Origin of the sequence: Pseudonocardia sp. (genome assembly GCF_035305885.1) — a bacterium.
Taxonomy (GTDB): domain Bacteria; phylum Actinomycetota; class Actinomycetes; order Mycobacteriales; family Pseudonocardiaceae; genus Pseudonocardia.
Window position 1 is genome coordinate 1 of sequence record NZ_DATGOP010000128.1, and the last position, 55,692, is coordinate 55,692.

A 55,692-nucleotide genomic window follows, 5' to 3' on the forward strand; every position below is an offset into this window, starting at 1 on the left:
AGCACAAGCTGATCTTCGAGCGGTTCCTCAACCCCGAGCGCGTGTCGATGCCCGACATCGACATGGACTTCGACGAGCGCAGGCGCGGCGAGATGATCCGCTACACCACCGAGAAGTACGGTGAGGACCGGATCGCGCAGATCATCACTTACTCCACGATCAAGGCGAAGGCCGCGATCAAGGACTCGGCGCGCGTGCTCTACGGCCAGCCCGGCTACGCGGTGGCCGACCGCATCTCGAAGGCGATGCCACCCGCGGTGATGGGCAAGGACATCCCGCTGTCGGGCATCTTCGACCCGTCCCACAAGCGCTACGCCGAGGCCGCCGAGGTTCGCGCCCTCTACGAGGCCGACCCGCAGGTCAAGGAGATCATCGACACCGCGCGGGGCCTGGAGGGGCTGAAGCGCCAGTGGGGCGTGCACGCCGCCGGCGTGATCATGTCGAGCAAGCCGCTGATCGACGTCATCCCGATCCAGCGGCGCGAGGCCGACGGCGCCATCATCACGCAGTTCGACATGGGCGCCTGCGAGACGCTCGGGCTGCTGAAGATGGACTTCCTCGGCCTGCGCAACCTCACGATCATCGACGACGCGCTGGCCAACATCGAGCTCAACGGCAAGCCCAAGGTCGAGATCGAGAAGGTCCCGCTCGACGACAAGAAGACCTACGAGCTGCTCGCCCGCGGCGACACGCTCGGGGTGTTCCAGCTCGACGGCGGGCCGATGCGCGACCTGCTGCGCCGCATGGCCCCCACGGAGTTCGACGACATCTCCGCGGTCGGCGCGCTGTACCGGCCGGGCCCGATGGGCGCCAACGCCCACAACGACTACGCCGACCGCAAGAACGGGCGGCAAGAGGTCAAGCCCATCCACCCGGAGCTGGCCGAGCCGCTCAAGGACATCCTCGGCGAGACCTACGGCCTGATCGTCTACCAGGAACAGGTCATGGCGATCGCCCAGAAGCTCGCGGGCTACAGCCTCGGCAAGGCCGACCTGTTGCGCCGGGCGATGGGCAAGAAGAAGAAGGAGATCCTCGACAAGGAGTACGAGGGTTTCGCGAAGGGCATGAAGGAGCACGGCTACTCCGAGGACGCCGTGAAGACCCTCTGGGACATCCTGCTGCCCTTCTCCGACTACGCCTTCAACCGCGCCCACTCCGCCGCGTACGGCGTGGTCTCGTACTGGACGGCCTACCTCAAGGCCAACTATCCGGCCGAGTACATGGCAGCCGTCCTCACCTCCGTCCGCGACGACAAGGACAAGGCGGCGGTCTACCTCGCCGAGTGCCGTCGCATGGGGATCAAGGTGCTGCCCCCGGACGTCAACGACTCGGTGCGCAACTTCGCGCCGGTCGGCGACGACATCCGGTTCGGCCTGGGCGGCATCCGCAACGTCGGGGAGAACGTCGTCGACGCGATCGTGCAGGCGCGCAAGGAGAAGGGGCCGTTCACCGACTTCTCCGACTTCCTGCGCAAGGTCGACGCGGTGGTCTGCAACAAGAAGGTCATCGAATCGCTGATCAAGGCGGGCGCGTTCGACTCGCTCGGCCACCCGCGCAAGGGCCTGCTCCTGGTGCACGCCGACGCCATCGACGCGGTGATGACCACCAAGAAGGCCGCCTCGATGGGACAGTTCGACCTGTTCGGGTCGGTCGACGGCTCCGCCCCGTCGGAGCTCGACGCGGTCTTCGACGTCAAGGTCCCCGACGAGGAGTGGGACACCAAGCACCGGCTCGCGGTCGAGCGGGAGATGCTGGGCCTCTACGTGTCCGGCCACCCGCTGGAGGGCCTGGAGCAGGTGCTGTTGTCGAAGTCGGACATGTCGATCTCGGCGATCCTGGAGGGGGCCGCCGACGGGCGCATCGCCGATGGCCACCAGGTGACCATCGGCGGCATCCTCACCAACGTCAACCGGCGGGTGAACAAGAACGGCGAGCCGTGGGCGTCGGCGCAGCTGGAGGACCTCGCCGGTGGCATCGAGGTGCTGTTCTTCCCCCGCTGCTACCAGGTGGTCGGCGTCGACGTGGCCGAGGACGCGATCGTGCTGGTCAAGGCGAGGGTCAGCAAGCGCGACGACCGGGTGTCGCTGATCGCGAGCGACCTGGCGGTGCCCGACCTGTCGGCGGCCGCGAACGGCGCCGGAGCCCCGGTGAAGGTGAACATCCGTACCGAGCTCGTCACCCCGCAGCGGGTGTCGAAGCTCAAGGAGGTGCTGTCGCACCACCCCGGCACCTCCGAGGTGCACCTGAACCTCATCTACGGCAACAAGACCACCACGTGGAAGCTCGACGACGGGCTCAGGGTCACCAACTCCTCGGCGCTGATGGGCGACCTCAAGGCGCTGCTGGGACCGGGCTGCCTGGGCTGAGCGGCGCGGGCCGGGCCCGGGGGATCAGTCCAGGGCGCCGGTGATCTCCTGCCAGCGCCGCTGGGCGCCGGCGGCCCAGCGGGTGTGCAGGGTGTCGAACAGCGCCGCGGCGCGGGCGCCCGCCCACTCGTCGGGCAGCAGCTCGGGCGGCAGCTTGGGGTCCAGGAACGGGAAGCGGCGCCAGGCGTGCACGAGCAGGATCTGGTGCACGAGCACGTCGTTCGGCTCCACCGGGTTGGCGTCGGCGAACGTCTCGAGGAACTGCTCGTAGGCGGCCTCGACCTCGGCGAGGTCCCACGCCTGCTCCACGATCTGGCGCTCGCTGCCGATCGCGCCGAAGGGGCCGACGAACGAGCTGGTGACGGCGGTCAGCCCCAGCTCGGCGATCACCTCGGCCACCTCGTCCTGCTTGCCGGGGTCCGGGGTGAGCCACACTCCGGGAGCGGGTGAGCCCAGCCCGGCCCACGCCAGGCGCGTGCGCAGCCGGTGCCGCAGCTGGCGGCGGGCCTCCGGCACGCTCACGAGCAGCACGAGCCAGCGCCCGTCCCACGGGGGCACGGCGGCGCCGAAGCCGTAGATCCGAGCGGCGCCGTCGGAGAGCAGCCTGCGGCCCTGGTCGGTGAGCGACCAGCGGACGCGCCGGCCGGCGCGGTCGGACGCGAGGAGGCCCTCCGCGGCCGTGCGGGCGAGCGCCTGCCGGGCCGACTTCGGTTCCACCCCGAGGCCGCCGAGCACGTCGATCAGCACCTGGGTCCACACCGGTTGGTCGCGGGGGAGCACGAACTCGCCGAGCACGGTGAGCAGGAGCGAGCGGGCGCTCGTGGCGCCGAGCTCACGGCGCCGGGAGAGCGCCGGGTGTGCGGTGTCGGCGGCGGTGCTCATGGCGGCCGAGGGTAATGGGCCCGAACGGCCCCACCCGCGCACACCTCGACCAGGGGTCGCCGCACCGGGGGACGCGCACCGACCCACGAACGGGGCAAATCGGGCCACCGATGGTCCGAACGGGCGAGCCGGTGACCAGTATGGATCACACCCGCACAGATGAACATGAATACCGGGTTACGACTGCTCGGCCGAGCGCCGGGCGGGCGGAACCCGGCAGAACGGGCAGCGAAGGAGGGCGTCCCCGATCACCGTGCACCGCCCCTGGCCGTCCCCCGTCGACTGCTCGGAGCCTCGTGGATGACCGCCTCGCCGCCCCACCCCGCCCTCTGCACCGCCGCCCGTCGCCGCGACGTGGTCCGGGCCGACGTCCTCGCCTCGCTCGTCGTCTTCCTCGTCGCGGTCCCGCTCTCGCTGGGCATCGCGCTGGCCTCCGGCGCGCCGCTCATGGCGGGCCTGATCGCCGCGGTCGTCGGCGGCGTCGTCGCCGGCCTGCTCGGCGGGTCCCCGATGCTGGTCAGCGGGCCGGCCGCGGGCCTGACGGTCGTGGTGGCCGAGCTGGTGGCCCGCTTCGGCTGGCAGACCACCTGCCTGGTCACCGCGGGCGCCGGGCTGCTGCAGATCGCCTTCGGCTGCGCCCGCATCGCCCGGTTCAGCCAGGCGATCCCGCCCGCGGTCGTGCACGGGATGCTCGCCGGGATCGGCGTCACGATCGCGGTGGCGCAGCTGCACGTCGTGCTCGGCGGGAGCCCTCCCGCGGGCGCCGTCGACGCGCTGGTCGGGCTCCCGGCCGCGCTCGCGGGGGCCGAGCCGGACGCCGTGCTGGTCGGCGCCGTCACGATCGCGCTGCTGCTCGCGTGGCCGCGCCTGCCCCGAGCGGCCCGGGTGGTCCCGGGCGCGCTCGTCGCGGTCGGCGCCGCGACCGCGCTCGCGCTCGCGCTGCCCGCCGTCGGCCGGGTCGACCTGCCCGGCACCCTGCTGGAGGCGATCTCGCCGCCGACGCTGCTGCCCGACGCGCCCCTGCTGGGGGTCGCGGGCGGCGTGCTCACGATCGCGCTCGTCGCGAGCGTGGAGAGCCTGCTGTCGGCCGTCGCGGTGGACCGCATGCGGCCGGGCACGCGCACCGACGCCGACCGCGAGTTGATCGGCCAGGGGGCGGCGAACGCGCTCTCCGGGGCGCTCGGCGGGCTGCCCGTCACCGGCGTGATCGTGCGCAGCGCCGTCAACGTCGAGGCGGGGGCGCGCACCCGGGCGTCGACGGTGCTGCACGGCGTCTGGGTCGCGGTGTTCGGCGTCGCGCTGGTGGGCGTGGTCGAGCTGATCCCGCTCGCCGCGCTCGCCGGGCTGCTCGTGGTCGTCGGGCTGCAGCTGGTCCGGCCGGTCGACGTGCGGGCCGCCCGCTCCCACGGCGAGCTCGTGGTCTACGTCGGCACGGTCGCGGGCGTGCTCGCGCTGAACCTGCTCGAGGGGGTGGCGATCGGGCTGGTGCTCGCCGGGCTGGTGACGCTGCGCCGCGCGGTGCGGGCCCGGGTCCGGGTCGTGGAACCCGAGGGCGCCGGTCCGTGGCGGGTGGTCGTCGAGGGCACGCTCAGCTTCCTGTCGGTGCCTGCGCTCTCGCGCCGGCTCGCCGCGGTGCCGCCGGGCGCGCCGGTGCGCGTCGAGCTGGTCGTCGACTACCTCGACCACACCGCCTTCGACCACCTCGACGCGTGGACGGCCCTGCAGCGCGCGAGCGGGGCCGAGGTCGTCGTGACCGAGCCGGGTGCGCGCGAGCACGAAGACCGCAGGCGGCACGGGTACGCGACCTGGTCGCAGTGGCAGGAGGTCGACCACACCCCGCACGGGCCGCTGCTCGCGGGGGTCGCGGCGTTCCACTCCGACGCGGCCGAGCTGGTCCGCCCGACGCTCGCCGAGCTCGCCGACGGCCAGGCGCCGAAGGGCCTGCTGCTGTCCTGCGCCGACTCGCGCGTGCAGCCCAGCCTGATCACCCGCAGCGGGCCCGGTGACCTGTTCACCGTGCAGAACGTCGGCAACTTCGCGGCGGGCACGTCGATGCGCGCCGCGCTGCACTACGCCACCGAGGTGCTGCGCGTCCCGCTGGTCGCGGTGTGCGGCCACTCTGGCTGCGGCGCGATGCGCGGGCTGCTCGACGGGGAGCGCCCGCCCGGTGACCCGATCGGCGACTGGCTCGCCTCGGGCGCGCCCAGCCTGGAGGCGCTGCGGGCCGGGCACCCGGTCGGGCTGGCGGCGCGCGCCGCCGGCTACGGCGAGGTGGAGGCCCTCGCCATGGTGAACGTGGCGGTGCAGCTCGCCGTCCTGCGCGCCCAGGGCGTGCCTGCGGCGCTGGTCGGGCTGTTCTTCGACCTGGCGACGGCGCGGGTGCTCGTGCTCGACGAGGAGGCGCAGGAGTTCCGCTGGCCCGGGTGAGCATCACACCGGCGCGCCGGGCGCCCGGCGGCGGGTTACCGTCTGCGCTCGTGACGTCCCCCGAACCCGGCCACCCGCTCGGCTGGCTCGAACCGCATGCCGCCCGCCGGCGCGCCGCGGGCCTGCGCCGCGAGCTGCGGCCCCGCCAGGCGGACGAGCCGCTGCTCGACCTCGCCGGCAACGACTACCTCGGCCTCGCCACCGACCCGCGCGTCGTCGAGGGCGCGGTGCGGGCCGCGCGGACCTGGGGTGCCGGCTCCACCGGGTCGCGCCTCGTCACCGGCTCCACCGCGCTGCACGCCGAGCTGGAGGCGGAGCTCGCCGAGTTCTGCGGCGCGGAGTCCGCGCTCGTGTTCTCCTCCGGCTACACCGCCAACCTCGGCGTGCTCACCGCGCTCGCCGGCCCGGACGCGCTGGTGGTCTCGGACGCGGCCAACCACGCCTCGCTCATCGACGCCTGCCGGCTGTCGAGGTCGCGGGTGCAGGTCGTCGCGCACGACGACGTGGACGCCGTCGACGCCGCGCTGGCCGCGCGCACCGAGCCGCGCGCGCTCGTCGTCACCGAGAGCGTGAACAGCGTGGACGGCGGGCTCGCCCCGCTCGCCCGGCTGCACGCGGTCTGCCGCCGCCACCGGGCGCTGCTCGTCGTGGACGAGGCGCACGGGCTCGGCGTGGTGGGGCCGGGCGGGCGCGGCCTGCTCGCCGAGGCCGGGCTGGCCGGGGCGGACGACGTCGTGGCGACGGTGACGCTGTCGAAGTCGCTCGGCTCACAGGGCGGCGCGGTGCTCGGGCCCGCGGCGGTCACCGCGCACCTGGTGGACACCGCGCGCACGTTCATCTTCGACACCGGGCTCGCGCCCGCCGCGGTCGGTGCGGCGCAGGCCGCGTTGGGCGTGCTCCGCGCGGAACCCGACCGCCCGGGCGCGGTGCTGCGGGTGGCGGCGGCGCTCGCCGCCGCCGCCGGCGTGCCCGCGCCGCCGTCCGCGGTGGTGGCGGTCGTGCTCGGGGAGCCGGACGTCGCCGTCGCCGCTGCCCGCCGCTGCGCCGAGCGCGGGCTGCGCGTCGGGTGCTTCCGGCCGCCGTCGGTGCCCGAGGGCACGAGCAGGCTGCGGCTCACCGCACGCGCCACGGTGACCGACGCCGAGCTCGCGCACGTCCGCGCCGTGCTCGCCGACGTCCTGGCCATGGCGAGCGCATGATCCTCGTCGTCACCGGCACCGGCACCGGGGTCGGCAAGACGATCGTGACGGCGGCGCTCGCCGCGGCCGCCGCGGCCCGCGGGGAGCGGGTGGCCGTGCTCAAGCCCGCGCAGACCGGCGTCGCCGACGGCGAGCCGGGCGACGCCGCCACGGTCGCTCGCCTGGTGCCCGGCACCACCGCCCGCGAACTGGCCCGCTACCCCGACCCGCTGGCGCCCGCCACCGCGGCCCGCCGGGCCGGGGCGAAGCCGGTCGAGCCGGGGGAGGCGGCGGACGCGGCGGCCGCGCTCGCCGCCGACCACGACCTCGTGCTCGTCGAGGGCGCCGGCGGGCTGCTGGTGCGGCTGTCCGACGACGGCACGCTCGCCGACGTCGCGGCGCTCCTCGACGCCCCCGTGCTGGTGGTCGCCGCCGCCGGGCTGGGCACGCTCAACGCCACCGAGCTCACCGTCGAGGCGCTGCGCCGCCGCGGGCTCACCTGCCCGGGGGTCGTGGTCGGCTCCTGGCCCGCCGAGCCCGACCTCGCCGCCCGGTGCAACCTCGCCGACCTGCCCGCCACCAGCGGGGTCCCGCTGCTCGGCGCGCTCCCGGAGGGCGCGGGCGCGCTGGCCCCGGAGCGGTTCGCGGTCATCGCGCGTCACAGTGTCGCTCCCGAACTGGGTGGCGGATGGCAGACTCCCGGACCGTGACGACGACGCAGTTCGCCATCCTCGACACCGCCCGGTCCCAGGTCCTCGGCGAGGGGGTCGGCCTGTCGGAGGAGCAGGTGCTCGACGTCCTGCGGCTCCCCGACGAGGCCCTCGAGCCGCTGCTCGAGCTGGCGCACGAGGTGCGGATGCGCTGGTGCGGGCCGGAGGTCGAGGTCGAGGGGATCATCTCGCTGAAGACCGGCGGCTGCCCCGAGGACTGCCACTTCTGCTCGCAGTCGGGGCTGTTCGACTCGCCGGTGCGCTCGGCGTGGCTGGACATCCCCTCGCTGGTGGAGGCGGCCAAGCAGACGGCCAAGACCGGCGCCACGGAGTTCTGCATCGTCGCCGCGGTGCGCGGGCCGAACGAGCGGCTGATGGCGCAGGTCGCCGCGGGAATCGCCGCGATCAAGGACGCGGTCGACATCAACATCGCCTGCTCGCTCGGCATGCTCACCCCCGAGCAGGTCGAGCAGTTGGCCGCGATGGGCGTGCACCGCTACAACCACAACCTGGAGACCGCGCGCTCGCACTTCCCGAACGTCGTCACCACGCACACGTGGGAGGAGCGCTGGGAGACGCTGCAGCTGGTGCGCGAGGCGGGCATGGAGGTCTGCTGCGGCGGCATCCTCGGCATGGGGGAGTCGCTCGAGCAGCGCGCGGAGTTCGCCGCGCAGCTGGCCGAGCTCACCCCCGACGAGGTCCCGCTGAACTTCCTGAACCCGCGCCCGGGCACCCCGTTCGGCGACCTGGAGCCGCTCGACGCCCGCGACGCGCTGCGGGCCGTGGCCGCGTTCCGGCTCGCGATGCCGCGCACCGTGCTGCGGTTCGCGGGCGGGCGGGAGATCACGCTCGGCGACCTGGGCGCGCGCCAGGGCCTGCTCGGCGGCATCAACGCGGTGATCGTCGGCAACTACCTGACCACCCTCGGTCGCCCGGCGGAAGCCGACATCGACCTGCTCGGCGAGCTGAAGATGCCGATCAAGGCGCTGAACGACACGATCTGAGGCGAGGGTCGAGCGGTGTTCTGCGACCAGTGCGGGAAGCCGGCGGGGGCGCGGGGCGAGCACGCGCGCTGCGTGGAGCGGCGGTTGCTCGAACCGCCCCGGTTCTGCCCGGACTGCGCGCGGCGCATGGTGGTGCAGGTGACGCCGACGGGCTGGACGGCCCGCTGCAGCCGGCACGGCGAGCGGACGAGCGCCTGACGGCGCGGCGATCCTCGCCGGCCTCGCCCGCGTGCGGCGGGACCATCGGGATGCCCGCAGTGCTCGTCGACGCGGTTGGTGTGTGCCCGAGACCATTCCCCGGCGGCGGTTGCGCAACGCCAGCGGCGAGATCATGCGCCGGGTCGAGGCGGGGGAGAGCTTCCCCGACGGGCGCCGCGCCCGCCTGCGTCGGATCCTCGATCAGGACGAGGTGCTCCCGTACGGGGTGGAGGAGGCGAAGTTCCCCGGAGCCCTCGTTCTACGGAGCCCTCGCCTCGTTGGTCAGGGCCGCCGGCCGCAACCCCCGCCCTCGTCGGCTCGACCTGCAGATCGCCGCAACGGCTGCAGCGGCGGGGATGCCCTTGGTGACGTGCATCCCCGCCGACTTCGTCGGCGTCGATTCCCTCGTCGATTCCCTCGTCGACGTCGTGGCGGTGGGGCGAAGACGCGGCCGACTGCCCCGCTTCACCGCCCCCGGCGGCGCCTGCGGTGGTCGGCCACGTGGGTCTGGTTGGCGCACCGGGTGCTGCAGAAGCGGCGCCGCCCGTTGCGCGAGGTGTCGACGAAGACGGTGGCGCAGCCGGGCCGGTCGCACCGGCCGAGCCGGGTGGGGTCGTCGCAGAGGGCGTGGGCGAGCCCGCCCGCGGTGTAGGCCTTGACCCGGTGCACGAGCGGCGCGTCGGGCTCGGCGTAGTGGAAGTGCGGGGGCTTGCCGTCGTGCTGGGAGATGTGGGGCGGGGCGGCGACCTCGGCGAGCAGCTCGTTGACCAGCCGAACCCGCCCGGTCACGTCGGGTTCGGCGAACACGGCACCCAGCCGCTGCGCCCACCGCCCCAGCTCCGCGGCCTGCGCGGGCCCGACGGCGTCGGTCGGGCGGTAGTCGTGTGCGGCGAGGATCGCGTCGAGCCGCCGCGGGACGGGCTCGGGACCGGCGTTGACGAGCGCGGCCGCGAGCTGGGCCGCCGTGCCGCCGTAAGGGTTGAACTGCACTAGACCATTACAGCAGCCTGGCGCGCATGGGAACCAGCGTGCGGCGGTCCTCCGGACGGGTCGCGGGCGTGGCGTGGGCGCTCGGCGCGGCGCTGGCGATGGGGAGCGCGGCCGCGTCGATGAAGGCGCTCGGCGCCGCCGGGGTGGGCGCGGCGACCGCGGTGCAGGGGCGGCTGGTGGTCGCCGCCGCCGCGCTGATGGCCGTCGCGCTCGTGGTGCGCCGCGGCCGCCTGCGGGTGGCGCGCCGGGACTGGTGGGCCGTCGCGGCCTACGGCGTGATCGGGCTGGCCGCGAACCAGCTGGTGTTCATGCTGTCGCTGTCGCGGCTCTCGGTCGGGGTGGCGCTGCTGCTGGAGTACCTGGCACCGGTGCTCGTGGCGCTGTGGGTGCGGTGCGTGCGGCGCGAGCCGGTGTCGCGGCTGGTGTGGGCGGGGATCGCGGCCACGGTGGCCGGCCTCGGCATGGTCGCGCGGGTCTGGGCCGGGTTCGCGCTGGACGCCGTCGGGTTCGGGCTGGGGTTGCTCGCGGCCGCGACGATGGCGAGCCGGTTCGTGCTCGCCGACCGCGGCCTGCGCCGCCACGACCCGCTGGTGGTCGCGGCGTGGGGGACGACCGCGAGCGCCGCCGCGATGCTGGTGACGGCGCCGGTCGCGCCGTTCCGGCCGGACGCGCTCGCCCGTGCCGCGGACCTGGGCGGCGTCGGCGTCCCGCTGGTGGCCCTGGTGGGGTGGGCCGGGGTGGTCGGCACGGCCGGGGGCGTGGTGTTCTCCGTGGCCGCCCAGCGGCTGCTCGCGCCGACCGCGACGAGCCTCGTGGTCTCGCTGGAGGTCGTCGTCGGGGCCGCGCTCGCCTACGCGGTGCTCGGTGAGGCGCTGACGGGCGCCCAGGTCGTGGGCGGCGCGGTGATGCTCGCCGGGATCGCGCTGGCGCAGCTCGCGACCGCACGCGGCTCAGTTGGTGCTGTGGTCGACCGCGTACGTGGTGATCGGGGTGGGCACGGCGCGGAGCTGGGAGAGCAGGCTCGCCTCGCGCGCCAGCAGTGAGCGGACCAGACGCAGCCGCTCGACCGGGGAGGTGAGCTCGAGCAGGCGCTGGCGGTCGCCGAGCGGCAGCAGGCAGTCCGCGACGAGGATGTGCGGCAGCGTGCCGGGCTCGACGTCCGGGTCCGGTTCGGCCCACTCGCCCGCCTTCCAGGCGGCCGTGCAGTAACGGCGGTGGGCGTCCCTGGCCGCGGCGGACAGGACGCGGATGAGCTCGCCCACCGTCTCGTCGTCGGCCGGGTCGTCGGGAAGAGGCTCCACGGAGCCCACGAGGTACGGCTTGGACTCGGTGTCGAGGTCGATCAGCCGGAAGCGGCGCGCGCCCTGCGTGACGATGTCGAACCGCCCGTCCGGCAGCTGGCGGACGTCGCGCAGCACCGCGGTGCAGCCGACCGCGTGCAGGCCGGCGAGGCCGTCGTCGTCGGGGGCCCAGCCCTCCCGGACGGCGACGACGCCGAACTCGCGGTCGGGCACGGCGCCGGTGACGAGGTCGATGGTGAGCTGCCGGTACCGCGGTTCGAAGATGTGCAGTGGCAGCGTGGCTCCGGGGAGTAGCACCGTGCCCAGCGGGAACAGCGGGAGCGTCTCGGCCACGCCGTTACGGTACGTCGCTGCGGGCCGATTCGCCCGATCCGCCGGAGGGCCCGGGAGGGCGCAGAACGGCGAACGCGTCGGTGACGCGCAGGGTGCGCTCGGTGAAGCGGAAGACCGCGGCGGGACGGCCGCCCGCGGGGCCCGGCGGCGCCACCTCGCCGGTGGGTTCGAGGACCTTGCGCCGGGTCAGCACGCGCTGCAGGTTCGTCGCCGACACCGGGTGGCCCAGCGCCGCGGCGTACAGGTCGCGCAGGGCGGAGATCGTGAACTCGCGGGGGGCGAGCGCGAACCCGAGGTTGGTGTAGGACAGCTTCGCGCGCAGCCGGTCGCGGGCGGCGGCGATGATCGCGGCGTGGTCGAACGCGGTCGGCGGGAGCGCGGCGAGCGGGTGCCACGCCGTGTCCGGGGGCACGGCCGGGTCGGCGTCCGACGGCACGATCCCGAGGAACGCGGTGGCGATCCGGCGCACGTCGGGCACCCGGTCGGGCCGGCTGAACACCCCGAGCTGCTCGACGTGGGTGACCTCGCGCAGGTCGACCTTCTCCGCGAGCTGGCGGCGCACCGACTGCTCGACGTCCTCGTCGTCGCCCAGCAGACCGCCGGGCAGCGCCCAGCGCCCGGCGTCCGGCGGGAGGGCGCGTTGCCAGGCGAGCACCTGCAGCGACCCGCAGCGGATCTGCAGCACCGCGGCGAGCACCTCGTGCTCGGTCGGGCGCCCCATGACCCGAGATCGTAGGGTGTCGGCCCCGGCACCGGCCGTGAACGTCGCGTTGCGCCGGGGTGAGTTCCCGGTCACGAGAAGGGGTCGCGCGCCGAGCCCCGCTGCTAGTATCACCCCTGTTTGCGACTGGTAGTCGAAAACCCGGGAGGGGTCATGACCGCAAGCCCGACACCGGCCAGGGCCCGGTCGAGCGCGTCGCTCGAACCCGGCTGGGCCGAGGAGGTGCGTGCACTGGCCCGGCGCCGCGACGCCGTCCTGCTGGCGCACAACTACCAGTTGCCCGAGATCCAGGACGTCGCCGACCACACCGGGGACTCGCTCGCCCTGTCGCGGATCGCGGCCGAGTCCGACGCGTCGACGATCGTGTTCTGCGGCGTCCACTTCATGGCCGAGACCGCGAAGATCCTGAGCCCGGACAAGACGGTGCTCATCCCGGACGCGGCTGCCGGGTGCTCGCTCGCCGACTCGATCACCGTCGACCAGCTGCGGGCGTGGAAGGCCGAGCACCCCGGCGCGGTGGTCGTGAGCTACGTGAACACCACCGCCGCGGTGAAGGCCGAGACCGACGTCTGCTGCACCTCCTCCAACGCCGTCGAGGTGGTCGCCTCGATCCCGGAGGAGAAGGAGGTGCTGTTCCTGCCCGACCAGTTCCTCGGCGCGCACGTGCGGCGCGTGCTGCAGCGGGAGAACATGCACGTCTGGGCGGGGGAGTGCCACGTGCACGCCGGCATCAACGGCGCCACCCTCACCGCGCAGGCCGAGGCGAACCCCGACGCCGAGCTCTTCGTCCACCCGGAGTGCGGCTGCGCCACCTCGGCGCTCTACCTCGCCGGCACCGGCGCGGTGCCCGCCGACCGGGTCAAGATCCTCTCCACCGGCGGGATGCTCGACGCCGCGCGGACGTCGAACGCGAAGTCCGTGCTGGTGGCCACCGAGGTCGGCATGCTGCACCAGCTGCGCCGGGCCGCCCCCGACATCGACTTCCGCGCCGTCAACGACCGCGCGTCCTGCCGCTACATGAAGATGATCACGCCCGAGAAGCTGCTGCGCGCGCTGCGCGAGGGCCGCGACGAGGTGCGCGTCGACCCCGAGCTCGCGGCGCGGGGACGGGCCGCCGTCCAGCGGATGATCGAGATCGGGCAGCCCGGGGGTGGCGAGTGAGCGCGCAGTGGGAGGCCGAGGCCGACCTCGTGGTCGTCGGGTCCGGGGTCGCCGGCCTCACCGCCGCGCTGGACGCCGCCGAGCTCGGCCTGCGGGTCGTGGTCGTGACCAAGGACGCCCCGGACGCCGGGTCCACCGGGTTCGCGCAGGGCGGCATCGCCGTCGTGCTCGGCGACGTGCCGGGCGACAGCGTCGAGGCGCACATCGCCGACACGCTCGAAGCGGGCGCGGGCCTGTCCGACCCGGCCGCGGTGCGCGAGATCCTCACCGACGGGCCGGCCGCGCTCGCGCGGCTGCGCGCCCGCGGCGCCGTGTTCGACTCGGGCCCCGACGGGCGGCTCGCGCGCACCCGGGAGGGTGGGCACTCGGCGTTCCGCGTGGTCCCCGCAGGGGGCGACGCCACCGGGGCCGAGGTGGAGCGGGCGCTGGTGGCGGCCGCGGCCGACCGGCGACTGCCGCTGCTCGCGGGGCACGTCGCGGTCGACGCGCTGCGCGACGAGCGCGGTGCGGTCGCCGGGCTCGCGGTGCTCGACGACGCCGGCCGGGCCGGCGTGCTGCGCGCCCCCGCGGTGCTGCTCGCGAGCGGCGGCTACGGCCAGCTGTACGCGAGCACCACCAACCCGGCCACCGCGACCGGCGACGGGGTCGCGCTCGCGCTGCGGGCCGGCGCGACCGTGGCCGACCTGGAGTTCGTGCAGTTCCACCCCACCGTCCTCTACACCGGGCCCGCGCTGGGCAGGCGGCCGCTGGTCACCGAGGCCGTCCGCGGCGAGGGCGCGGTGCTCCTCGACCGCGCGGGGCGGCGGTTCATGACCGGGGTGCACCCGCTCGCCGACCTGGCCCCGCGCGACGTGGTGGCCGCGGCGATCACCCGCACGCTCGCCGCGACCGGCGCCGACTGCGTGCACCTGGACGCGACCGGCATCCCCGACTTCGCCCGCCGCTTCCCGACCGTCCACGCGGCGTGCCGGGCCGCCGGGATCGACCCGGCGCGCGAGCCCATCCCCGTCACCCCGGCCGCGCACTACGCGTGCGGCGGCGTGGTCACCGACCCGCACGGCCGCACCTCGGTGCCCGGCCTCTACGCCGCGGGGGAGGTGGCCCGCACCGGTCTGCACGGGGCGAACCGGCTCGCGTCCAACTCGCTGCTGGAGGGCCTCGTCGTCGGGGCCCGCGCCGCGCGGGCGGTGGCCGCCGACGCCAGGACGCAGCGGCCGCCCGCGGAGTGCCTCGCACCCTCGCCCGCGGCGCCGCTCGCGCCCCGCGAGGTCGTGCAGCAGGCGATGAGCCTCGCCGCGGGCATCGGGCGCGACGCCGCCGGCCTCGCCGCCGCGTCCGACCGGATCGAGGCCGCCACCGCGGTCGGCGTGCCCGCGGGCCGGGCGGGGGTGGAGGACGCCGCGCTCACCCTGCTCGCGCAGGCCGTGCTCGCCGCGGCGGGCACCCGCACCGAGAGCCGGGGCTGCCACGTGCGAACCGACTTCCCCGAGCGCGACGACCGCTGGCAGCGGGCCAGCCTCGAGATCAGGCTCGACGACCACGGCAGGCCGCTGGTGCAGGCCGGGACGGCGGTGGCGGCATGAGCGGCGGCATGACCGGGGTGCTCGCCGGGCCGGACCCGGCCGACCTGAAGCGCGTGGTCGCGACCGCCCTCGAGGAGGACCTGCGCTACGGCCCGGACGCCACCACGGCGGCCACCGTGCCCGCCGACGCCGTGGCCGTCGCCGCCTTCGCCGCGCGCGAGCCGGGCGTGCTCGCCGGCCTGCCCGCGGTGCGCGCCGTGCTGGACGAGGTCGTCGGCGGCTACGAGGTGATCGAGTCGCGCTCCGACGGCGACCGGCTCGCCGCGGGCGACGTCGCCCTCCTGGTCCGGGCGCCGGTGCGCGGGCTGCTCACCGCCGAGCGCACGGCGCTCAACCTGCTGTGCCACCTGTCGGGCGTCGCGACCGCCACCGCGGCGTGGGTGGACGCGGTCGCCGGCACCGGCGCGCGCATCCGCGACACCCGCAAGACGCTGCCCGGCCTGCGCCTGCTGGAGAAGTACGCCGTGCGCTGCGGCGGCGGGGTGAACCACCGCCTCGGGCTCGGCGACGCGATCCTGATCAAGGACAACCACGTGGCGGCCGCCGGGTCGGTGGGCGCGGCGCTCGCCGCCGCCCGGGCCGCGCGGCCCGACCTGCCCTACGAGGTGGAGGTCGACACCCTCGACCAGCTCGACGAGGTGCTCGCGCTGGGTGCGGAGCTGGTGCTGCTGGACAACTTCGACGTCGAGCGCACCCGCGAGGCCGTCCGCCGCCGGGGCGAGCGGCCCACGAAGCTCGAATCCTCCGGCGGCCTGACGCTCGACACCGCCCGCGCCTACGCCGAGACCGGGGTGGACTACCTGTCGGTCGGCGCGCTCACCCACTCGGTGCGCGCCCTCGACCTTGGCCTGGACCTGCGCCCGGCCTGAGCCCCTCCCGGGTCAGCGCAGGCGCAGCACGCTGCCGTTGAGCAGCCGGGCCTCCTCCGAGACGACCCAGGCGATCACCTCGGCCACCTCCTCGGGGGAGGCCACGTGGGTGTGCTCGCGGCTCGCCGCGACGCCCGCCCGCACCTCGTCGGTGACCCACCCGGTGTCGGTCACCGGCGGGTAGACGATGTTGGCCGTGATGCCGAGGTCGGCGAGCTCGACCGACGCCGACATCGTGTAGTTCTCCTGCGCGGCCTTCGCGGCGCCGTAGGACACCTCGTCGGGGAAGCCGTGCTGCCCGCCGGAGGTGAGCCCGACGATGCGGCCCCACGTCGCGCCGCGGGCCCGGTGGCGGCGCGCGAACTCCGCGATCAGGAGCGCAGGCGCCATCGCGTCGACCGCGAACTGCTGCCGGAACGTCTCCGCGGTGACCGGCTGCATCGGGCGGCCGAACCGGTCGGTCTCGGCGGGGGTGAAGGTGTCCTGCACCCACCCGCTCGCGTTGTTGACCAGGATGTCCACCGGCCCGAGCCGCTCCTCGGCCGCGTCGAACAGCAGCGCGGGGCTGGCCGGGTCGCGCAGGTCGGCCTCCACCGCGTGCGCCCGCCCGCCGCAGCGCTCGATCTGTGCGACGACGTCGGCGGCGTCGCCGCGACGCAGGCGGTTGTACTCGGTGGGCTGGCCCTCGTCGTCGCCCGGGCGGAAGTAGGCCACCAGCACCGACGCGCCGCGGCGCCCGAGCGCGACCGCGGTGGCGGCGCCGATGCCCTGGTTGGCGCCGGTCACGAGCGCCACGTGCGGGGAGGGCGTGTTCGGCATGGCCGCACCATCGCGCACCCGCGGGGTGGTGATCAAACCACTTTCCCGCGGACGAACCGCCCGTCCCGGTCGTTCCGGGCGCCGTCCTCGACGCCGTCGCCGTGAGAGGATCCGCCGGGTGGCCGAGCTGATCGACCGGCACCACGGGGTGCCCGCACCGTCGGCGCTGGACCGGGTCGACGTCACGCGGCTGCACCGGTGGCTCGCCGCGCACCGCGCCGAGCTCGTCGCCGACCTGGTCGCCGTCGCCGAGCGCGAGACCCCCAGCGACGACACGGCGCTGCTCGCCGAGGGGCTCGCGCACCTGGAGGAGTGGGCCACGAGGCGGCTCGGGCCGCCCGCCCGCCGCGCGCTGCACGAGGCGAGTGCGCACGGCTCGGCGCTCACCGTGGAGCACGAGGGGACCGGCCCCCCGCTGACCCTGCTCGCGCACTACGACACGGTCTGGAGCGCGGGCACCCTGCAGGACCGGCCGGTGCGCGTCGAGGGCGACCGCGTGAGCGGCCCCGGCGTGTTCGACATGAAGGCGGGCCTCGTCCAGGCCGTCTGGGCGGTCCGGGCGCTGCGGGCGGCCGGGGTGGCCCACCCGCCGCTGCGGCTGCTGCTCACCGGCGACGAGGAGATCGGCAGCCCCTTCTCCCGCCCGATCATCGAGGCCGCGTGCGCCGACGCCGCGGCGGTGCTGGTGTTCGAGGCGAGCGCCGCGGGCGGCGCGGTGAAGACCGCCCGCAAGGGCGTCGGGCTGTTCGACGTGCACGTGCGGGGCGTGGAGGCGCACGCGGGCCTCGACCCGACCGCGGGCGCGAGCGCGATCGACGAGATCGCCCGCGTCGTCACCACCCTGCACGCCGCCACCGACCACGCCGAGGGCACCACCGTCAACGTCGGGGTGCTGCGCGGCGGCACCCGCCCGAACGTCGTGGCGGGCACCGCGGAGGCCTCGATCGACGTGCGCGTGGCCTCCGTCGCCGCGCAGGAGCGGATCGAGGCGCTGCTCGCGGGCCTGCGCGCGCACGACCCGCGCGCCGAGCTCAGGGTGACCGGCGGGTGGAACCGGCCCGTGATGGAGCGCAGCGAGGGGATCGCCGCCGTGTACGCCCTCGCCCGCGCGGCGGCGGCGCGGCTGGGCGTCGACCTGCCCGAGGCCGCGGTGGGCGGGGCGAGCGACGGCAACTTCGCCGCCGCCCTCGGCCGCCCGGTGCTCGACGGGCTGGGCGCGGTCGGCGGTGGGGCGCACGCCCGCCACGAGCACGTCAGCGTGGACGGGATGGTGGAGCGCGCGGCCGTGGCCGCGGCCGTCGTCGCGGCGTTCGCCGGGTGACGGCGCCGCCCCGGGCCGCCGGGTCCGGCCCCCGCCGGGCGGGCGGGTTCGGTCACGCACCCGCCGGTCCGGTCGCCGCACCGGATTACGCTGGACCCCATGCTCCGGCGTCTCGACCTGCGTGGTGCCCCCCTGCCCCGTACCGCCCACCTGCGCGCGCTCCTGCCGCGCGCCGAGCAGGACGTGGACGCGGCGCTGCACCAGGTGCGGCCGATCGTCGACGCCGTGCGCGAGCGGGGCGTCGAGGCGGCGCTCGAGTTCGCCGAGCGGTTCGAGCGGGTGCGCCCGAGCACGGTGCGCGTGCCCGCCCAGACGCTGCAGGGCGCGCTGGCCGCGCTCGACCCCGCGGTGCGCACGGCGCTGGAGACCTCGATCGAGCGCGCCCGCCGCGTGCACGCCGACCAGCGCCGCAGCGACATCGTCACCCAGGTCGTGCCGGGCGGCACGGTCTCCGAGCGGTTCGTTCCGGTCGGGCGGGTCGGCCTGTACGCGCCCGGCGGGCTCGCGGTCTACCCCTCCAGCGTGGTCATGAACGTGGTGCCGGCCCAGGCCGCGGGCGTCGGCTCGATCGTGCTGGCCTCGCCGCCGCAGGCCGAGCACGGTGGCCTGCCCCACCCCACGGTGCTGGCGGCGGCCGCGCTGCTGGGCGTCGAGGAGGTCTGGGCGGTCGGCGGGGCGCAGGCGGTGGCGCTGCTCGCCTACGGCGGCACCGACACCGACGGCGCCGACCTGGAGCCGGTCGACATGGTCACCGGCCCGGGCAACCTCTACGTCACCGCGGCGAAGCGCCTGCTGCGCGGTTCCATCGGGATCGACGCCGAGGCAGGCACCACCGAGATCGCCGTGCTCGCCGACGACACCGCCGACCCGGTCCACGTCGCGGTCGACCTGATCAGCCAGGCCGAGCACGACCCGGCGGCGGCGTCGGTGCTGGTCACGGAGTCCGAGGCGCTCGTCGACGCCGTCGACCGCGAGCTGGAGCCGCGGGTGGGCGCCACCAAGCACGGCGAGCGCATCCGCACCGCGCTCACCGGACCGCAGTCCGGCGCCGTCCTCGTCGACGACCTCGACGCCGGGATCACCGTCGTCGACGCCTACGCCGCCGAGCACCTGGAGATCCAGACCCGCGACGCGAAACAGGTCGCGCTGCGGGTCCGCAACGCGGGCGCGATCTTCGTCGGCCCGTACGCGCCGGTGTCGCTCGGCGACTACTGCGCCGGCTCCAACCACGTGCTGCCCACCGGCGGCTGCGCCCGGCACTCGGCAGGCCTGTCGGTGCAGACGTTCCTCAAGGGCGTCCACGTGGTCGAGTACACCGAGGACGCGCTGCGCGACGTGGCCGAGCAGGTCGTCTCGCTCGCCGCGGCCGAGGACCTCCCCGCCCACGGGGAGGCGGTCACGGCGAGGTTCGTCCGATGACGGCGGTGCAGAACGCGCTCGGTGGCGACGTCATCGGCGGCGGGGTCACCCTCGACGACCTGCCCCTGCGCGAGGACCTGCGCGGCCGCAGCCCCTACGGGGCGCCGCAGCTGGACGTGCCGGTGCGGCTCAACACCAACGAGAACCCGTACCCGCCGCCGCCCGAGCTCGTCGCCGACATCACCCGCGCCGTGCAGTCCGCGGCCGCGGAGCTGCACCGCTACCCGGACCGCAACGCGGTGGGCCTGCGCACCGACCTCGCCGAGTACCTTTCGGCGTCCACCGGCGTGCCGCTGACGTGGGCGAACGTGTGGGCCGCCAACGGCTCCAACGAGGTGCTGCAGCAGATCATGCAGGCGTTCGGCGGGCCGGGGCGCCTCGCGGTCGGGTTCGAGCCGTCGTACTCGATGCACCCGATCATCGCGGCGGGCACGCGCACCGAGTGGCTGCCCGCCCCGCGCCGGCCGGACTTCTCGCTCGACGTGCGGGAGGCCGCGTCGGTGCTGCGCGAGAACGCCCCCGACCTCACGTTCCTCACCAGCCCCAACAACCCCACCGGGCAGAGCATCGACCCGGACGACCTCGCCGAGCTCGTCGACGCGGCACCCGGGATCGTGGTGGTCGACGAGGCGTACGCGGAGTTCTCCGACCGACCCAGCGCGATCGGCCTGCTCGCCACCCACGGCCACAAGCTCGTGGTGTGCCGCACGATGAGCAAGGCGTTCGCGTTCGCCGGGGGGCGGCTGGGCTACCTCGCCGCGGCGCCCGCGGTCGTCGACGCGCTGCAGCTGGTGCGCCTGCCCTACCACCTGTCCGCGCTCACCCAGGCCGCCGCGCGCGCGGCGCTGCGCCACGCCGAGGCCACCCTCGGCTCCGTCGCGCTGCTGCGGGCCGAGCGCGAGCGCGTGGTGCCGGCGCTCACCGCGGCCGGCTACGACGTCGTGCCGAGCGACGCCAACTACGTGCTGTTCGGCCGCTTCGCCGACGCGCCGCGGGCATGGCGGGCGTTCCTCGACCGCGGGGTGCTGATCCGCGACGTCGGCATCCCCGAGCACCTGCGTGTCACGATCGGCACGCCGGAGGAGAACGACGCGTTCTTGCAGGTCGCCACGGACGTCGCGGACCAGGAGCTGAGCAGGTGAACCGGATCGGCCGCGTGGAGCGGACCACCAAGGAGTCCAAGGTGCTCGTCGAGATCGACCTCGACGGCACCGGCAGCACCGAGATCGAGACGGGGGTGCCCTTCTACGACCACATGCTCGAGTCGTTCGGCAAGCACGGCGCCTTCGACCTCACGGTCCGCGCCTGCGGCGACGTGCACATCGACGTGCACCACACCGTCGAGGACGTCGCGATCGTGCTCGGGCAGGCGGTCCGGCAGGCCCTGGGCGACAAGAAGGGCATCCGCCGCTTCGGCGACGCCTGGATCCCGATGGACGAGGCGCTCGCGCAGGCCGTCGTCGACGTCTCCGGCCGCCCCTACACCGTGCACACCGGCGAGCCGGACGTGATGCAGGGGTTCGTCGTCGGCGGCCACTACCCGACCGTGCTCAACCGGCACGTGTTCGAGTCGCTGGCCTTCCACGGGCACCTGGCCCTGCACGTGCGCGTGCTGGACGGGCGCGACCCGCACCACGTCACCGAGGCCGAGTACAAGGCGATCGCCCGCGCGCTGCGGGCGGCCGTCGAGCCGGACCCGCGCATCACCGGTATCGCATCGACGAAGGGCACGCTCTGACCGCGACACCCGTCTCCGACCTGCCCGGCGACAACCACGTCCACACCGAGTGGTCGTGGGACGCCGTCGAGGGCGCGATGGACGCGACCTGCGCGCGGGCCGCGCAGCTGCGGCTGCCGTCGGTCGCGTTCACCGAGCACGCCGACCTCACCCCGTGGGTCGTGCGCGAGCAGGACCCCATGTCCGACGTGCTGCGCCGCTGGCTGCGCCCCGACGGGCGGATCGCCCCGCGCGGCTTCGACGTCGCGGGCTACCTCGACTGCGTGCGGCGCTGCCGGGAGCGCCACCCGGGCCTGCGGGTGCTGACCGGCGTCGAGCTGTCCGAGCCGCACTGGCACCCGGAGCAGACCGCCGCCTTGCTCGCCGAGGGTGGGTTCCAGCGCGTCCTCGGCTCGGTGCACTCGGTCGGCGGGCCGGACGAGCCGCGGCTCGTCGACCACGCCATGCGCACCCGCCCCGCCACCGAGGTCGTGCGCGAGTACCTGGCGGAGGCCCGCCGGATGGCCGCGTCGGACGCGCCGTTCCAGGTGCTCGCCCACATCGACTACCCGGTGCGGCACTGGCCGGCCGCCGAGGGCCCGTTCAAGCCCGCCGACTTCGAGGACGAGTTCCGCGACGTCCTCGACGTCCTCGCCGCGAGCGGCCGGGCACTCGAGATCAACACCAGGGTCCCGCTCGCCCCCGAGCTGGTGCGGTGGTGGGGCGACGCGGGCGGCGAGGCCGTGTCGTTCGGCAGCGACGCGCACCGGCCGGGGGATCTCGCGCGCGGGTTCGCCGAGGCGGCGGAGATGGCGCGCAGCTGCGGGTTCCGCCCCGGCGACGACCCGGTGGAGCTCTGGCTGCGGCGCCGCTGAGCCGAAGCCACCCCTCGGCCACCCCCTGGGTTTCCCAGCGGCCGGGGGCCGCTCCGCAGACCCTGGCCGCGGAGCGACCGCCGCAGCCGCGATCAGGGCACGTAGCGCAGGATCGCGGCGACGTCCCCACCACCGGGCACGTCGTCCCGCCGCACCGCGAGCACCCTCCCGCCGGTCAGCCACACCCGACGCGCGATCTCGTCGACGATGCCCGGCGCAGCGGGGTCGCCGCGGTCGTCGAAGGTCACCGCGCCCGCGTCGTCCACGTAGCCGGGCACGGACCGGTCGATGTCGACGAAGACGGCGCCGACCGCCCCGGCGGTCGCGAGCCGGGCGACGTCGGCGATGTCGGTCGCCGTCCGCCCCTGCCCGGCGCGCTGCTCGAACAGCTCGTGCAGCTCGCGCAGCTGGGCGGCGTGCAGCCGGTCGAGCTCGCTGCGCGCGCGGGCCACCAGTTCCTCGTCACCGAGCGCCTCCGGGCTGCCCGCGACCGTTCCGGGTGCGAGGTCGGGGTAGCGGCAGACCGACCGGAAGATGCTCGCGAGCGGCTCGGCGGCGGCCAGGACGAGCGCGACGCCGTGCCCCGGCAGGACGCCGCGCAGGGCGTGGTCGACCTGCCGGGCGAACTGGCGCAGCCACACCTTGTGGTGCTCGCGGCCGGGTTGCAGGCGCGCGGCGCGGTCCGGGGGTTCGCCGACGCCGCCGACGGCGCTCTCCAGGTCGGGCGGCATGTCGGGGACCTCCACGCGGTGGGCCGGCAGGTCGGGCACCACCTCGAGCAACCGCACCGAACCCGCGGCCAGCGCGAGGACGAACGCGGTCTGGGGGAAGGTGACCGCGCGCATCAGCGGTTTGACGAAGAAGCGGTCCGCCACCAGCGCCGTCGGCTGCAGCCGGTTCGGTAGCCGGAACGTCGTGAGCGCCGACGGCGTCACGAACAGCGCGAGGGTGCGGGCCTGGAAGCGCCAGAACACCGCGTCCTGCTCGAGGTCGACCAGTTGGTCCTCGACCGCGGTCACCTCGTCCTCGCCGGCACCGGCCGCCCGGAGGCGGTCGACCACCTCCCGCGCCCGGTTCTTCAGCTCGATCCGCTCGGCCTCACCGGGCGAGGCGGGGTCGGTGGGGAGGTAGATCGTCGCGCACCAGCGGGATCTGGTCTGCAGCAGCGCGTCGATCTCGGCTCGGCTCGGGATGTCCGTGTGCAGTCTCATGCGGTGCCTCCCGCCCGCAGGCGAACGTCGGTGGTCAGCGCGGACTACCCTCGCGAGGGTGTCGAGGATCGTCGTGCTGGACTACGGATCGGGCAACCTGCGCTCGGCGGAACGCGCGCTGCGGCGGGTGGGTGCCGACGTCACCGTCACGGCGGATCGACACGCGGCGCTGGAGGCCGACGGGCTCGTCGTCCCCGGCGTGGGCGCCTTCGCGGCGTGCATGGCCGGGCTGGAGAGCGTCGACGGCCCCCGCATCATCGACCAGCGGCTGGCGGGCGGACGCCCGGTGCTGGGCATCTGCGTGGGCATGCAGGTGCTGTTCGACCTGGGTGTCGAGTGGGGCGAGCGCACCCGCGGGTGCGGGCAGTGGCCCGGCACGGTGGAGCGGCTGAAGGCCGACGTGCTGCCGCACATGGGCTGGAACACCGTGCGCGCGCCCGCCGGGTCCACGCTCTTCGCCGGGCTCGACGCCGACACGCGCTTCTACTTCGTGCACTCCTTCGCCGTGCGGCAGTGGCAGATGGAGGAGTCCGACGTCCTGAAGCCGCCGCTGGTCACGTGGGCCCACCACGGCGAGGACTTCGTGGCGGCCGTCGAGAACGGCCCGCTCGCGGCCACCCAGTTCCACCCGGAGAAGTCCGGCGACGCGGGCGCCACCGTCCTGCGGAACTGGCTGCGCGACGTCGTCGGCTGACACCACCGCTCGGCGCGCCGCCGGCGCCGATCGCCGGATGAGCCCCGGCCCGTCCGGTGGCGGCCCGCGCCACGGGGCCGCGGTGGTCTCACCCGGGCACCCGCCCCGCGCAGCGGCTCGTGCTGGCGCGGGTCGGCGCGAGCACGCTGGGTAGGCTCGACGGCGTGAGCTTCACGCTGCTTCCCGCCGTCGACGTCGCCGACGGCCAGGCGGTGCGCCTGGTCCAGGGCGAGGCGGGCACCGAGACCGCGTACGGCGCCCCCCGCGAGGCGGCGCTGCAGTGGCAGCGCGACGGCGCGGAGTGGATCCACCTCGTCGACCTCGACGCCGCGTTCGGTCGCGGCTCCAACGCCGAGCTGCTGGCCGAGGTCGTGGGCGAGCTGGACGTCGACGTGGAGCTGTCCGGTGGCATCCGCGACGACGCCTCGCTGGAGCGCGCCCTGTCCACCGGCTGCGCCCGCGTCAACCTCGGCACGGCCGCGCTGGAGGACCCGGAGTGGTGCGCGCGGGCCATCGCCGAGCACGGCGACCGGATCGCCGTCGGGCTGGACGTGCGCATCGTCGACGGGCAGCACCGGCTCGCCGCGCGCGGCTGGACCCGCGACGGTGGCGACCTGTGGGAGGTCCTGGAGCGGCTCGACCGCGACGGCTGCGCCCGCTACGTCGTCACCGACGTCAGCAAGGACGGCACCCTGCGCGGCCCCAACCTCGACCTGCTGCGCTCCGTCGCCGAGGCCACGAGCGCGCCGGTGATCGCCTCCGGCGGCGTCGCGGAGGTCTCCGACCTGGTGGCGCTCGCCGAGCTGGCCGCCTCCGGGGTCGGGATCGAGGGTTCGATCGTCGGCAAGGCGCTCTACGCGGGGCGGTTCACCCTCCCCGAGGCGCTCGCGGCGGTGCGGGCGGTGCGGCCCGCGGGGCGGGCGGCGGGCTGATGGGCGTCGCCGTCCGCGTCATCCCGTGCCTGGACGTCGACGCCGGGCGCGTGGTCAAGGGCGTCAACTTCACCGACCTGCGCGACGCGGGCGACCCGGTGGAGATGGCCCGCGTCTACGACGCCGAGGGGGCCGACGAGCTGACCTTCCTGGACGTCACCGCCTCGTCCGGCGGCCGGGCCACGATGCTCGACGTCGTGCGCCGCACCGCGGAGCAGGTGTTCATCCCGCTCACCGTCGGCGGCGGCATCCGCACCACCGACGACGTCGACACGCTGCTGCGGGCCGGCGCGGACAAGGTCAGCATCAACACCGCGGCCATCCTGCGCCCCGAGCTGCTGCGCGAGGCGAGCCGCCGCTTCGGCGCCCAGTGCATCGTGCTGTCGGTCGACGCGCGCACGGTGCCCGAGGGCGGCAAGCCCACCCCCTCCGGCTGGGAGGTCACCACGCACGGCGGCCGCCGCGGCACCGGCATCGACGCCCTGGAGTGGGCGCAGCGCGGCCAGGAGCTCGGCGTCGGGGAGATCCTGCTCAACTCCATGGACGCCGACGGCACCCAGGCCGGCTTCGACCTCAAGATGATCAGCGCGGTGCGCGCGGTCGTGGACATCCCGGTGATCGCCAGCGGGGGAGCGGGCGCGGTCGAGCACTTCCCGCCCGCGGTCGCCGCGGGCGCGGACGCGGTGCTCGCCGCGAGCGTGTTCCACTTCGGGCAGCTGCGCATCAAGGACGTCAAGGACGGCCTGCGCGCGGCGGGCGTGGAGGTCCGGTGAGCCGCGTCGGCGACTCGGCGCTCGAGCCCGAGATCGCCGCCCGCCTGAAGCGCAACGCCGACGGCCTGGTCTGCGCGGTCGTGCAGGAGCGCGGCACCGGCGACGTGCTGATGGTGGCGTGGATGGACGACGAAGCGCTGCACCGCACGCTCACCACCGGCCGGGCCACCTACTGGTCGCGCTCCCGCGAGGAGTACTGGGTGAAGGGCGAGACCTCCGGCCACGTCCAGCGCGTGCACGAGGTGCGCCTCGACTGCGACGGCGACGCCCTGCTCGTGGTCGTCGACCAGACCGGCCCGGCCTGCCACACCGGCACCCACAGCTGCTTCGACGCCGACGTCCTGCTCGCCGCGAACGGCTGACGGCGCCGGTCAGGACGGCAGGGCGGCCTCCACGCCGTCGAGGATGATCCGCAGCCCCAGCGCGAACTGCGCGTCGAAGTCGTCGGTCTCGACCTGGGCGTGCGCCGCCAGCGCCGGCGCGTGCTCGCGCAGGTGCTCCTGCACCCGCGCGCGGATCGCGGCGTCCTGGTCCGGGTGGCGGACCGTGCCCCACCAGGTGTTCTCGGCCGCGACGAACCCGTAGGCGTAGAAGTACAGCGCGCCGACCGCGGCCGGCAGCGTCGGGCCGGACAGGCCCGCCTGCGCCAGCGCCGCGTAGAAGCGCTCCGACCCGGCGAGCGCGTTCGGGCCGACCAGGGGCCGGGTGGCCGCGAGGGCCGGCACCCACGGGTGGCGGCGCATGACGGCGCGGGCCCGGGTGAGCTGGCCGGAGAGCGCCTCCCGCCACGGTTCGTCCGGCCCGGCCGGCTCGATCTCGCCGAGCACGGCGTCCAGCGCGAGGTCCAGCACGTCCTCCTTGCCGGCGACGTACTCGTACAGCGACATCGTCCCCGCCCGCAGCCGGGCGGCGAGCGCGCGCATGGAGAACCCCTCGACACCCTCGGCGTCGAGCAGCGCGACGGCCGCCTCGACGATCCGCTCCCGCGAGAGCCGCGGCTTGCGCGGCCGCTCCCCGCGGAACCACACCGACTCCACGCGAACCCCCTTCCGTACGCCGTACGGAAAATCGTACGCATAGCGTCGAGGTCATGACGCACGATCCCGAGTGGCAACGGTCCTTCGCGGAGCTCGCGCTGCGGCTCAACCCCCACCTGGGCGGCGCCGCGCTGCTCTACCACGGCCCGCCGGAGTGGAGCGCGCGCATCGAGGGGGAGGAGCCGCGCCCGGTCGGCGCGCTGGCCGCGGACGCCGCGCGGCTGCTGGAGCGCGACCTCGCGCCCGACCAGCGGGCCACGGTGGGCGCGATGCGGGCGGTGGCCCGGTTCCTCGACGGGCGACTCGGCTTCCGCGACCTCGCGGCGCAGGTCACCGGCCTCGAGCCCCGGTGGGTGCCCGAGTCGGTGTTCGCGCGGGCGCACGACCGGCTCGCCGCCGCCCTCCCGGCGGGTTCCGGCCCGCTCGCCGACCGGTGGCACGCGTGGCAGCGGGCCCACGCGCTGGCCGACACCGGGCGCATCCCCGCGCTCGTGGAGAAGGCGGTCGCCGAGACGCGGGCCCGCACCGCCGCGATCGTCGCGCTCCCGCCCGACGAGGTCGTCGAGTGCACGCTCGTCCCCGAGGCCCACTTCCACTTCGCCGGGCTCTACCGGGGCGGCGTGCGCTCGACGATCTTCGTCAACACGAGCGTCCCGTTCGTCGTGGCCGACCTGCTCTACGCGGTCGCCCACGAGGGGCACCCGGGCCACATCGCCGAGGCGCTGGTGAAGGTGCGCGGTGCCACGCGGACCGACCAACGCGTCCGGTTCCTGTTCTCGCCGCCGTTCGCGCTGGGGGAGGGGCTCGGGCTGTGTGCGGAGGAGATCGTCTTCCCCGGCGACGAGGCACAGCGGTGGCTCGCCGACACCGTCCACCCGGACGTGGGCGTCGAGCGGGACGGCAGCGACCTCGCGGCGATCCACCTCGCCCGCAACGAGCTGTGGGGGGTCTGGGCCAACGCCGCGCTCATGGCCGCCGACGGCCGCCCGGAGCGGGAGCTCGCCGACTACCTCGCCCGCTGGGCCCTGCTCGACGACGCCGAGATCGCGAAGGCGGTGCCGATGGTGCGGCCGTCGCCGATGAGCGCCTACGTCATCGGCTACTTCCACGCGTGGGAGCTGCTGCGACCCTGGCTGCGCGACCGCGCCAACGTCCGCCTGTTGCTCACCGAGCACCTGCTGCCCGGCGACATCCGGTGACGCTGCGAGCGGCCGGGGTTCTAGGGTCGGCGCCGTGACCGAGGAGCTGTTCGCCACCGACGCCTACCTCCGCTCCTTCGAGGCCGCGATCACCGAGGTCGACCGGGAGGGCGGCCGGGTCGCGCTCGCGCGCACCGCGTTCTACCCGGGCGGCGGCGGCCAGCCGCACGACCTGGGGACGCTCGACTGGGGCGCCGGCCCGGTCCCCGTCACGCGGGTGAAGCGGGACGCGGGCCGCATCTGGCACTGGGTGGACGCGCCCGAGCTGCCCGACGCGGGCACCGAGCTGGCTGGGGAGATCGACTGGACCCGCCGGCACCTGCTGATGCGCACCCACACCGCGCTGCACGTGCTGTGCGGGGTGGTCTGGACGGAGTTCCGGATCCCCGTGACCGGCGGCAACATGGAGCCGGGCACCGGCAGGCTCGACTTCCCGCTCGAGTCGATCTCCGCGGAGCTGGGCAAGCGCCTGGAGACCCGGATCAACGAGGAGGTCGCCGCCGCCCGCGCGGTCGTCGTCGAGTTCCTCGGCCGCGACGCCGCCGACGCCGACCCCGCGCTGATCCGCACCGCGGCGAACCTCATCCCGCGCGAGATCGATCCGCTACGGGTGATCGACATCGTCGGGCTGGACAAGCAGGCCGACGGCGGCACGCACGTGTCGAGCACCGCCGAGGTGGGCGCGGTTCGCGTGACGGGGACGGAGTCGAAGGGCAAGGGCAACAAGCGGGTGCGGATCCAGGTGGTCGACCCGCCGGAATGACGGCGGCCCGCCGTCACCCCTCCCGGGCGAGGGCGAGCATTCCGGCCACCGCGAGCGCGAAACCGCCGAGCAGCCCGGTGACCTGGGCGGTGCCGGCCGCCGCGGCGCCGTGGGTGGAGAAGCCGTCGGCCGCCATGCGCACGACGACCGTGTAGAGGCCCCAGGAGAACATCGCGGCGCTGCCCGTCCACGCGGCCGCCACCGCGGCCCAGCGCGCCGCCGGCCGCCCGCGCACCAGCGCCACCACCCCGCACGCGCCGGCGAGCGCGAGCGCGGCGCTGGTGGCCTCGACGCCCAGCGCGACGGCCGACCCGGCGGACAGGCCCACCACCAGGTGCAGCGCCGCGCTCGCCGCGGCCATGGTGACGCCGCCCGCCGTGAGCACCCGCAGCAGCGGGAGCACCTCGGGCAGGGGGTGGGCCGCCGCGACCAGGTGCGACCAGCGCCGCCCCGCGTGCGCGGCGAGGGCGGCGGACAGGAAGACGCCCTGCCAGGCGAACCCGCCGTAGACCACCGGCTGCAGCCACGGCTCGAACCACGTGCCGCCGAGCCCGCCGGTGGCGAGCAGCGCCAGCGTGCCCGGCAGGACCGCGACGACCATCGGCACGAGGAACCCGGTGCCCACCCACGTCGGGAGCAGCACCAGCCAGGGCGGGAGCCGGTCGCCGACCCGGTGGGTCAGCGCGAGCGCGAGCGCGACGACGACGAGGTCGAGCGCGAACGTCACCCAGTTGGCCACGACGATCGTCGGGTCGGCCAGCACCCCCGGCTCGCGGACGCCGAGCGTGCCGCCGGTGAGCCAGTCGAGCTTGATCGCGAGGTACGGGAGGGTGCCCGCGGCGGCGAGCCAGCCCACGACCCGCACGCCCACGGGCGTCGGCCCCGCGGCGGGGGCGGTGGCGGTGGGGGTGGTGGATGCGGTCATGCCGCCAGCCTCGCCCGCGCCGCCCGCGCCCCGGGTCCCGCGCGCGGACGAGATCACCTCCCTCTCGCGGGGGAGCCGCCTGCCGCCGCCGTTCTGCGACGATCGTCCCGTGTTCCGGCGACTCCTGGCCCCGCTGGCCGACGGGCTGACCTATCGCCGGTACGTGCACCTGCTGCTCGGCGCGGTGATCCTGCTGCCGTACGTCGCCCTCGCGGCGCTGATCGTCTCGGCGGCGGGGGACGGCGGGCTCGACGTCGCCGGCACCGTCCTCGTGGCCGTGCCGGCCGCGGCCATCGCCGTCGGGGTCGTCCTCGTGCCCGGCGTCCGGTCGCTCGCGATCACCGCGGCGCGCACCCTGCTCGGGGCCGACGTCCCCGAGCCCGACCCGGCCACGGTCGACTCCTGGGCCGGGCGGCGCCGGGCCGCGTTGTGGGTGCTGGTCAACGCGGCGGCGGGCGGGTTCACCGCGCTCGTCACGCTGGTCGTGTTCCCCGCGACGATCGGGTTCCTGGTCGCGCCGTGGCTGCCGCTCGAGCCGTTCCCGACCGGCGGCGGGGCGTGGTGGCTGCCGCCGGTCGGGCTGGTGCTGCCGGTCCTGCTGCTGCGCGCGGCCGGGGTGCTGGGCGGGGCGCTCGCCCGGCTCGCCCCGCGGGTGCTGGGCCCGACGCCCACCGAGCGGATGACGGCCGAGCTCGCCGCGGCGCACGCCGCCGAGCGCGCGCTCGCCGAGCGCAACCGGCTCGCCCGGGAGCTGCACGACTCGGTGGGCCACGCGCTCACGGTCACGACGCTGCAGGCGGGGGCGGCGGCCCGGGTGCTCGACAGCGACCCGGCTTTCGTCGCGAAGGCGCTCGAGGCGATCGCCGAGGCGGGCCGCACCGCGCTCGCCGACCTCGACCACGTGCTGGGGCTGCTGCGCGAGGGAGGCGAGGGCGCATCCGACCGGCACCCGCAGCCCGACCTCAGCGACCTCGACGCGCTGGTCGACGGCGCCCGGTCGGCCGGGGTGGCGGTGCACCTGGAGCGCAGCGGCACCACCGGCGCCGTGCCGCGGGCGGCGTCGCGGGAGGCGTACCGCATCGTGCAGGAGGGCCTCACCAACGCGCTGCGGCACGCCGGCCCGGTGCCGGTGCGCGTCCGCGTCGCGGTGCGGGCCGACGCCGTGGAGCTGGAGCTGACCAACCCCCTCGGCGCGGGCACCGCGCGGCCCGGCGGCGGGCGCGGCATCGACGGCATGCGCGAGCGGGTCGGCGTGCTGCGCGGGGAGCTCGCCGCCGGCCCGGACGGGGACCGCTGGCGCGTCACCGCCCGTCTGCCGTTCGGACCCGAGAGGATGCCGTCGTGAGCGGTCGGGTGATCCGCGTGCTGCTGGTGGACGACGAGGAGCTGGTGCGGGCGGGCCTGCGGGCGATCCTCGACGCCGAGCCGGACGTGGAGGTGCTCGGCGAGGCCTCCGACGGTTCCGAGGTGCCCGGCCTGGTGCGCAGGCTCGAACCGGACGTCGTGCTGATGGACGTGCGGATGCCCGCGGTCGACGGCATCGTGGCCACCCGCCACCTCGTGTCGACGCGAGGGACGGACGCACCGCGGGTGCTGATCCTCACGACGTTCGGCAACGACGGCTACGTCTACGACGCGCTGCAGGCGGGCGCCACCGGCTTCCTGCTCAAGCGGGCCCGCCCGGCGGAGATCGTGCAGGCGGTGCGCACCGTCGCCGAGGGCGAGTCGCTGCTGTTCCCCGCCGCGGTGCGCGAGCTCGTCGCGACCCGCGGCCGCTGCGGCGGGGACGCGCTGCGCGGCGCCGGGCTCACCGAGCGGGAGGGCCAGGTGCTGCGCCTGATGGCCCGCGGCCTGTCCAACGGCGAGATCGCGCGCGAGCTCGTCGTCGGCGTCGAGACCGTGAAGACGCACGTGGGCGACGTGCTCGCCAAGGTCGGCGCCCGCGACCGCACCCAGGCCGTGGTGGCCGCCTACGAGTCCGGCTTCATCGACCCCCGCCGCCCGGCCTGACGCCGGCTCAGGGCAGGGGGCCGGTGAGGTAGCGCTGCAGGTTCGGCGCCACCAGCGCGACGATCGTCTCGTGGTCGGCCGACGCGAGCGGCTCCACCTTCAGCACGTAGCGGACGATCGCGAGCCCGAGCATCTGCGAGCCGGCGAGCGTGGCGCGCAGCTCGGGCCGGTCCGGCGCCACCTTCGACATGATCCTGCTCACGAGCAGGTGCGCGATGAACTCGCGCAGCATGCTGGCCGCGACCTCGTGGCTCGCGACGCTCTGCAACAGCGTGGCGAGCCGGGCCCCGCCGGTCTCGTCCCACATCCGCAGGATGCGGCCGATGATGCGTTCGGCCATGTGCTCGGGGTCGCCGGGGAGCGCCTCGGCGAGGACGGCGCCGGGGTCGGCCGGCAGGTCGAGCGCGGCGACGAACAGCCCCTCCTTGCCGCCGAACCAGTGGTTGACCATCGCCGCGTCCACGCCGGCGCGTTCGGCGATGGCGCGCACCGTGGCGCCGTCGTAGCCGCGCTCGGCGAACACCGCGCGGGCGGCGTCGAGCAGCGCGGCGCGGGTGTCGCCGCCGCCGCGCCGCCTGCCGCGGCGGCGTGGCGTGCCGTGCGCGAGGTCGGCGCTGTCGTCGGGAAGGGCCACGTGCCCCATCTTCCCGTTCCCGCACCGAGAGCGCCCGCAGGGATCCGGCGGCGGCACCGGCGGGGCGGCGCCGATGGCGGTCGAGATAATGGCGCGCATGACCGTTTCCGCACCGCCCGGTGCCCTCGGAGCGGTCACCCCCAGCCGCGAGGAGTTCCGCGCGCTGGCCGTCGGCCACCGGGTGATCCCGGTGACGCGGCGGCTGCTCGCCGACGACGAGACCCCGCTCGGGGTCTACCGCAAGCTGGCCGGTGACCGGCCCGGCACGTTCCTGTTCGAGTCGGCGGAGAACGGGCGGTCGTGGTCGCGATGGTCGTTCGTGGGGGCGCGCAGCCGGGCCACGCTCACCGCGGTCGACGGCGAGCTGGTGTGGACCGGGGAGGTGCCGGTCGGCCTGCCGACCTCCGGTGACCCGCTCGCCGCGCTGCGCGCCGCGGTGGAGGAGCTGCGCAGCGAACGGCTGCCCGGCCTCCCGCCGCTGACCGGGGGGATGGTCGGCTACCTCGGCTACGACGTGGTGCGGCGGCTGGAGCGGCTGCCCGAGCTGGCCGAGGACGACCTGCGCATCCCCGAGCTGGTGATGCTGCTGGCCACCGACCTCGCCGCGGTCGACCACCACGAGGGCACGGTCACCCTGATCGCGAATGCGATCAACTGGGACGCCACCGACGAGCGGGTGGACGAGGCCTACGACGACGCCGTCGCCCGGCTGGACCGGATGACGGCCGACCTGACCACGCCCGCGCCGAGCACGGTCGCGGTGTTCCGGCCCGCGGAGCCGCGGTTCACCCGCCGCCGCTCGGCGCCCGAGCACCACGCCGCGGTCGAGGAGGCCAAGGAGCAGATCCGCGCGGGCGAGGCGTTCCAGGTCGTGGTGTCGCAGCGGTTCGAGGCGGAGTGCCCGGCCGACCCGCTGGACGTCTACCGCGTGCTGCGGGCGACCAACCCCAGCCCCTACATGTACCTGCTGCGGCTGGAGTCGGCGGCGGGGGAGCGGTTCGACATCGTGGGGTCCAGCCCGGAGGCCCTCGTCACGGTCCGGGACGGCACCGCCACCACGCACCCGATCGCGGGCACCCGCTGGCGCGGCGCCACCGAGGAGGAGGACCTCCTGCTGGAGAAGGAGCTGCGCAGCGACGAGAAGGAGCGCGCCGAGCACGTGATGCTCGTCGACCTCGGCCGCAACGACCTCGGCCGGGTCTGCGAGCCCGGCACGGTGAAGGTGCACAGCTTCTTCTCCGTGGAGCGCTACAGCCACGTGATGCACCTGGTGTCGACGGTGACCGGGCGGCTGCGCGAGGACTGCAACGCCTTCGACGCGGTCACGGCCTGCTTCCCGGCCGGCACGCTGTCGGGGGCGCCGAAGCCGCGGGCGATGGAGATCATCGAGGAGTTGGAGCCGACCCGACGTGGGCTCTACGGCGGGATCGTGGGCTACCTCGACTTCGCGGGCGACGCCGACACCGCGATCGCCATCCGCACGGCGCTCGTCCGCGACGGCGTCGCGTACGTCCAGGCCGGCGGGGGCATCGTCGCCGACTCCGACCCCGCGGCCGAGGACGCCGAGTGCCTCAACAAGGCCAGGGCCGTGCTGTCGGCGGTGGCGACCGCGGCCACGCTGACCGACCCGGGGGCCGAACCGCTCGCCGCGGCGGACCCGGCCGCGACCCAGCCACCCCCCGCGGCGGGGACCTCCGCGTCCACCACCCCGCGGTGACCGACCGCCCGAGCCCGCGCGAGCTGGGGATCGCGTGCCTGGGCCTGGCGTTCTCGGCGCTCCTGCTGTGGGTCGGGTCGACCACGGTCTGGTTCCCGCCGGAGCTCACCGGGGCACAGGTGGCGCCGTGGCTCGGGGGTGTCGCGCTGCTCGCGCTCGCGGGGGTCGCGGGCGTGGTGGCGGCCGGGGGCGTCCTGCGCCGGGCCGTCGGGGCCCTGCTCGCGCTGGCCGGGGCAGGCGTGCTGGTGTTCGGCGTGCGGGTCATCGCCGGCCTGCGCGACCAGCCGCCCGAGGCGACGGTGGCGCCGCTGTGGGCGGTCGCGGGCGCGCTGGTGCTGCTCGCCGCCGGGCTCGCGGTGGTCGTGCGGGAGCGCCGCCTGCCGCGGCTGGGCGCCCGCTACGCCGCGCCGGGGGAGCGTCGGGTCGATCAGGACCCGGACCGCGCCGCGTGGGACGAGCTCGACGAGGGTCGCGACCCCACCCTCGATCCCCCTGCCGACCCCTCTTCCGGGCCGTCGGACGGCAGGGGGGACGATCCTGACGACGGGCCGCGAAGTGCGCCTGTCTAGCATGATTCGCGCCCGGCCCATCCGGAGAGGGGGACAGCTGCCATGACGAACGGCGGAGCGAGTGTCCTCGATTCCATCGTCGCCGGTGTCAGGGCCGATCTCGCCGCGCGTGAGGCGGAGGTCGACTTCGCGGAGATCAAGCGGCGGGCGGCGGCGGCCCCACCCCCGCGGGACGTGATGGCCGCGCTGCGCGCCCCGGGCATCGGCGTGATCGCCGAGGTGAAGCGGCGCAGCCCGTCCAAGGGCGAGCTGGCCGAGATCCCCGATCCGGCGGAGCTGGCCGCCACGTACGCCGAGAACGGCGCGCGCGTGATCAGCGTGCTCACCGAGGGCCGTCGCTTCGGCGGGTCGCTGGCCGACCTGGCCGCGGTCCGCGCGGTGGTGGACGTCCCGGTGCTGCGCAAGGACTTCATCGTCAGCCCCTACCAGGTGCACGAGGCCAGGGCCTACGGCGCGGACCTGGTGCTGCTGATCGTCGCCGCGCTGGAGCAGAACGCGCTGGACGCCCTGCTCGACCGCGTCGAGTCGCTCGGGATGACCGCGCTCGTCGAGGTGCACACCGAGGAGGAGGCCGACCGCGCCCTGGAGGCGGGCGCCAAGGTCATCGGGGTCAACGCCCGCAACCTGCACACGCTCGAGGTCGACCGCACGATCTTCGGGCGGATCGCCCCCGGCCTGCCCACCGACGTGATGCGGGTGGCCGAGTCGGGCGTGCGCGGACCGGGCGACCTGCTCACCTACGCCGGGTGGGGCGCCGACGCGGTGCTGGTCGGCGAGGGCCTCGTCACCAGCGGCGACCCGGGCGGGGCCGTCCGGAGCCTGGTGGCTGCGGGCTTCCACCCGTCGTGTTCCAGAATGGTTCGGTGAGCACGCACAGCAAGCCGAGCGACGGGGTCGCGCACCCGTCCGACCACGACCCGGACGAGCGCGGCCACTTCGGGCGCTACGGGGGCCGGTTCGTCCCCGAGGCGCTGATCGCCGCGCTCGACGAGCTCAGCACCGCTTACGAGAAGGCCCGCGGCGACCGCGACTTCCTCGACGAGCTCGACCGGCTGCACCGCGACTACACCGGCCGGCCGTCCCCGCTGACCGACGTGCCGAAGCTGTCCGAGCACGCGGGCGGGGCCCGGATCCTGCTCAAGCGCGAGGACCTCAACCACACCGGCTCCCACAAGATCAACAACGTGCTGGGCCAGGCGCTGCTCACCAAGCGCATGGGCAAGAAGCGCGTGATCGCCGAGACCGGCGCGGGCCAGCACGGCGTCGCCACCGCCACCGCGTGCGCCCTGCTCGGCCTGGAGTGCGTCGTGTACATGGGCGAGGTCGACACCGAGCGGCAGGCCCTCAACGTCGCCCGGATGCGGCTGCTCGGCGCGAAGGTGGTGCCGGTGAAGACCGGCTCGCGCACCCTCAAGGACGCGATCAACGAGGCGCTGCGCGACTGGGTCACCAACGTCGACGACACGCACTACCTGCTCGGCACGGCCGCGGGCCCGCACCCGTTCCCGACGATCGTGCGCGACCTGCACCGCATCATCGGCCTCGAGGCGCGCGAGCAGGTCCTGGATCGGGTCGGGCGGCTGCCGGACGCGGTGGCCGCCTGCGTCGGTGGCGGCTCCAACGCGATCGGGATCTTCCACGCCTTCATCGACGACCCCGGCGTGCGCCTGGTCGGGTTCGAGCCGGGCGGCGACGGCGTCGCGACCGGGCGGCACGGGGCCACCCTGACCGCCGGCTCGCCCGGCGCCCTGCACGGGGCGCTGTCCTACCTGCTGCAGGACGAGGACGGGCAGACCATCGAGTCGTACTCGATCTCGGCCGGGCTCGACTACCCCGGCGTCGGGCCGGAACACGCCCGGCTCAAGGACGCGGGCCGGGCCGAGTACCGCCCCATCACCGACGCCGAGGCGATGGAGGCGTTCGCGCTGCTGTCGCGGTCGGAGGGGATCATCCCGGCGATCGAGTCGGCGCACGCCGTCGCGGGCGCGCTGCAGCTCGGCCGCGAGCTCGGACCGGACGCGGTGATCCTCGTGAACCTGTCGGGGCGCGGGGACAAGGACGTGGACACGGCGGCCAAGTGGTTCGGCATGATCTCCGACGACGAGAGCGCCGAGGACGCCAGCGGCACCGCGATCGCCGAAGCCAGCCTGACGGAGGGGCCGCCCCGATGAGCGACGTCGAGAAGATCTTCACCGCGGCGCGGGCGGAGGGCAGGGGCGCCCTCGTCGGCTACCTCCCCGCCGGCTACCCCACGGTCGAGCGCTCGGTCGAGCTGCTCACCGCGATGGTCGAGGGCGGCTGCGACCTGCTCGAGGTCGGCATCCCCTACTCGGACCCGGTGATGGACGGGCCGACGATCCAGGCCGCCGCCGACACCGCGCTGCGGGACGGCTTCCGGCTCCGGGACGTGTTCTCGGTCGTCGAGCGGGTCACCGCGGCGGGCGGCCGGGCCGTGGTGATGACCTACTACAACCCGGTGCTGCGCTACGGCGTCGACGCGTTCGCCCGCGACCTCGCCGGCGCGGGCGGGCTCGGGGTGATCACCCCCGATCTGATCCCCGACGAGGCCGAGGAGTGGCTCGCCGCCTCCGACGCGCACGGCCTCGACCGGATCTTCCTGGTCGCACCGTCCTCCACCGAGGAGCGGATCGCCTCGACCGCCGCCGCCACCCGCGGGTTCCTCTACGCCACGTCCACGATGGGCGTCACCGGTGCCCGCGACGCGGTCGCGAGCGCGGCGCCCGCGCTGGTGGCGCGGTGCCGGACGCACACGTCGCTGCCGGTCGCGGTCGGCCTGGGCGTCAAGTCGGCCGCCCAGGCCGCCGAGGTCGCGGGCTTCGCCGACGGTGTGGTCGTCGGCTCGGCGTTCGTCACGGCCGCGGAGAACGGCGGCGCCCACGGCGTGCGCGCGCTGGCGCAGGAGCTGGCGGGCGGCGTCCGCAGCGCCCCGCAACCCGCCTGACCCGCGGGCGCAGCGGGACGCGGCCGGGTGATCGTGTCGCCCGCGCCCCGACCGGTCCTCTCGCGGACGGCCCGTGGCGCTACCGTGGCGGCGTGAGTCCTGCCGTCGTCACCCTGCTGGCGAACATCCCGAGTCCCGACCGCGGCGTCTGGATGCTCGGACCGATCCCGATCCGGGCCTACGCGCTGTGCATCATCGCCGGGATCGTCGTCGCGGTTCTCTGGGGCGAGCGGCGGTTCGTGGCGCGCGGCGGGGAGCAGGGCGTCGTCACCGACGTCGCCGTGTTCGCGGTGCCGTTCGGCCTGGTCGGCGGCCGGCTCTACCACGTGATCACCGACTGGCGCACCTACTTCGGCCCGGGCGGCGACCCGCTGGGCGCCCTGCGGATCTGGGAGGGCGGCCTCGGGATCTGGGGCGCCATCGCGCTCGGCGCGCTCGGGGCCTGGATCGGCTGCAGGCGCCGCGGTGTGCCGCTGGGCTTCTTCGCCGACGCGGTGGCGCCGGGCATCGTCGCCGCCCAGGCCATCGGGCGGCTGGGCAACTGGTTCAACCAGGAGCTCTACGGCGCGCCCACCACGCTGCCGTGGGGGCTGGAGATCTACGAGCGGATCGACCCCGCCACCGGCCTCCCCGACGCCCTCGGCGGCGTCGCGGTCGACCACACGCCCGTGCAGGTCGTGCACCCGACGTTCCTCTACGAGCTGCTGTGGAACCTCGCGGTGGCCGGGCTCGTGGTGTGGGCCGACCGCCGGTTCCGGCTGGGCCACGGGCGCGCGTTCGCCGTCTACGTCGCGGGCTACACCGCGGGGCGGTTCTTCATCGAGCAGATGCGCACCGACCACGCCACCCGGGTGTTCGGCGACATCCGGATCAACGTGGTGGTCGCCGCGGTCGTGTTCGCGGCGGCGGTGCTCTACATCGCGCTCGTCCGCAAGCCGCGGGAGGTCCTCGGCGCCCCGCCCGGCGCCGCCGAACCCGCGGGAGCCGCGAAGGCGGACGCCGACCCCGACGGGAGCAGCGCCGACCGGGGCAGCGCCGACGGGGGCACAGCGGACGGCGCCACCGACCCGGGCGACGGGGCGGCATCCGACAAGGACGCAGCCGAGGTGGGGGATTGCGCACCATGAGCTTCACGGGTTTCGGGGAGGGAGCCGTCGAGTTCTACGACGGGCTCGCCGCCGACAACTCGAAGGCCTACTGGACCGACAACCGGCACGTGTACGAGGCGGACGTCCGCGGCCCGATGCAGGCGCTGCTCGCCGACCTCGAACCCGAGTTCGGGCCCGGCAAGATCTTCCGGCCGTACCGCGACGTCCGGTTCTCCCGCGACAAGACCCCGTACAAGAACCACTGCGGCGCGATCGTCGGCCCGTTCTACGTGCAGATCGGCTCCGACGGGCTGCTGGTCGCGGGCGGGTACTACCGGATGGCGCCCGACCAGCTCACCCGCTACCGCACCGCGGTGGCCGACGACCGTCGCGGCGGCGACCTGGAGAAGCGCATCGCGGCGCTCGCCGGGCTGACGCTCGCCGGGGAGACGCTCAAGACCCGCCCCAAGGGCTTCCCCGCGGACCACCCGCGCATCGACCTGCTCCGGCACAAGGGCATCTACGCCTACCGCACCTGGGAGCCCGACGACGTGCTGCACGAGCCGGGCACCCTGGAACGGGTGGCGAGCACCTGGCGCGAGCTGCGGCCCCTCACCGAGTGGCTCGACGACCACGTCGGGCCGAGCGAGCAGCCGCGGCGCCGGTAGCCGTCACCCGACGGCCACGACCTCCCCGGGCCCCGTGCCGTACCCCGAACCGGCCGCGCCGAGCACCACGGTGTCCCCGACGAGCGCGATGGTGGCGGTGTAGCCGGTGTCGAGGGCGAGGTCGACGCTGAAGCGCTCCTCCCCGGTGTCCGTGGCGTGGGCGAAGAGCGTGAACGTGCCCGGGTCGAACCGGCCGATGCGGACGCCGCCGACGTAGCAGGTGTTGCCCGAGACCACGGGCGGGGTGCCGTACACCGCGGTGGTCAGCAGCGCGCCGCGGGGAAGCTCCCACCGGGGCTCCCCGGTCCGCGCGTCGAGCGCGGAGAGGCCGACGCCGTGGCCGCCGTCGACGTAGACGGTGCCCTCGTGGACCACGGGCTCGCCGTAGCGGTCCGCCACGGTGCGGCGCCACAGCTCCCGCCCGCTCGCCGCCTCGTAGGCGACGAGGGTGGAGTGCGCGGTGGGGGCGCCGCCCGTGGCGTACACGACCGAGCCTTCGGCGACGACGGAGACCAGGTCGGGTACGGGCCGCTCCCACAGTATGGTGCCGTTCGCCGCATCGAGCGTGCGCAGCGCGTGGCTCAGGCCGACGTGCGCGCGCCCGCCCGCCGCGGCCCCGGGGTTGCCGAGGGCGAACACCATCCCGAGGGGGCCGTCGACGGGGGAGTGCCACCGCACCTCGCCGGTGACCGCGTCGAAGGCGGTGACGCGGCGGTCGGCCGCGTCGTCGAGGGTTTCGGCGAGCACGATCCCCGACCCCGCCGCGACCAGGTTCCCCCTCGCCTCCCAGCGCAGCGCACCGGCGGCGTCGAGCGCGTACACGAAGGAGCCGTCGTCGACGACGGCGCCGTCGCCCGCCTCGGTGATCCGACGCGCCCCCGCGCGCAGCGCGTACGTCCAGCGGGCCTGGCCGGTGCCGACGTCGACCGCGTGCACCGCGGCGTCCGCGCCCGCGGCGAGGACGACACCGGCGCCTGCGGCGAGGCCGCGCACCGCCCCGCGGGTGGCGTACCTCCAGCGCGTTCGGGCCGGCCCGGGCGGCGGGGCGGGGGTCGCCGGGGCGGGACCGGAGCGCGCACCGCCGGCCGCGATCAGGCCGGCCCCGCTGACCGCGGCGGCTCCCAGCACCGCGCCGATCCCGGCGAGCAACCCGCGCCGCGACACCCCGCGGGCGGGCGGCGGCGGGACGGGGAACGTGGCCGGGTCGGGCAGGAGCGCGGCCACGGCGGCGGGAGCCAGCCGGGCCCGAACGGGGCGGGCGGGAGGCGATCGGCGAGCTGCGCCGCGGTCGGCCGGGCGGCGGGGTCGCGGCGCAGGCACTCGGCGGGCGAGGTCGCGGACCGGCCCGGTGAGCGCGCCGAGCGCGGGCTCCGCGGTGCGGATCCGGCGCAGCAGCGTGACCGGGCTCCCCTCGCCGAACGGCCCGGTCCCGGTCGCCGCCCACACGAGCAGCGAGGCGAGCGAGAACACGTCCGACGCGGTGGACGGGGTGGCGCCCTCGACCTGCTCCGGCGACATGAACGCGGGCGTGCCGACGGTCATGCCGGTTCGGGTCATGCGGGTGCCGTCGAGGGCGGCCGCGATCCCGAAGTCGATCAGCTTCGCCCGGTCGGCGGTGAGCAGCACGTTCGCGGGCTTCACGTCCCGGTGCACGATGCCCGCCTCGTGGATCGCCGCGAGCGCTCGGGCCAGGTGCGCGGCGAGCGCGGCCACCGCGGGTGGCGGCAGCGGCCCCGCCGCGGTGATCGCCAGGTGCAGCGGGATGCCCGGGACGTACTCGGTCGCGAGCCACGGCGCGGCCGCGTCCGGGTCGGCGCCCACGACGGCGGCCGTCCACACGCTGCGCACCCGCCGCCCGGCCGCCACCTCCCGCTCGAGCCGGGTGCGGAACTCGGGGTCGGTGGCGAGGGCGGGGTGCACGACCTTCACGGCGACGAGGCCGGAGGGCCCGGTGGCGAGGTAGACCTGGCCCATGCCGCCCGCGCCGAGCACACCGAGCACCCGGTAGGGGCCGATGGTGCGGGGGTCGTCGGGGTGCGGGGCCGACACGGCAGCGGGAGCGGCGGGCGCGGTGCTCGAGAGGACCGTCATCCCGTCCCTCCTTCACTCCGGACGGATGGCCGAGATCCGGCCGTCGAACCCGCCGGTGAAGGCGACCCGGTCGGCCGCCGTGATCACCTCGACCGAGCCGGCCCCCGGCGGCGGGTCGTAGACCCACCGCCGGGTCCCGGTCGCGACCTCGAACGCGTAGACGCGGCCGAGCCCGTCGCCGGTGTAGACGAGGCCGCCGGTCGAGTCGCGGACAGCGAACGGCGGGACGGTGGCCGTGCCGCCGCCCTTCGTCCGGTCCGGCAGCGACCAGCGCAGCCTCCCGTCGGTGATCTCGTACGCGTGCAGCTGCTCGTCGCGGCCGCGCACGATCACCGCGTCGTCGACCACCACCGGCCGGTCGGGTTCCGCGCCCGGGAACTCCCCGCCGCCGACCCGCGCCCGCCAGCGGACCGCGCCGGTCGGTGCGTCGAGCGCGACCACGTCGCCGACGTTGACGGTGAGGAACGCGATGCCGTGGGCGACGCCGAGCTCGGTGGCGTTGACGCCCTCGGGCTCGTGGCGCCACACCAGCTCGCCGGTGTCGGCGCGCAGCGCGTCCACGCCGGAGCCGTTGCTGACCAGCACACGGTCACCGTCGATCTCCGGCGACGAGGCGAAGTTGCCGTCGACGTCGTGGCTCCAGCGGGTGTCCCCGGTGGCCGGGTCCAGCGAGTAGAGGGTCGGGCCGTGGGTGAAAGTAGGCGACGCCGGGCCCCGCCATCACCTCGAGCCCGACGAGCGACTGGTAGCCCTCCGTCAGGCGCGACACGCGGCGCCAGCGTTCCCGCCCGCTGGCGGCGTCGAGGGCGATCGCGGCGCCGTTGGTGGCGACGTACACCGTGCCGTCGGCGACGGCGAGCCGCACCCGGGACGGGTCGAACCCGACGCCGCCGGGTGGCGCGGTGTACGCCCAGCGCCTCCGGCCGCTGGCCGCGTCGAGCGCGACGACGGTGCCGTCGCCGCCCGCGTAGACGGTGCGCCCGTCGGTGAGCAGCGCGCTGGTGCTGCTGGGCGGGCCCTGCGCGGTCCAGGCCACCGCCCCGGTGCCCGTTCGTGTGGGTGCGGCGGCGGTCGTGGGGGCCGGCGGGGCCGCGGTCGTGGGCCGCGGGACGGGCGGCAGGGCCTGGACGAGGGCGGAGCGGAGGAGGGCCGTGGCGCCGGTCAACGCCGCGAGCCCGAGCACGCCCGCGGTCCCGACGAGGAGCGCGCGCCTGCCGACGGGCCGGCTCCCGCGGGCCGGGGAGCGGCTCCACCCGCCCGCGACCACGGTGGGGACGTCCGGGGGTGGGGGCAGCAGCGCCGCCACCGCGGGCGGGAGCCACGTGCCGGCGGGCGCCCCGGGTGGCGGCGGCACCGGGCCGAGGGAGGCGGCGAGCGCCGCCGCGGTGGGGCGGGCGTCGGGGTCCTTGGCCAGGCACGCTTCGACCACGCCGCGCAGCGGGCCGGCCAGCCCGGTGAGGTCGGGCTCCTCGTCGACGATGCGCCGCAGCTGCACGAAGGGGTTCGCGTCGCCGAACGGGCCGCGCCCGAGCGCGGCGAAGGCGAGCACCGCCCCGAGGGAGAACACGTCCGACGCCGGGCCGGTCTCGGCCCCGTCGGCCTGCTCGGGGGACATGAACGCGGGCGTGCCGACCAGCGCGCCGGCCGCGCTCAGCTGGGCGGTGTCGGTGGCGCGCGAGATCCCCATGTCGATCAGGCGCGGGCCGTCCCCGGCGAGCAGCACGTTCGCCGGCGTCACGTCGCGGTGCACGAGGCCCGCCGCGTGGACGGCGGCGAGCGCCGCGGCGAGCTCGGCCGCGAGGACGTGCACCGACGGCGGCGGCAGCGGGCCCGCCTCGGCCACCGCCCGGTCGAGTGCAACCCCGTGCACGTACTCGGTGGCGAGCCACGGCACGGGCGCGTCGGGGTCGGCGGCCAGCACGGCGGCCGTCCCCCGGCTGCGCACGCGCATGCTCAGCGCGACCTCGCGGCGGAACCGGTCCCGGAAGGCGGGGTCGGAGGCGAACCGCCGGTGGACCACCTTGACCGCGGCGAGCTCGCGGTACGGCCCGACCCCGAGGTAGACCCGGCCCATCCCACCGACCCCGAGCCCGGCCAGGATCCGGAACGGGCCCACCTGGCCCGGGTCGTCGGTCCCCAAGCGCAACACGGTCGTCCTCCTGCCGCTCGATCTCGTCGATCGGGACGACCGGCGGGAGGCCCGTCCGGTTGGGGTGGCGCGCTACCTGCGGCGCCACCAGCGCCGGCGTGCGCGCGGCGCGGGCGGCGGCTGTGGCGGCGGGAGCGACCGGGCCGCCCGCCACTCCCGCACGACCGCCTCCGGATCGACCTTGCGGACGGGGATGGCCGGCCCGGTCGGCGCGCGCACCCACTCCGCGATCCGCCGGTTGAGGTCGCGGACCACGTCCCGCACGGCCTCCTCGGTGGGCAGGTCACGCACCGTCTCGGGCAGCCGCTCGATCTCCCGGCGCAGCTGCAGCGGGGTGGGCAGCAGCGCCTCGGACGGCACACCCTCGCGCTCGATCCAGCCCTTGATCCACCAGTTCTCGTCGTAGGGCCCGTCCAGGCCGGGCAGCGGCTTGCCCTTGCCGGGCAGGTTCGCGAAGGCGCCGCGTTCCTCGGCCTCGCGGATCTGCTTCTCGATCACGGACTCGTAGCGCGCCCAGTACGCCTCGTTCGCCACGTCTTCCCTCCCCCAGCCGCGACGGTACCCGCGCGGGGGCGAAGAATCGCCCGCGTGCCCAGACTGATCGAGACGCCCAGCCGCATCACCGCGGCCGGCGAGCCGCCCAAGACGATCGACGAGTACGTGGGCCGGGTGAACACCGGCGAGCAGCGGCTGTCGGTGGCCCACATGCGCAGCCCGTCGGGCTGGTCGGAGCCGGGGCAGCGACCGGAGTTCGACGAGTTCACGGTCGTGCTGCGCGGCGCGCTGCGCGTGGAGCACGAGGGCGGCGAGCTCACCGTGGAAGCGGGGCAGGCCGTCCACACGGCGGCGGGGGAGTGGGTGCGCTACAGCTCACCGGGGCCCGAGGGCGCCGAGTACGTCGCCGTGTGCCTGCCCGCCTTCAGCCCGGAGACCGTGCACCGCGACGCCTGATCACCGGCTCCCGACGACCACCGTCGCGTCCAGCTCCGCGTCCCGCACCACCCGCGCGGTGAGGCCCGCGGCCGCGATCGCCGCGGCCGTGTGCGGGGCCTGGCGCTGGCTGGTCTCGATGAGCAGCCGACCGGTCGGGGCGAGCCAGCGCGGCGCCGCGGCCGCCACGCGGCGCTGGACGTCGAGCCCGTCGGGGCCGCCGTCGAGGGCGACCCGCGGCTCGTGCAGCCGGGCCTCGGGCGGCATCAGCCCCACCGCATCGGTCGGCACGTACGGCGCGTTGGCGACGAGCAGGTCCACCCGGCCGGCGAGGCGGGTGGGCAGCGGGGCGTCGAGGTCGCCCTCGTAGACGCGCCCGCCCACCGCGGCGACGTTGCGGCGTGCGCAGCGCACCGCGGCGGGGTCGACGTCGGCGGCGTGCAGCTCGACCCCGGGCACGGCGGCGGCCACGGCGACCCCCACCGCCCCGCAGCCGCAGCACAGGTCGACGACGACGGACCCCGGCCGGGCGAGCGCCGCCGCCTCCCGCGCGAGCAGCTCGGTGCGCCGCCGCGGGACGAAGACGCCCTCGGCGACCGCGAGCCGCCTGCCGGCGAACTCGACCCAGCCGAGCACGTGCTCGAGCGGCAGTCCCGCCACCCGCCGCTCGACCATCTCGGCGAGCTCGGCGGGGGTGCGGGCGGCCTCCAGCAGCAGCCGGGCCTCCTCCTCGGCGAACACGCAGCCGGCGGCCCTGAGGCGGGCGGCGATGCCGTCGATCGAGGCGGGCAGCGGGGTGGCGGTCACGGTGCGGCCCACGATAGCGCCGGCGGGCGGGGGCGCTCGGGGACCGCGGTACGGTCACCGGATGCTCGCCCGCGCATGGGGAATCGCGCGCTCGCTGGTGATCTACCACGGGCAGCCGGCCAAGCACCGCCGCGCGCTGCGGCTCTACGGTGAGTTCCTCGGCCCCGGCGACCTCGCGTTCGACATCGGCGCCCACGTCGGCGGCCGGGTGCGCACCTGGCGGCGCCTGGGCGCGCGCGTGGTCGCCGTCGAGCCCCAGCCGGACTGCCTGCGCGTGCTGCGGCTGCTGTTCGGGCGCGACCGGCAGGTGACGATCGACCCGCGCGCGGTCGGCGCGGAGCCGGGGCGTGCCCGGCTGGGCGTGTCGACCGCGACGCCGACGGTCTCGTCGATGTCGCAGGACTGGCGGGAGTCGGTGGTCGCCGACCGCAGCTTCGCGAAGGTGCGGTGGGACCGCTCCGTCGAGGTGGAGGTGACCACCCTCGACGCGCTGATCGCGGCGCACGGCGTCCCCGCGTTCTGCAAGATCGACGTCGAGGGCTTCGAGTCCGAGGTGCTCGCCGGGGTCTCCCAGCCGCTGCCGGCCCTGTCGTTCGAGTACCTGCCGCCCACGCACGACCGCGCTCTCGCCGTGCTGGAGCGGGTGCGCGAGCTCGGCGACTACCGCTTCAACTACTCGCCGGTCGAGACGATGCGGTTCGCCTCCGAGCGGTGGCTGGACGCGGGCGACCTCGTCCGGCTGCTCGACCGCGTCCGGCCGCTGGGCCGCTCCGGTGACGTCTACGCCCGCCTCGAGCCCGGGAATCGGTGATCATCGCCTCCGCCGAGCGCCGCTCGTGGGCCCCCGGAGGGGGTAAGGTCACACCTTCGGCCGACGGGAACTCAACGGCGAGCGGGGCAACCGGGGGATGGTGACGATCACGGTGGGGCGCACCGGTGCGGCCGGTGTGCTGACGGTGAGCGGCGAGATCGACTTCACCTCGGGCCCGCTCCTGCGAGCGGCGCTCGACGAGGTCATCGACGATCCCGCCGCCACGACCCTCGAGGCGGTCGTCGTCGACCTGAGCGCGGTGACGTTCCTCGGCTCGGCCGGGCTCGCGGTGCTCGTCGACGCCCACGACCACGCCACCCGCCGTGGCCTCGCGCTGCGCGTCGTGATCGACGGGCCGGGCTCGGCGGTCGCCCGTGCGTTCCAGGCGGCCGCCATCCACGAGCACCTCGACCTGCGCCACGAGCTCGGCGACGCCCTGCGGGGCGGCGACCGCCGCCCCGCCCCCTGACCGTCACCTCGTGGCGCGCAGCGGCGTGGGGCCCGCCTCGGCGATGTCGACGTCCTTGAGCTCAGGGGTGGCGGCGAACGCGATCAGCGAGACCACGCAGAGGGCGGCGACGTACCCCGCGACCACCCACGGGGCCCCGCCCGCCGCGGCGACCAGCGCGGCGGCGATGAGCGGGGTGAACCCGGCGAGCGCCGCGCCGATCTCGCGGGAGGTGGCGAAGCCGCTGTAGCGCACCCGCGCCCCGAACAGCTCCGCGTAGAACGCGGGCTGCACCGCGATCACCGGGGCCCAGCCGAGCGCCGTGGCGATCACCAGCGCGAGCACGACGAGCACCGGCTGCTGGGTCTCGAGCAGCAGGAAGAACGGCCAGATGAACACGGCCGTGAAGATCATCGAGAACAGGTTGAGCGGCTTGCGGCCGATGCGGTCCGACAGGGCCCCGTACACCGGCTGCAGGGCGATCACGACGACCCCGAAGACGATCACGCCCGTGAGCACGGTGCCGCGCGAGATGCCCAGCGTGCTGGTGGCGTAGGAGACGGTGAACGTGGCGTACAGGTAGGCGCAGGCGGTGTCGGCGATGTGGGCGCCGACGCCGATGAGCAGGTTGCGCGGGTAGCTGCGCAGCGTCTCGAGCACCGGCAGCTTGATCACCTGCTGCTCGGCGAGCATCCGCTGGAAGACCGGCGACTCCTCGACCCGCAGCCGCACGTACAGCGCCACCCCGATCATCAGGAAGCTCACCAGGAACGGGATCCGCCAGCCCCACGCCTGCAGCTGTTCGTCGTCGAGCAGGCCGACCAGGAGGAACGAGACCGTGGCGAGCACGAGGCCGACCTGCACCCCGGTCTGGGCGTACGAGCAGTAGTAGCCGCGCCGGTGCGCGGGCGCGTGCTCGGCGAGCAGGGTGGACGCGCCGCCGAACTCGGCGCCCGCGCCGAGGCCCTGCAGCACGCGCAGCAGCACGAGCAGCACGGGCGCCCAAATGCCGATCGTCCCGTAGGTCGGCAGCAGCCCGATGAAGCCCGTCGACAGGCCCATGACCAGCGTGGTCAGGATCAGCGTCGCCCGGCGCCCGATGCGGTCGCCGATGTGCCCGAACAGGATGCCGCCGAGGGGGCGGAAGACGAACCCGACGCCGAACGTGGCGAACGCGGTGATCGTGCCGATGGTCGGGTCGCTCTCCGGGAAGAAGAGCGCGTTGAACACGAGCGCCGCGGCCGTGCCGTAGATGAAGAAGTCGTACCACTCCAGGGCGGTGCCCACGAGCGCCCCGAAGACGACGCGCCGCAGCTCGCGCGGTTCGGTCGGTCCGCCGGCGCTCCCCGCAGAACCGGTGGATCGAGTCGGCATGTCGGCTCCTCGTCGAGCTTTGATTCCGCGTAGCGGAATGACATTTCCGATTCCGAACCAGACCATACGCCCGAACGGCGGATCCCGCGAGCGGACGGAGGATCTTGCCGATCGTCAGATAACAGAAGGGAGCATCGTGCGGATCTTGTCGCCCGATCTGCCGTATGTTGTCACCGGCTTGTGGTCGGCCACGGCTCCCCGCGGCCGTCGCGAGTCTCCCCCAACCTGATCGTCACCCAACGAACGCCAGAGCTTCCGCACCGACCGCACCTCCGTCCCGATCCTGCTGGCCGCGCCGCCGGGTACCCGTCGGCGGCGCGGCCCGAGCGGGCGAGCGTCACGTCGTGCGGTGGGCAGCAAAGGACTGATCCATGCGACGACCTGCAAGACGCCTCCGTACCGCCCTCACGGCCTTCACCGTTGCGGCTCTGCTCGCCGGATGCGGCGCGTTCGGCGACGCCCCGACGCAGGACGCGGGCGAGCCGAGGCCGGAGGGCCAGGCCATCCGCGTGGGCCTGCCGACCGGTGTCACGAGCTTCGCCAACTCCGACCTCGCCGTGGCGATCGAGAAGGGCTTCCTCGCCGAGGAGGGGCTGACCGTCGAGGCGCAGAACCTGCGCTCCGGCGTGTCGGTGGTGCAGGGCGTGGTGGGCGGAGCGCTGGAGATCGGCGCCGCCAGCATCGAGCCGGTGGTCAACGCCGCGGCGGGCGGCGGGGACGTGGTCATCATCGGCGCCTACACCGACAAGCTCACGGTCTCCTCCGTCGCGCCCGCCGAGGTGCAAACGCCCGCCGACCTGCGCGGCCGCCAGGTCGGCGTGCAGGAGGTCGGGGCCTTCCGCGAGGTGATGACCCGCATGGTCCTCAACTCGGTCGGCCTCACCCAGGACGACGTGGAGTACATCCCCGTCGACGCGCAGTCCTACAACGCGGCGTTGGTCGACGGGCGGATCCAGAACGCCATCCTGCAGACCGAGCAGGCCATCGCCGTGCAGCGCGACCACCCGGGCATGCACACGATCGCCGAGCTCGACACGATCGTCCCCGAGTACCACTACGGCACCTACTTCGTGTCCCGCGCGTGGCTCGAGGCCAACCAGGAAACCGCGGTCAAGTTCCTCCGGGCGATCACCCGCGCGCACCGGTTCATGTACGAGAACAAGCAGGAGACGGTGCAGATCGTCGCCCGGACCACCGAGTTCGACGAGGACGTCATCTCGCAGGCCTACGACATCCTGCTCGGTCAGAAGGGCGTGTTCCCGGTGAACACCGGGATCGACAAGGCCCGCATCAAGCAGACGATCAACCGCATGCGCGAGCTGGCCATCCTCGAGAACGAGCCGCCCGTCTACGAGGAGCTCGTCAACCCCAACCCGATCATCGCCGCGGTCGACTCGCTGGGCGTGCAGACCGGGGACGCCCGCTGGCGCTGACCCCCACCACCGGGTGCGGCCGTCGCCCCGTCTCCCGCCCGGGGCGGCGGCCGCGGCCCGACGGGGAGAAGCTGGTCACAGATCGTCGCGCCCCGGCGATCATCCTGCATGATCCTGGGCGGAATGCCGCGCCCGCCGAGCCGCGCGAGCCGGACGGTGTCGATCAGCGACCCGCGGCGAAACTGCGACCCCGAGGAGTGACATGACCGCCGACGTCCAGGCAGCCTCCCCCGCCCGGCGCCCGATCCCGGACACCATGCGCGCCGCCGTGCTGTTCGGCCCGGGGGACATGCGCGTGGTCGACAAGCCGGTGCCGCAGCCCGGCCCGCACCAGGTGCTGGTCGAGGTCGCGATGTGCGGAACCTGCGGCACCGACCTGAAGATCTTCGACGGCCACTTCCCGCAGACGCCGCCGTTCGGCGAGTTCACGCCCGGTCACGAGTGGGCGGGCACCGTGGTGGCCCTCGGCGAGTCGGTCGACGAGTTCGCCGTGGGCGACCGGGTGGCGATCGAGGTGCACGCCGGCTGCGGCCGCTGCGACAACTGCATCATCGGCAAGTACACGGCCTGCCTGAACTACGCCAAGCCCGGCAAGGGACAGCGGGCCAGCGGCATCACCGTCGACGGCGGGTTCGCCCAGTACGCCGTGCACGACGTCAAGGCGCTCTACAAGATGCCGGACAACATCTCGTTCGCCGACGCCGTGCTCGTGACGACCGCGGGTACCGGCCTCTACGGCATCGACGTGGCCGGCGGGTACATGGCGGGCCAGGACGTCGTGGTGGTCGGCCCCGGCCCGATCGGGCTCATGACCGTGCAGCTGTGCCGCCAGCTCGCCGCCCGCACCGTCACGCTGGTCGGCACGCGGGAGTCGCGGCTGGAGCTCGGCGCGCGCCTCGGCGCCACCGAGGTCATCAACGCCCGCGAGACCGACCCGGTGGCCCGGGTGCGTGAGCTGACCGGGGGCGACGGCGCCGACTGGGTGATCGAGACCTCCGGCGGCCCCGACGTGCCCGACCAGTGCATCGCGATGACCAAGCGCGCCGGGAAGATCGTCTTCGTGGCGTTCTACCCCGGCCCGGTGACGCTCGACCTGTCCGCGGCCGTGCGCAGCGACATCTCGATGTACACCTCGCGCGGCGAGGGCGGCAACAACGTCAAGCGCGCGATGGCGATGGCCGCCTCCGGCGGCCTGCGCGGGGAGGAGCTGGTCACCCACCGGTTCCCGCTGGAGGACATCGCCGAGGCGTTCCGCGTGGTGCGCGAGCGCGACGGCGACCCGATGAAGGTCGTCATCGTCCCCTGACCGCCGCGGCGCGAAGGCCCGCGTAGAGCTCCAGGTGCGCCGCCGCCGCGGCGTCCCAGGTGTGCCGCGCGGCGAGCGCCCGCCCGGCCGCCGCGCGCGCGGGGTCCGGCCGTCCCGCCGCCGCGAGCAGCTGCGCGGCGAGGTCGGCGGGCCCGGTGGCGAACGCCGCGGCGCCGTCGAACACCTCCCGCAGCACCGGCAGGTCGCGGGTCACCACCGGCACCCCGGCGGCGAGCGCCTCCATGGCGGCGAGCCCGAAGCCCTCCTTGGTGGAGGGGAAGGCCAGCACGTCGGCGGCGGCGACCAGCGGCGGCAGCTCCGCGTGGTCGACCGGGCCGAGCACCACGGGCGCGACGCCGAGCGCGGCCGCCCGCTCCTCGACGCGCGCCCGGTAGGCGCGGTAGTCGAACAGGGTCTCCCCGCCCGCGATCACGAGCGCGAGGTCCGGGCGCTCGCGGCGGAGCAGCGCCATCGCCTCGACCAGGTCCAGCGTGCCCTTGCGGGGCTCGATCCCGCCGACGGCGAGCACGTAGCGGCCGAGCCGGCGGCGCCACCGCGCCCGCGCGGTCGCGCCGTCCGGGCCCGCGGCCGCGGCGAAGCGCGCCGCGTCGACGCCGTTGGGGATGACGGTGGCGCGCCGCCCCCATCCGCGTTCGACATCGGCGGCCACCGCGGCGGACACGCACACGAGCGCTCGCGGCCGCCGGATCGCGCGGTCGTGGCAGTCGGCGAGGGCGGGCGTGGTGAACGCGTCGAGGTGGTGCACCGTGCGCACGCAGTCGGGCACGGCGTTGGCGCTGATGCAGTCCTGCGCGTGCACGACGTCGTAGGCCTCGCCGCCGTCGGCGAAGGCGGCGCCGAGCACGGCGATGGAGCGCAGGATGCGCTCGCCGACGCCCTCGCCGGGCACGTCGGGGAACGGCACCAGCCGCACGCGCACCGCGGGGTCGACGGGCCGGAAGAACGCGGCGTCGCCGCCCCGGCCGAGCGACCAGACGGTGACGTCCTGCCCGACCCGGGCCAGGGCCTCGGCGAGCGCGAGGGTGTGCACGACACCGCCGCGCGGCTTCGTCGAGTACGTCAGCAGCGCGATCCGCACCGCGCCCCCTTCAGAGGTAGGTCTCCGGTCGGCGCTCGGCGAGGTGCGACAGCACGGAGCGGGCGCGGGCGACCTCGGCCGCCACGTCGAGCTCGGCGAGCGCGAGCCCGGCCTTCGCCCACGTGCGGGCGAGCACCTCGCCGCCGGGCCCGACCACCTTCGACCGGCCGAGGAACCGCAGCCTGCCCATCGTCCCGGTCTGGTTCGCCGACACCCATACGACCTGGTTCTCCGCGGCGCGGGCGCAGTCGTAGAGGTCGAACAGGCGGGTCTGGCGGTCCTGCACCAGCCGGGGCGCGCGGTTGGTGAGGCTCGCGGGCCACGCCGAGAGGCACGCGATCACGAGCGCGCCGTCCGCGGCGAGCGTGCGGGCCGCCTCGGGGAAGGTCTTGTCGTAGTCGATGAGCATGCCCAGCCGCCCGACGGGCGTGTCGAACGCGGTGAACCCCGAGCCCGCCCGGTACACGGTGGCCTCGCCGACCGGCTGGTGCACCTTGCGGTGCCTGCCGAGGACGCCGTCGCCGGTGAGGCACACCGAGGAGTTGTAGGGCAGGTCCTGGGCGAACTCGCGGTAGCCGAGGCACACGACCATGTCGCCGGCCGCGGCGGCCACCCGCTTGAGCTCGGGGCAGTCCTCTGTGAGCACCGGTGGCAGCCCGGTCTCGTCGGTGCCCGCGAACGTGCCGAGGTAGCCGCCGATCGTCGCGTCCGGGAACACGAGGAGGTCGACGCCCTGGCCCGCCGCGGCCCCGATGATCATTTCGATCTTGGTCAGGCACTGCTCGACGTCGCGGCCGAAGTGCGCCGCCACCGCCGCGATCTTCATCCCGCCGCCGCCAGCGCGGGCTGCGACGCCGTCGCGATGTGCTCGGCCAGGTGCTCGGCGTCGCGCCCGACCCCGGAGAAGCGGCCGGAGCCCCACGTGTGCAGCCAGGGGAGCCCGAGCACGGACAGGCCGGGCACGGTGGTCACGCCCCGGTGGTGGGTGGGGTAGCCGCGGCCGTCGAAGGCGGGCACCCGCACCCAGCCCCAGTCGCTGCGGAAGCCGGTGCACCACACGACGGCGGCGATGCGGTCGAGGTCGAGCGCGCGCGGGTGGTCGGGGCCGGGCGCCCACACCGGCGCGTAGCGCGGCTCGGCGGGGGCGTCGATCCCGGCCTGTGCGATGTGCCGGTCGACGAGGTCCTTGGCGTTCTCGCTGACCCGGTCGGCCGCGTCGAGGTTCGCGGCGAGGTCGTCGGCGAAGGTGAGTGCGCCCCCGCGCAGCCCGGTGAGCCGGCCGTAGAGCCGCATCCCCTCGAGCGCGAACGCCCGCAGGTCGATGTCGCGCCCGCCGTCGCGGCCGGTGACGTAGTGGTTGGTGCCCAGCCGCGCCGCCTCGCCGTCGCGGTGCTGGTCGACCGGCATGTCGTAGTGGCCCATGTCGTGCAGCCAGGCCACCATGTCGCGGCCGCGGTAGAAGCGGGCGATCCGCGGCGCGCGCCCCACCGCGAGGTGCACGGTGCGGCCGGCGAGGTGCAGGTCCTCGGCGATCTGGGCCCCGGACTGCCCGCTGCCCACGACGAGCACCTCGCCCGGTGGCAGCTGCTGCGGGTTGCGGTAGCGCGCCGAGTGCACCTGCACGATCCGCGCGGGCAGCGCCTCGGCCCACCCGGGCACCGCGGGGCGGTGGTAGCCGCCGGTGGCGAGCACGACCTGGTCGGCGGTGAGCGTACCGGCCGGGGTGGCGAGCGCGAACCCACCGCCGGGGCGGGCGTCCAGCCGCTCGACCGGGGTGTGCTCGATGACCGGCGGGTCGAACGAGGCCGCGTAACCGCGGACGTAGGCCGCGATCTCGTCGCGGACCATGAAGCCGTCCGGGTCGTCGCCCCGGTAGGGCCACCCCGGCAGCCGGCACTGCCAGTTCGGGGTGACCAGGCAGAAGCTGTCCCAGCGGGCGTCGGACCACTCGTGGCCCACGGTGTCGCGCTCCAGCACGACGTGCTCGACGCCCCGGCGGCGCAGGCACCACGACATCGCAAGGCCCGCCTGCCCGCCGCCGACGACGGCGACGGGGACGTGGGAGGGGAACGGCACGCGGGGCGTGCCCCACGAGGTCTCAGACACCGGTCGGAACTCCGTAGGTCTCGGGTCGGCGGTCGCGCAGGTGCGCCATGGCGCGGCGGGCGCCCGCGAGCGCGGCGGGCACGTCGACGTCGGCCACCGCCATGCCGGGCGCGACGCCGGTGGTGGCGAGCACCTCGCCGCCCGGGCCGACGACCTTCGCGCTGCACACGAACCGCAGCGACCCGAAGGTGCCGGACTGGTTGGACGCCACCCACACCACCTGGTTCTCCAGCGCCCGGGCGCGGTCGAACAGGTCGAAGCGGTGGGTCCAGCGGTCCTGGGCGAGGTCGGGGCTCGGGGCGGTGCGCGACGCGGGCCACGCCGAGACGCAGACGATGATCTCGGCGCCGTCGAGGGCGAGCGCGCGCGCGGCCTCGGGGAAGGCCTTGTCGTAGCAGATCAGCATGCCCATCCGGCCGACCGGCGAGTCGAACGCGCGGAACGAGTCGCCCGCGGCGTAGCTGTTGGACTCACCGAGCGGCTGGTGCACCTTGCGGTGCACGCCCAGCACCCCGTCGCCGGTGACCGCGACGACCGTGTTGTAGCGCGCGTTCCCGTCGGACTCGCAGAAGCCCGCGGTGACGACCACGTCGCCCGCCATGCGGGCGAGCCGGGCGATCTCGGGCCCGTCGAGGTCCAGCGGCGGGGGCTGGGCGTGCCGGGGCAGCACCCGGTGCACGCCGTGCTCGCCCAGGTCGGCGAGGTAGCCGCCGAGCGCGGCCTCGGGCAGCGCCAGCAGGTGCACCCCACGGGCGCGGGCCTCGGCGAGCAGGCGCTCGATCCGGGCGAAGCAGGCGTCGAGGTCGCGCCCGAACGGGGCGGCGACGGCGGCGAGCGTGGTCATGGGGCGTCTCCTGTCGCGGGGCCCAGCCCGGTGACCGGGCCGGTCAGCGCGGGGGTGAGCGAGCCGTCCGGCCAGCGCAGCGACACGAGCTCCGCGGCCCCGTCGGCCGGCACGAGCTCGCCGCAGGTGGCGGTGGTGGCCGGGCCGGCGGGCGCGACCGGGCGCTCCGGCACGTCGGCGGTGAGGAAGGCCGAGCCGGGGAAGCAGGTGAACCAGTCCCCGGTGCTCGCGCCGTCCGGGCGGGGCACCGCGGCGACGTCGAGGACGGCCGCGCACCCGCTCGCCTCGGCCAGCATGCCGAGCGTGCCGACGAGCCCGGCCATGCTGACGTCCTTGGCCGCCGCGGGCGCGGTGCGGGCCACGGCCGAGCCGATGAGCCGCAGCTCCTCGGTGGTCCGCGACGTCGTGGAGTCCCACTGCCTGCCGGTGTGACCGCGCCGCCAGCCACCGCCGAGGTCGGCGGTGAGGCGGACGGCGTGCCCCGGCCGCCCGCCTCCCGCAGGCACCGGGCGGTCGGTGCGGCCCAGCGCGGTGACCGACAGGGCCGCGGGCGTGCCGAGCTGGGTGTGCCCGCCCAGCACCGGCACGCCCCACGCGGCGCTCGCCGCACGTAGCCCGGACAGCACCCGCGAGGTGAACGAGGCGTCCCGCCCGGCCACGGCGTCGAGCAGGCCGAGCGGGCCGGCGCCCATCGCGGACAGGTCGTTGACGTTCACGAGCACGCCGCACCAGCCAGCCCACTCGGGGTCGCGTTCGACCATCGACGGCAGGATCGCGTCGCAGGCCGCGACGACGTCGGTGCCGGGCACCGGGGCGCCGTCGTCGCCGACGAACCCGGCCCCGCCGGGGCGCAGCCCGGCGAGCAGTCCGCCGAGCGGCCCCTTCGTGGTGCTCGCGAGCGCGGCGAGCCGCCCGATCGGCCACGTCATCTCCACGTGCGGGCGCCCACCCAGCGCGGTGGTGCCGGTGCGGCGCCAGCCGAGCCGGGTGAACAGCCGCTCGTAGCGGTCCTGCACGGTGGCGTCGAACCGCAGCGCGCCGGCCTCCTCCGCCGTCGCGCACGCGGCCCGCACCAGCGCGGGTCCCACGCCCGGGGGCGCCCCGGGCGCCGCCACCAGCCGCGAGCCGGTCCACCAGCCGACGTCGGCGCCGCCCGGGTCGGCCGGGCCGAGCCGGACCCCGCCGAGCACCGCGCCGTCCGCGCCCCGGGCGACGAGCACCCGGGTGCGCGGGTCCTC

General features: G+C 75.5%; 55 protein-coding genes (1 of these 55 only partly in view). 35 read left to right on the forward strand and 20 right to left on the reverse strand.

Going from position 1 to position 55,692, the window contains the following annotated elements:
- Positions 1-2,366, forward strand: a 2,366-nt coding sequence (gene dnaE / locus VKZ81_RS28925) for a DNA polymerase III subunit alpha (protein ID WP_324244889.1), incomplete at its 5' end; no start/stop codon positions are given.
- A 24-nt stretch (positions 2,367-2,390) separates the two neighbouring features.
- Here the strand turns inward: dnaE and VKZ81_RS28930 are convergent.
- Positions 2,391-3,248, reverse strand: a complete 858-nt coding sequence (locus VKZ81_RS28930; protein WP_324244890.1) for a PaaX family transcriptional regulator — start codon at positions 3,246-3,248, stop codon at positions 2,391-2,393.
- 300 nt (positions 3,249-3,548) lie between these two features.
- Here VKZ81_RS28930 and VKZ81_RS28935 point away from each other — a divergent pair, with 300 nt between their 5' ends.
- The 5 genes from VKZ81_RS28935 to bsaP are packed head-to-tail and all read left to right on the forward strand — an operon-like array spanning position 3,549 to position 8,765.
- Entirely contained in the window at positions 3,549-5,675 is a 2,127-nt protein-coding gene (locus VKZ81_RS28935) for a SulP family inorganic anion transporter (protein ID WP_324244891.1), read from the forward strand.
- Between the two features lie 50 nt (positions 5,676-5,725).
- Positions 5,726-6,874 (forward strand): 8-amino-7-oxononanoate synthase, encoded by a 1,149-nt coding sequence (locus VKZ81_RS28940; RefSeq protein WP_324244892.1) that lies wholly within the window; start codon positions 5,726-5,728, stop codon positions 6,872-6,874.
- Positions 6,871-7,563 (forward strand): dethiobiotin synthase, encoded by a 693-nt coding sequence (gene bioD, locus VKZ81_RS28945; protein WP_324244893.1) that lies wholly within the window; start codon positions 6,871-6,873, stop codon positions 7,561-7,563. The genes VKZ81_RS28940 and bioD overlap by 4 nt, the downstream gene beginning before the upstream one ends.
- Positions 7,542-8,567 carry a biotin synthase BioB gene (gene bioB / locus VKZ81_RS28950; protein ID WP_414709499.1) on the forward strand — a complete coding sequence of 342 codons (1,026 nt, stop codon included), beginning with the start codon at positions 7,542-7,544 and terminating at the stop codon, positions 8,565-8,567. Before bioD ends, bioB begins: the two co-directional genes overlap by 22 nt.
- A gap of 15 nt (positions 8,568-8,582) precedes the next feature.
- Complete coding sequence (bsaP, locus tag VKZ81_RS28955) at positions 8,583-8,765, forward strand: biotin synthase auxiliary protein BsaP (RefSeq protein WP_324244895.1); 183 nt, start codon at positions 8,583-8,585, stop codon at positions 8,763-8,765.
- 465 nt (positions 8,766-9,230) lie between these two features.
- On the opposite strand, the gene VKZ81_RS28960 is transcribed toward bsaP, so the two are convergent.
- Positions 9,231-9,755: a CGNR zinc finger domain-containing protein gene (locus VKZ81_RS28960; protein WP_324244896.1), complete on the reverse strand. Its 525-nt coding sequence runs from the start codon at positions 9,753-9,755 to the stop codon at positions 9,231-9,233.
- A 26-nt stretch (positions 9,756-9,781) separates the two neighbouring features.
- Between VKZ81_RS28960 and VKZ81_RS28965 the strand changes: the two genes are divergently transcribed.
- Entirely contained in the window at positions 9,782-10,798 is a 1,017-nt protein-coding gene (locus tag VKZ81_RS28965) for a DMT family transporter (RefSeq protein ID WP_324244897.1), read from the forward strand.
- Here VKZ81_RS28965 and VKZ81_RS28970 read toward each other — a convergent pair.
- Both VKZ81_RS28970 and VKZ81_RS28975 read right to left on the reverse strand, forming a co-directional pair.
- Positions 10,706-11,389, reverse strand: a complete 684-nt coding sequence (locus VKZ81_RS28970) for an LON peptidase substrate-binding domain-containing protein (RefSeq protein WP_324244898.1) — start codon at positions 11,387-11,389, stop codon at positions 10,706-10,708. The genes VKZ81_RS28965 and VKZ81_RS28970 overlap by 93 nt on opposite strands.
- Before the next feature lie 4 nt (positions 11,390-11,393).
- Positions 11,394-12,110 (reverse strand): NUDIX hydrolase, encoded by a 717-nt coding sequence (locus tag VKZ81_RS28975; RefSeq protein WP_324244899.1) that lies wholly within the window; start codon positions 12,108-12,110, stop codon positions 11,394-11,396.
- 153 nt (positions 12,111-12,263) lie between these two features.
- Here VKZ81_RS28975 and nadA point away from each other — a divergent pair, with 153 nt between their 5' ends.
- From nadA to nadC, 3 genes are read left to right on the forward strand one after another with little or no spacing between them, the layout of a single operon-like run.
- Positions 12,264-13,271, forward strand: a complete 1,008-nt coding sequence (gene nadA / locus VKZ81_RS28980) for a quinolinate synthase NadA (protein WP_324244900.1) — start codon at positions 12,264-12,266, stop codon at positions 13,269-13,271.
- Positions 13,268-14,854 (forward strand): L-aspartate oxidase, encoded by a 1,587-nt coding sequence (locus VKZ81_RS28985; protein ID WP_324244901.1) that lies wholly within the window; start codon positions 13,268-13,270, stop codon positions 14,852-14,854. Before nadA ends, VKZ81_RS28985 begins: the two co-directional genes overlap by 4 nt.
- The gene (gene nadC, locus VKZ81_RS28990; protein ID WP_324244902.1) at positions 14,851-15,723 is read left to right on the forward strand and encodes a carboxylating nicotinate-nucleotide diphosphorylase; all 873 of its coding nucleotides are present in this window, start codon (positions 14,851-14,853) and stop codon (positions 15,721-15,723) included. The genes VKZ81_RS28985 and nadC overlap by 4 nt, the downstream gene beginning before the upstream one ends.
- 12 nt (positions 15,724-15,735) lie before the next feature.
- On the opposite strand, the gene VKZ81_RS28995 is transcribed toward nadC, so the two are convergent.
- Positions 15,736-16,542, reverse strand: coding sequence for an SDR family NAD(P)-dependent oxidoreductase (locus VKZ81_RS28995; protein ID WP_324244903.1), 807 nt, complete (start codon positions 16,540-16,542; stop codon positions 15,736-15,738).
- A 118-nt stretch (positions 16,543-16,660) separates the two neighbouring features.
- Here VKZ81_RS28995 and VKZ81_RS29000 point away from each other — a divergent pair, with 118 nt between their 5' ends.
- The 5 genes from VKZ81_RS29000 (at position 16,661) to VKZ81_RS29020 (ending at position 21,874) form a co-directional block, all read left to right on the forward strand.
- Positions 16,661-17,863: a M20 family metallopeptidase gene (locus VKZ81_RS29000; RefSeq protein ID WP_324244904.1), complete on the forward strand. Its 1,203-nt coding sequence runs from the start codon at positions 16,661-16,663 to the stop codon at positions 17,861-17,863.
- A gap of 99 nt (positions 17,864-17,962) precedes the next feature.
- Positions 17,963-19,282, forward strand: a complete 1,320-nt coding sequence (hisD, locus tag VKZ81_RS29005) for a histidinol dehydrogenase (protein WP_324244905.1) — start codon at positions 17,963-17,965, stop codon at positions 19,280-19,282.
- Complete coding sequence (locus tag VKZ81_RS29010) at positions 19,279-20,424, forward strand: histidinol-phosphate transaminase (RefSeq protein WP_324244906.1); 1,146 nt, start codon at positions 19,279-19,281, stop codon at positions 20,422-20,424. Before hisD ends, VKZ81_RS29010 begins: the two co-directional genes overlap by 4 nt.
- A complete protein-coding gene (gene hisB / locus VKZ81_RS29015; RefSeq protein WP_324244907.1) occupies positions 20,421-21,020 on the forward strand; it encodes an imidazoleglycerol-phosphate dehydratase HisB in 600 nt (199 codons plus the stop codon). The genes VKZ81_RS29010 and hisB overlap by 4 nt, the downstream gene beginning before the upstream one ends.
- A gap of 20 nt (positions 21,021-21,040) precedes the next feature.
- On the forward strand, positions 21,041-21,874 hold the full coding sequence (locus tag VKZ81_RS29020; RefSeq protein ID WP_324245091.1) for a PHP domain-containing protein: 834 nt from the start codon (positions 21,041-21,043) through the stop codon (positions 21,872-21,874).
- Between the two features lie 92 nt (positions 21,875-21,966).
- On the opposite strand, the gene VKZ81_RS29025 is transcribed toward VKZ81_RS29020, so the two are convergent.
- On the reverse strand, positions 21,967-23,085 hold the full coding sequence (locus VKZ81_RS29025; protein ID WP_324244908.1) for a baeRF11 domain-containing protein: 1,119 nt from the start codon (positions 23,083-23,085) through the stop codon (positions 21,967-21,969).
- A gap of 58 nt (positions 23,086-23,143) precedes the next feature.
- Between VKZ81_RS29025 and hisH the strand changes: the two genes are divergently transcribed.
- The 4 genes from hisH (at position 23,144) to hisI (ending at position 25,846) form a co-directional block, all read left to right on the forward strand.
- Positions 23,144-23,779, forward strand: a complete 636-nt coding sequence (gene hisH, locus VKZ81_RS29030; protein WP_324244909.1) for an imidazole glycerol phosphate synthase subunit HisH — start codon at positions 23,144-23,146, stop codon at positions 23,777-23,779.
- A 164-nt stretch (positions 23,780-23,943) separates the two neighbouring features.
- Positions 23,944-24,711 (forward strand): bifunctional 1-(5-phosphoribosyl)-5-((5-phosphoribosylamino)methylideneamino)imidazole-4-carboxamide isomerase/phosphoribosylanthranilate isomerase PriA, encoded by a 768-nt coding sequence (gene priA / locus VKZ81_RS29035; protein ID WP_324244910.1) that lies wholly within the window; start codon positions 23,944-23,946, stop codon positions 24,709-24,711.
- Complete coding sequence (gene hisF / locus VKZ81_RS29040; protein ID WP_324244911.1) at positions 24,711-25,484, forward strand: imidazole glycerol phosphate synthase subunit HisF; 774 nt, start codon at positions 24,711-24,713, stop codon at positions 25,482-25,484. Before priA ends, hisF begins: the two co-directional genes overlap by 1 nt.
- The gene (gene hisI, locus VKZ81_RS29045) at positions 25,481-25,846 is read left to right on the forward strand and encodes a phosphoribosyl-AMP cyclohydrolase (protein ID WP_324244912.1); all 366 of its coding nucleotides are present in this window, start codon (positions 25,481-25,483) and stop codon (positions 25,844-25,846) included. Before hisF ends, hisI begins: the two co-directional genes overlap by 4 nt.
- 9 nt (positions 25,847-25,855) lie before the next feature.
- On the opposite strand, the gene VKZ81_RS29050 is transcribed toward hisI, so the two are convergent.
- Entirely contained in the window at positions 25,856-26,521 is a 666-nt protein-coding gene (locus VKZ81_RS29050) for a TetR/AcrR family transcriptional regulator (RefSeq protein ID WP_324244913.1), read from the reverse strand.
- Positions 26,522-26,574: 53 nt separating this feature from the next.
- Between VKZ81_RS29050 and VKZ81_RS29055 the strand changes: the two genes are divergently transcribed.
- Entirely contained in the window at positions 26,575-27,720 is a 1,146-nt protein-coding gene (locus VKZ81_RS29055; protein ID WP_324244914.1) for a hypothetical protein, read from the forward strand.
- A 34-nt stretch (positions 27,721-27,754) separates the two neighbouring features.
- Positions 27,755-28,483, forward strand: coding sequence for an alanyl-tRNA editing protein (locus VKZ81_RS29060; RefSeq protein ID WP_324244915.1), 729 nt, complete (start codon positions 27,755-27,757; stop codon positions 28,481-28,483).
- A 13-nt stretch (positions 28,484-28,496) separates the two neighbouring features.
- On the opposite strand, the gene VKZ81_RS29065 is transcribed toward VKZ81_RS29060, so the two are convergent.
- A complete protein-coding gene (locus VKZ81_RS29065; RefSeq protein ID WP_324244916.1) occupies positions 28,497-29,408 on the reverse strand; it encodes a hypothetical protein in 912 nt (303 codons plus the stop codon).
- A 109-nt stretch (positions 29,409-29,517) separates the two neighbouring features.
- Between VKZ81_RS29065 and VKZ81_RS29070 the strand changes: the two genes are divergently transcribed.
- Positions 29,518-30,753, forward strand: a complete 1,236-nt coding sequence (locus VKZ81_RS29070) for a sensor histidine kinase (RefSeq protein WP_324244917.1) — start codon at positions 29,518-29,520, stop codon at positions 30,751-30,753.
- Positions 30,750-31,418: a response regulator transcription factor gene (locus tag VKZ81_RS29075; protein ID WP_324244918.1), complete on the forward strand. Its 669-nt coding sequence runs from the start codon at positions 30,750-30,752 to the stop codon at positions 31,416-31,418. The genes VKZ81_RS29070 and VKZ81_RS29075 overlap by 4 nt, the downstream gene beginning before the upstream one ends.
- Before the next feature lie 7 nt (positions 31,419-31,425).
- On the opposite strand, the gene VKZ81_RS29080 is transcribed toward VKZ81_RS29075, so the two are convergent.
- Positions 31,426-32,061, reverse strand: coding sequence for a TetR/AcrR family transcriptional regulator (locus VKZ81_RS29080; RefSeq protein ID WP_414709500.1), 636 nt, complete (start codon positions 32,059-32,061; stop codon positions 31,426-31,428).
- Positions 32,062-32,149: 88 nt separating this feature from the next.
- Here VKZ81_RS29080 and VKZ81_RS29085 point away from each other — a divergent pair, with 88 nt between their 5' ends.
- The 7 genes from VKZ81_RS29085 (at position 32,150) to VKZ81_RS29115 (ending at position 39,056) form a co-directional block, all read left to right on the forward strand.
- On the forward strand, positions 32,150-33,769 hold the full coding sequence (locus VKZ81_RS29085) for an anthranilate synthase component I (RefSeq protein WP_414709501.1): 1,620 nt from the start codon (positions 32,150-32,152) through the stop codon (positions 33,767-33,769).
- Positions 33,766-34,338, forward strand: coding sequence for a Trp biosynthesis-associated membrane protein (locus tag VKZ81_RS29090; RefSeq protein ID WP_324244920.1), 573 nt, complete (start codon positions 33,766-33,768; stop codon positions 34,336-34,338). The genes VKZ81_RS29085 and VKZ81_RS29090 overlap by 4 nt, the downstream gene beginning before the upstream one ends.
- 42 nt (positions 34,339-34,380) lie before the next feature.
- The gene (trpC, locus tag VKZ81_RS29095) at positions 34,381-35,205 is read left to right on the forward strand and encodes an indole-3-glycerol phosphate synthase TrpC (RefSeq protein WP_324244921.1); all 825 of its coding nucleotides are present in this window, start codon (positions 34,381-34,383) and stop codon (positions 35,203-35,205) included.
- Positions 35,202-36,509 (forward strand): tryptophan synthase subunit beta, encoded by a 1,308-nt coding sequence (trpB, locus tag VKZ81_RS29100; protein WP_324244922.1) that lies wholly within the window; start codon positions 35,202-35,204, stop codon positions 36,507-36,509. The genes trpC and trpB overlap by 4 nt, the downstream gene beginning before the upstream one ends.
- Positions 36,506-37,300: a tryptophan synthase subunit alpha gene (gene trpA, locus VKZ81_RS29105; RefSeq protein ID WP_324244923.1), complete on the forward strand. Its 795-nt coding sequence runs from the start codon at positions 36,506-36,508 to the stop codon at positions 37,298-37,300. The genes trpB and trpA overlap by 4 nt, the downstream gene beginning before the upstream one ends.
- A gap of 92 nt (positions 37,301-37,392) precedes the next feature.
- On the forward strand, positions 37,393-38,427 hold the full coding sequence (gene lgt, locus VKZ81_RS29110; protein WP_324244924.1) for a prolipoprotein diacylglyceryl transferase: 1,035 nt from the start codon (positions 37,393-37,395) through the stop codon (positions 38,425-38,427).
- Positions 38,424-39,056 carry a DUF2461 domain-containing protein gene (locus VKZ81_RS29115; RefSeq protein WP_324244925.1) on the forward strand — a complete coding sequence of 211 codons (633 nt, stop codon included), beginning with the start codon at positions 38,424-38,426 and terminating at the stop codon, positions 39,054-39,056. Before lgt ends, VKZ81_RS29115 begins: the two co-directional genes overlap by 4 nt.
- A 3-nt stretch (positions 39,057-39,059) precedes the next feature.
- Here VKZ81_RS29115 and VKZ81_RS29120 read toward each other — a convergent pair whose 3' ends face one another.
- The 4 genes from VKZ81_RS29120 to VKZ81_RS29135 all read right to left on the reverse strand — a co-directional run bounded on the left by VKZ81_RS29120 (position 39,060) and on the right by VKZ81_RS29135 (position 43,830).
- Positions 39,060-41,147 (reverse strand): protein kinase domain-containing protein, encoded by a 2,088-nt coding sequence (locus VKZ81_RS29120; protein ID WP_324244926.1) that lies wholly within the window; start codon positions 41,145-41,147, stop codon positions 39,060-39,062.
- A 12-nt stretch (positions 41,148-41,159) separates the two neighbouring features.
- Positions 41,160-41,816, reverse strand: coding sequence for a PQQ-binding-like beta-propeller repeat protein (locus VKZ81_RS29125; protein ID WP_324245093.1), 657 nt, complete (start codon positions 41,814-41,816; stop codon positions 41,160-41,162).
- Entirely contained in the window at positions 41,737-43,296 is a 1,560-nt protein-coding gene (locus VKZ81_RS29130; RefSeq protein WP_324244927.1) for a serine/threonine-protein kinase, read from the reverse strand. Before VKZ81_RS29130 ends, VKZ81_RS29125 begins: the two co-directional genes overlap by 80 nt.
- A 72-nt stretch (positions 43,297-43,368) precedes the next feature.
- Positions 43,369-43,830, reverse strand: coding sequence for a DnaJ family domain-containing protein (locus VKZ81_RS29135; RefSeq protein ID WP_324244928.1), 462 nt, complete (start codon positions 43,828-43,830; stop codon positions 43,369-43,371).
- Between the two features lie 54 nt (positions 43,831-43,884).
- Between VKZ81_RS29135 and VKZ81_RS29140 the strand changes: the two genes are divergently transcribed.
- Positions 43,885-44,247, forward strand: coding sequence for a cupin domain-containing protein (locus tag VKZ81_RS29140; protein ID WP_324244929.1), 363 nt, complete (start codon positions 43,885-43,887; stop codon positions 44,245-44,247).
- Here the strand turns inward: VKZ81_RS29140 and VKZ81_RS29145 are convergent, their stop codons facing one another.
- Positions 44,248-45,033 (reverse strand): putative protein N(5)-glutamine methyltransferase, encoded by a 786-nt coding sequence (locus tag VKZ81_RS29145; protein ID WP_324244930.1) that lies wholly within the window; start codon positions 45,031-45,033, stop codon positions 44,248-44,250.
- Positions 45,034-45,094: 61 nt separating this feature from the next.
- Here VKZ81_RS29145 and VKZ81_RS29150 point away from each other — a divergent pair, with 61 nt between their 5' ends.
- The gene (locus tag VKZ81_RS29150) at positions 45,095-45,844 is read left to right on the forward strand and encodes an FkbM family methyltransferase (RefSeq protein WP_324244931.1); all 750 of its coding nucleotides are present in this window, start codon (positions 45,095-45,097) and stop codon (positions 45,842-45,844) included.
- Between the two features lie 100 nt (positions 45,845-45,944).
- Positions 45,945-46,313 (forward strand): STAS domain-containing protein, encoded by a 369-nt coding sequence (locus tag VKZ81_RS29155; protein ID WP_324244932.1) that lies wholly within the window; start codon positions 45,945-45,947, stop codon positions 46,311-46,313.
- A gap of 3 nt (positions 46,314-46,316) precedes the next feature.
- On the opposite strand, the gene VKZ81_RS29160 is transcribed toward VKZ81_RS29155, so the two are convergent.
- Positions 46,317-47,666, reverse strand: coding sequence for an MFS transporter (locus tag VKZ81_RS29160; RefSeq protein ID WP_324244933.1), 1,350 nt, complete (start codon positions 47,664-47,666; stop codon positions 46,317-46,319).
- A gap of 371 nt (positions 47,667-48,037) precedes the next feature.
- Here VKZ81_RS29160 and VKZ81_RS29165 point away from each other — a divergent pair, with 371 nt between their 5' ends.
- Together VKZ81_RS29165 and VKZ81_RS29170 are read left to right on the forward strand one after the other, a co-directional pair.
- Positions 48,038-49,099: an ABC transporter substrate-binding protein gene (locus tag VKZ81_RS29165; protein ID WP_324244934.1), complete on the forward strand. Its 1,062-nt coding sequence runs from the start codon at positions 48,038-48,040 to the stop codon at positions 49,097-49,099.
- Between the two features lie 202 nt (positions 49,100-49,301).
- On the forward strand, positions 49,302-50,405 hold the full coding sequence (locus VKZ81_RS29170) for a zinc-dependent alcohol dehydrogenase (protein WP_324244935.1): 1,104 nt from the start codon (positions 49,302-49,304) through the stop codon (positions 50,403-50,405).
- Here VKZ81_RS29170 and VKZ81_RS29175 read toward each other — a convergent pair.
- The 5 genes in view from VKZ81_RS29175 to VKZ81_RS29195 are tightly spaced (at most 10 nt apart) and all read right to left on the reverse strand, a layout consistent with a single transcriptional unit that may run on beyond the window.
- The gene (locus tag VKZ81_RS29175; protein ID WP_324244936.1) at positions 50,392-51,504 is read right to left on the reverse strand and encodes an MSMEG_0565 family glycosyltransferase; all 1,113 of its coding nucleotides are present in this window, start codon (positions 51,502-51,504) and stop codon (positions 50,392-50,394) included. The genes VKZ81_RS29170 and VKZ81_RS29175 overlap by 14 nt on opposite strands.
- A gap of 10 nt (positions 51,505-51,514) precedes the next feature.
- On the reverse strand, positions 51,515-52,330 hold the full coding sequence (locus tag VKZ81_RS29180; RefSeq protein ID WP_324244937.1) for a carbon-nitrogen hydrolase family protein: 816 nt from the start codon (positions 52,328-52,330) through the stop codon (positions 51,515-51,517).
- Complete coding sequence (locus VKZ81_RS29185) at positions 52,327-53,610, reverse strand: MSMEG_0569 family flavin-dependent oxidoreductase (RefSeq protein ID WP_324244938.1); 1,284 nt, start codon at positions 53,608-53,610, stop codon at positions 52,327-52,329. Before VKZ81_RS29185 ends, VKZ81_RS29180 begins: the two co-directional genes overlap by 4 nt.
- Positions 53,603-54,454, reverse strand: coding sequence for a carbon-nitrogen hydrolase family protein (locus tag VKZ81_RS29190; protein ID WP_324244939.1), 852 nt, complete (start codon positions 54,452-54,454; stop codon positions 53,603-53,605). Before VKZ81_RS29190 ends, VKZ81_RS29185 begins: the two co-directional genes overlap by 8 nt.
- Positions 54,451-55,692, reverse strand: partial view of an MSMEG_0567/sll0787 family protein gene (locus VKZ81_RS29195; protein ID WP_324244940.1) — the 3' portion only. It continues 216 nt past the right edge of the window; 1,242 of the gene's 1,458 nt are visible here — the last part of the coding sequence; the start codon falls outside the window, past its right edge; the stop codon is at positions 54,451-54,453. The genes VKZ81_RS29190 and VKZ81_RS29195 overlap by 4 nt, the downstream gene beginning before the upstream one ends.

Bases quoted from the DNA above. Each gene is read 5' to 3' on its own strand.
- VKZ81_RS28930 (WP_324244890.1), bottom strand. From the start codon at position 3,248: ATGAGCACCGCCGCCGACACCGCACACCCGGCGCTCTCCCGGCGCCGT.
- VKZ81_RS28935 (WP_324244891.1), top strand. From the start codon at position 3,549: ATGACCGCCTCGCCGCCCCACCCCGCCCTCTGCACCGCCGCCCGTCGC.
- bioD (WP_324244893.1), top strand. From the start codon at position 6,871: ATGATCCTCGTCGTCACCGGCACCGGCACCGGGGTCGGCAAGACGATC.
- bioB (WP_414709499.1), top strand. From the start codon at position 7,542: ATGGCAGACTCCCGGACCGTGACGACGACGCAGTTCGCCATCCTCGAC.
- VKZ81_RS28965 (WP_324244897.1), top strand. From the start codon at position 9,782: ATGGGAACCAGCGTGCGGCGGTCCTCCGGACGGGTCGCGGGCGTGGCG.
- VKZ81_RS28975 (WP_324244899.1), bottom strand. From the start codon at position 12,110: ATGGGGCGCCCGACCGAGCACGAGGTGCTCGCCGCGGTGCTGCAGATC.
- nadA (WP_324244900.1), top strand. From the start codon at position 12,264: ATGACCGCAAGCCCGACACCGGCCAGGGCCCGGTCGAGCGCGTCGCTC.
- nadC (WP_324244902.1), top strand. From the start codon at position 14,851: ATGAGCGGCGGCATGACCGGGGTGCTCGCCGGGCCGGACCCGGCCGAC.
- VKZ81_RS28995 (WP_324244903.1), bottom strand. From the start codon at position 16,542: ATGCCGAACACGCCCTCCCCGCACGTGGCGCTCGTGACCGGCGCCAAC.
- hisD (WP_324244905.1), top strand. From the start codon at position 17,963: ATGCTCCGGCGTCTCGACCTGCGTGGTGCCCCCCTGCCCCGTACCGCC.
- VKZ81_RS29010 (WP_324244906.1), top strand. From the start codon at position 19,279: ATGACGGCGGTGCAGAACGCGCTCGGTGGCGACGTCATCGGCGGCGGG.
- VKZ81_RS29025 (WP_324244908.1), bottom strand. From the start codon at position 23,085: ATGAGACTGCACACGGACATCCCGAGCCGAGCCGAGATCGACGCGCTG.
- hisF (WP_324244911.1), top strand. From the start codon at position 24,711: ATGGGCGTCGCCGTCCGCGTCATCCCGTGCCTGGACGTCGACGCCGGG.
- VKZ81_RS29055 (WP_324244914.1), top strand. From the start codon at position 26,575: ATGACGCACGATCCCGAGTGGCAACGGTCCTTCGCGGAGCTCGCGCTG.
- VKZ81_RS29065 (WP_324244916.1), bottom strand. From the start codon at position 29,408: ATGACCGCATCCACCACCCCCACCGCCACCGCCCCCGCCGCGGGGCCG.
- VKZ81_RS29080 (WP_414709500.1), bottom strand. From the start codon at position 32,061: ATGGGGCACGTGGCCCTTCCCGACGACAGCGCCGACCTCGCGCACGGC.
- VKZ81_RS29085 (WP_414709501.1), top strand. From the start codon at position 32,150: ATGACCGTTTCCGCACCGCCCGGTGCCCTCGGAGCGGTCACCCCCAGC.
- trpC (WP_324244921.1), top strand. From the start codon at position 34,381: ATGACGAACGGCGGAGCGAGTGTCCTCGATTCCATCGTCGCCGGTGTC.
- trpA (WP_324244923.1), top strand. From the start codon at position 36,506: ATGAGCGACGTCGAGAAGATCTTCACCGCGGCGCGGGCGGAGGGCAGG.
- VKZ81_RS29115 (WP_324244925.1), top strand. From the start codon at position 38,424: ATGAGCTTCACGGGTTTCGGGGAGGGAGCCGTCGAGTTCTACGACGGG.
- VKZ81_RS29120 (WP_324244926.1), bottom strand. From the start codon at position 41,147: ATGACGGTCCTCTCGAGCACCGCGCCCGCCGCTCCCGCTGCCGTGTCG.
- VKZ81_RS29150 (WP_324244931.1), top strand. From the start codon at position 45,095: ATGCTCGCCCGCGCATGGGGAATCGCGCGCTCGCTGGTGATCTACCAC.
- VKZ81_RS29160 (WP_324244933.1), bottom strand. From the start codon at position 47,666: ATGCCGACTCGATCCACCGGTTCTGCGGGGAGCGCCGGCGGACCGACC.
- VKZ81_RS29165 (WP_324244934.1), top strand. From the start codon at position 48,038: ATGCGACGACCTGCAAGACGCCTCCGTACCGCCCTCACGGCCTTCACC.
- VKZ81_RS29170 (WP_324244935.1), top strand. From the start codon at position 49,302: ATGACCGCCGACGTCCAGGCAGCCTCCCCCGCCCGGCGCCCGATCCCG.
- VKZ81_RS29180 (WP_324244937.1), bottom strand. From the start codon at position 52,330: ATGAAGATCGCGGCGGTGGCGGCGCACTTCGGCCGCGACGTCGAGCAG.
- VKZ81_RS29190 (WP_324244939.1), bottom strand. From the start codon at position 54,454: ATGACCACGCTCGCCGCCGTCGCCGCCCCGTTCGGGCGCGACCTCGAC.